Source organism: Candidatus Goldiibacteriota bacterium HGW-Goldbacteria-1, from assembly GCA_002839855.1.
In the GTDB taxonomy this organism is placed as follows: domain Bacteria; phylum Oederibacteriota; class PGYV01; order PGYV01; family PGYV01; genus PGYV01.
On the sequence record PGYV01000003.1, the window covers coordinates 115343 to 160449 of the forward strand.

The 45107-nt window shown below is 42.8% G+C and carries 42 protein-coding genes and 2 tRNA genes; 41 read left to right on the forward strand and 3 right to left on the reverse strand.

What is annotated here, in order from left to right; all coding sequences use genetic code 11:
• Positions 1-89: 89 nt before the first annotated feature.
• From CVV21_03570 to CVV21_03635, 14 genes are all read left to right on the forward strand, one after another.
• Positions 90-164 (forward strand) — tRNA-Pro (locus tag CVV21_03570).
• 139 nt (positions 165-303) lie between these two features.
• A tRNA-Pro gene (locus CVV21_03575) sits at positions 304-380 on the forward strand.
• A gap of 42 nt (positions 381-422) precedes the next feature.
• The gene (locus CVV21_03580) at positions 423-1142 is read left to right on the forward strand and encodes a hypothetical protein (protein ID PKL92402.1); all 720 of its coding nucleotides are present in this window, start codon (positions 423-425) and stop codon (positions 1140-1142) included.
• Between the two features lie 8 nt (positions 1143-1150).
• On the forward strand, positions 1151-1420 hold the full coding sequence (locus CVV21_03585; GenBank protein ID PKL92444.1) for an acylphosphatase: 270 nt from the start codon (positions 1151-1153) through the stop codon (positions 1418-1420).
• Between the two features lie 28 nt (positions 1421-1448).
• Positions 1449-2558 (forward strand): RNA polymerase sigma factor RpoD, encoded by a 1110-nt coding sequence (locus CVV21_03590; GenBank protein ID PKL92403.1) that lies wholly within the window; start codon positions 1449-1451, stop codon positions 2556-2558.
• 38 nt (positions 2559-2596) lie between these two features.
• Positions 2597-3118 (forward strand): adenine phosphoribosyltransferase, encoded by a 522-nt coding sequence (locus tag CVV21_03595; protein ID PKL92404.1) that lies wholly within the window; start codon positions 2597-2599, stop codon positions 3116-3118.
• Between the two features lie 32 nt (positions 3119-3150).
• Positions 3151-4980, forward strand: a complete 1830-nt coding sequence (locus CVV21_03600; GenBank protein ID PKL92405.1) for a hypothetical protein — start codon at positions 3151-3153, stop codon at positions 4978-4980.
• A 31-nt stretch (positions 4981-5011) separates the two neighbouring features.
• Positions 5012-6271, forward strand: a complete 1260-nt coding sequence (locus CVV21_03605; GenBank protein PKL92406.1) for a hypothetical protein — start codon at positions 5012-5014, stop codon at positions 6269-6271.
• A 165-nt stretch (positions 6272-6436) separates the two neighbouring features.
• Positions 6437-7564: a hypothetical protein gene (locus tag CVV21_03610; protein PKL92407.1), complete on the forward strand. Its 1128-nt coding sequence runs from the start codon at positions 6437-6439 to the stop codon at positions 7562-7564.
• A gap of 160 nt (positions 7565-7724) precedes the next feature.
• Positions 7725-9596: a hypothetical protein gene (locus CVV21_03615; protein ID PKL92408.1), complete on the forward strand. Its 1872-nt coding sequence runs from the start codon at positions 7725-7727 to the stop codon at positions 9594-9596.
• Positions 9597-9679: 83 nt separating this feature from the next.
• Positions 9680-10459 carry a hypothetical protein gene (locus CVV21_03620; protein PKL92409.1) on the forward strand — a complete coding sequence of 260 codons (780 nt, stop codon included), beginning with the start codon at positions 9680-9682 and terminating at the stop codon, positions 10457-10459.
• Positions 10460-10514: 55 nt separating this feature from the next.
• Positions 10515-11234, forward strand: a complete 720-nt coding sequence (locus tag CVV21_03625) for a hypothetical protein (GenBank protein ID PKL92410.1) — start codon at positions 10515-10517, stop codon at positions 11232-11234.
• Between the two features lie 3 nt (positions 11235-11237).
• Positions 11238-11528 carry a hypothetical protein gene (locus CVV21_03630; protein ID PKL92411.1) on the forward strand — a complete coding sequence of 97 codons (291 nt, stop codon included), beginning with the start codon at positions 11238-11240 and terminating at the stop codon, positions 11526-11528.
• 35 nt (positions 11529-11563) lie between these two features.
• On the forward strand, positions 11564-11995 hold the full coding sequence (locus CVV21_03635) for a hypothetical protein (protein ID PKL92412.1): 432 nt from the start codon (positions 11564-11566) through the stop codon (positions 11993-11995).
• A gap of 77 nt (positions 11996-12072) precedes the next feature.
• On the opposite strand, the gene CVV21_03640 is transcribed toward CVV21_03635, so the two are convergent.
• Positions 12073-13158, reverse strand: a complete 1086-nt coding sequence (locus tag CVV21_03640) for a hypothetical protein (GenBank protein PKL92413.1) — start codon at positions 13156-13158, stop codon at positions 12073-12075.
• A gap of 258 nt (positions 13159-13416) precedes the next feature.
• On the opposite strand from CVV21_03640, the gene CVV21_03645 reads away from it, so the two are divergent.
• From CVV21_03645 to CVV21_03670, 6 genes are all read left to right on the forward strand, one after another.
• Positions 13417-13866: a hypothetical protein gene (locus CVV21_03645; protein PKL92414.1), complete on the forward strand. Its 450-nt coding sequence runs from the start codon at positions 13417-13419 to the stop codon at positions 13864-13866.
• 244 nt (positions 13867-14110) lie between these two features.
• Positions 14111-14356, forward strand: coding sequence for a hypothetical protein (locus CVV21_03650; protein PKL92415.1), 246 nt, complete (start codon positions 14111-14113; stop codon positions 14354-14356).
• A 153-nt stretch (positions 14357-14509) separates the two neighbouring features.
• Positions 14510-15253: a GNAT family N-acetyltransferase gene (locus tag CVV21_03655; protein PKL92416.1), complete on the forward strand. Its 744-nt coding sequence runs from the start codon at positions 14510-14512 to the stop codon at positions 15251-15253.
• Positions 15254-15296: 43 nt separating this feature from the next.
• A complete protein-coding gene (locus tag CVV21_03660; GenBank protein ID PKL92417.1) occupies positions 15297-16922 on the forward strand; it encodes a YgiQ family radical SAM protein in 1626 nt (541 codons plus the stop codon).
• Positions 16923-16925: 3 nt separating this feature from the next.
• The gene (locus CVV21_03665; GenBank protein PKL92418.1) at positions 16926-17852 is read left to right on the forward strand and encodes a hypothetical protein; all 927 of its coding nucleotides are present in this window, start codon (positions 16926-16928) and stop codon (positions 17850-17852) included.
• Positions 17853-17993: 141 nt separating this feature from the next.
• A complete protein-coding gene (locus CVV21_03670; protein PKL92419.1) occupies positions 17994-18854 on the forward strand; it encodes a hypothetical protein in 861 nt (286 codons plus the stop codon).
• 188 nt (positions 18855-19042) lie between these two features.
• Here CVV21_03670 and CVV21_03675 read toward each other — a convergent pair whose 3' ends face one another.
• Entirely contained in the window at positions 19043-19237 is a 195-nt protein-coding gene (locus CVV21_03675; protein PKL92420.1) for a hypothetical protein, read from the reverse strand.
• Here CVV21_03675 and CVV21_03680 point away from each other — a divergent pair.
• The 21 genes from CVV21_03680 to CVV21_03780 all read left to right on the forward strand — a co-directional run bounded on the left by CVV21_03680 (position 19236) and on the right by CVV21_03780 (position 44784).
• The gene (locus tag CVV21_03680; GenBank protein PKL92421.1) at positions 19236-21596 is read left to right on the forward strand and encodes a glycosyl hydrolase; all 2361 of its coding nucleotides are present in this window, start codon (positions 19236-19238) and stop codon (positions 21594-21596) included. The genes CVV21_03675 and CVV21_03680 overlap by 2 nt on opposite strands.
• Positions 21597-21725: 129 nt before the next feature.
• The gene (locus CVV21_03685; GenBank protein ID PKL92422.1) at positions 21726-22688 is read left to right on the forward strand and encodes a hypothetical protein; all 963 of its coding nucleotides are present in this window, start codon (positions 21726-21728) and stop codon (positions 22686-22688) included.
• A gap of 145 nt (positions 22689-22833) precedes the next feature.
• Entirely contained in the window at positions 22834-23442 is a 609-nt protein-coding gene (locus CVV21_03690; GenBank protein PKL92423.1) for a hypothetical protein, read from the forward strand.
• 12 nt (positions 23443-23454) lie between these two features.
• On the forward strand, positions 23455-24207 hold the full coding sequence (locus tag CVV21_03695; protein ID PKL92424.1) for a hypothetical protein: 753 nt from the start codon (positions 23455-23457) through the stop codon (positions 24205-24207).
• A gap of 218 nt (positions 24208-24425) precedes the next feature.
• Positions 24426-24731, forward strand: a complete 306-nt coding sequence (locus tag CVV21_03700) for a hypothetical protein (GenBank protein ID PKL92425.1) — start codon at positions 24426-24428, stop codon at positions 24729-24731.
• Positions 24732-24849: 118 nt separating this feature from the next.
• Entirely contained in the window at positions 24850-25737 is an 888-nt protein-coding gene (locus CVV21_03705) for a hypothetical protein (protein PKL92426.1), read from the forward strand.
• Between the two features lie 35 nt (positions 25738-25772).
• Entirely contained in the window at positions 25773-26177 is a 405-nt protein-coding gene (locus CVV21_03710) for a peptide chain release factor-like protein (protein PKL92427.1), read from the forward strand.
• Between the two features lie 217 nt (positions 26178-26394).
• Complete coding sequence (locus tag CVV21_03715) at positions 26395-26685, forward strand: hypothetical protein (protein ID PKL92428.1); 291 nt, start codon at positions 26395-26397, stop codon at positions 26683-26685.
• A gap of 74 nt (positions 26686-26759) precedes the next feature.
• Positions 26760-27029, forward strand: coding sequence for a DUF86 domain-containing protein (locus CVV21_03720; GenBank protein ID PKL92445.1), 270 nt, complete (start codon positions 26760-26762; stop codon positions 27027-27029).
• A gap of 141 nt (positions 27030-27170) precedes the next feature.
• Entirely contained in the window at positions 27171-28361 is a 1191-nt protein-coding gene (locus CVV21_03725; GenBank protein ID PKL92429.1) for a hypothetical protein, read from the forward strand.
• A gap of 239 nt (positions 28362-28600) precedes the next feature.
• Entirely contained in the window at positions 28601-29752 is a 1152-nt protein-coding gene (locus tag CVV21_03730; protein PKL92430.1) for a hypothetical protein, read from the forward strand.
• Between the two features lie 327 nt (positions 29753-30079).
• A complete protein-coding gene (locus CVV21_03735) occupies positions 30080-30637 on the forward strand; it encodes a bifunctional pyr operon transcriptional regulator/uracil phosphoribosyltransferase PyrR (GenBank protein PKL92431.1) in 558 nt (185 codons plus the stop codon).
• A gap of 3 nt (positions 30638-30640) precedes the next feature.
• Positions 30641-31573 carry an aspartate carbamoyltransferase gene (locus CVV21_03740; GenBank protein ID PKL92432.1) on the forward strand — a complete coding sequence of 311 codons (933 nt, stop codon included), beginning with the start codon at positions 30641-30643 and terminating at the stop codon, positions 31571-31573.
• A complete protein-coding gene (locus CVV21_03745) occupies positions 31557-32840 on the forward strand; it encodes a dihydroorotase (protein PKL92433.1) in 1284 nt (427 codons plus the stop codon). The genes CVV21_03740 and CVV21_03745 overlap by 17 nt, the downstream gene beginning before the upstream one ends.
• 28 nt (positions 32841-32868) lie before the next feature.
• The gene (locus CVV21_03750) at positions 32869-34035 is read left to right on the forward strand and encodes a carbamoyl phosphate synthase small subunit (GenBank protein PKL92434.1); all 1167 of its coding nucleotides are present in this window, start codon (positions 32869-32871) and stop codon (positions 34033-34035) included.
• 30 nt (positions 34036-34065) lie between these two features.
• Complete coding sequence (gene carB, locus CVV21_03755; protein PKL92435.1) at positions 34066-37329, forward strand: carbamoyl phosphate synthase large subunit; 3264 nt, start codon at positions 34066-34068, stop codon at positions 37327-37329.
• A 264-nt stretch (positions 37330-37593) separates the two neighbouring features.
• A complete protein-coding gene (locus CVV21_03760; GenBank protein ID PKL92436.1) occupies positions 37594-38778 on the forward strand; it encodes a carbamoyl phosphate synthase small subunit in 1185 nt (394 codons plus the stop codon).
• Between the two features lies 1 nt (position 38779).
• Positions 38780-42010: a carbamoyl phosphate synthase large subunit gene (gene carB / locus CVV21_03765; GenBank protein PKL92437.1), complete on the forward strand. Its 3231-nt coding sequence runs from the start codon at positions 38780-38782 to the stop codon at positions 42008-42010.
• 24 nt (positions 42011-42034) lie between these two features.
• Positions 42035-42802, forward strand: a complete 768-nt coding sequence (locus CVV21_03770) for an NAD-dependent dihydroorotate dehydrogenase B electron transfer subunit (protein ID PKL92438.1) — start codon at positions 42035-42037, stop codon at positions 42800-42802.
• A 217-nt stretch (positions 42803-43019) separates the two neighbouring features.
• On the forward strand, positions 43020-43931 hold the full coding sequence (locus CVV21_03775) for a dihydroorotate dehydrogenase (GenBank protein ID PKL92439.1): 912 nt from the start codon (positions 43020-43022) through the stop codon (positions 43929-43931).
• Between the two features lies 1 nt (position 43932).
• Positions 43933-44784, forward strand: coding sequence for a hypothetical protein (locus CVV21_03780; protein PKL92440.1), 852 nt, complete (start codon positions 43933-43935; stop codon positions 44782-44784).
• Here the strand turns inward: CVV21_03780 and CVV21_03785 are convergent.
• Positions 44715-45074, reverse strand: a complete 360-nt coding sequence (locus CVV21_03785; protein ID PKL92441.1) for a hypothetical protein — start codon at positions 45072-45074, stop codon at positions 44715-44717. The two genes, CVV21_03780 and CVV21_03785, sit on opposite strands and share 70 nt — an antisense overlap.
• Positions 45075-45107: the final 33 nt, after the last annotated feature.

Consider the following 45107-nt stretch of genomic DNA (forward strand, 5'->3'; position numbering starts at 1 on the left):
AGCACCTGACGATTGATGAGGAATAGCTCTTCATGATAATCGTCTGGTACACTACCTCCCAGTAATGATAGTTTTTATGTTTGAATAGTCGGGGCGTAGCGCAGTGGTAGCGCGCTTGGTTCGGGACCAAGAGGCCGGAGGTTCGATCCCTCTCGCCCCGACCATGAGATATAGTATTAAGAAGTATATATAACAAATAAGATTCCGGGCATACTCCACCCGGTAATCGTTGCAGGAGATTGCCTGACAGCAAGTGTCAGGGAAATTTACTCCTGAAATGACAGTTTTTATGTCCGTAAAGGTCGGGGCGTAGCGCAGTTGGCTAGCGCGTTCGCTTGGGGTGCGAGAGGTCGCTGGTTCAAATCCAGTCGCCCCGACCAGTAATTTTAATAAAAAAAACCAACTAAATAACCGGTGAAAATGTGAAGAAAAGCCTGGCAGTTTTGGCAGTCCTTTTGTGGGCAGCGTGCATACATGCTGAAAGCGTTGATGTAAACCATTTTCTTGAATGCCCGTCAGTTTCCGGTGAAAGCGGCTTTATTTATAACCCTTCGGCTTATTCCCTTGGATACGGCAATTTAAGCGCCGGCATTCACCAATTTATGTTCAAACTTAATTATGGCTTTATAGATATCTTGGAAGCCGGATTTACCTTTGATTACGGAGAGACCAGCGATTTTGTGCAGGCGCTTAAAAATATAGACTTGAACCTTAAAGTAAGGCCTTTTAATGAAGAAGAGCATTACGTAACGGCCGCTTTTGGAATTGAAAACATGCCCGTGAATCTGCTTGAAGGTTTTGGCGACAGGATGAGTATTTACGCGGTTGCTTCAAGAAAACTTTTTGACTGGGGTTTTAACCTTTCTGTGGGTTTTAAGAACAACATCCGGGGCAATGAATTAAAACCGCTTGAATGGAACTTTTTTGCCGACGCGGCAAAGGTAATAAACGATACAGTAATGGTAATTGCGGAGTATGAAGACGGCAATCTTAATGCCGGCGTAAAGATAAGTATCAGTTATAACCTGAATGTGGAAGCGTATGTAGAAAGGTTAAACCGCACCGGGGATTTAAAAAGTTTTGGAGAATTTCTGCAGGAACACTTCATATTCGGGATTACTTTCATTCAAAAGGCGTATTAATGTCGGAAATGGCCGGCGTGTTAATAACGGTAAGCGGAATGGTGCAGGGTGTGGGCTATCGCTGGCACTGCAGGCAGCAGGCAGCCGCGCTGGGGCTTAAAGGGTACGTGAAAAATCTGGAAAACGGCGATGTGGAACTTAAAGTATTTGGGGAGCGCGGGGATATAAACGGGCTGATATCTGAAATCACAGGGCGTGATAAGCCTTTTGCCGTGACAGGCATAAAAATTGATGACATATCTTTTGATAAAAGTTATAATGATTTTGTAATATTGTAATACGCTTTTTAAAAAAGCCGGGGGGGCTATGAAGAAAAAAAAGAAAGCGGCAGTGGGAAAAAAGAAGATAATTAAAAAGGTTAAAAGCAAAAAGATAAAGAAAACTGTTGTATCAGTAATTGCAAAAAAGCCGGGGAAGAAAGCTGCAAAAAAAGAGGAACCATCCGAACTTGCCGAAGATTTTGCCGCCGATACGGAATCTGAACAGGATACCGAGGATGTTTCAGGGGACAAAATAAACATAAAGCGGGACCTTATTTTAAAAGGGATTGAAGATGAAGAGGAAGATGAAAAATCCATATTAAAAGCGGTAAACGGCAAGGACGCCCTTGCCCTGTACTTTGACGAAATAAGGGCGGAAAAGGTATTAAGCGCGGAAGAAGAACGCGACCTTATTATTAAAACGCAGCACGGCGATGACATTGCCAAGGCAAAGCTGACCAAGGCAAATCTGAAACTTGTGGTGAAAATAGCAAAAAAATATGAATACTTTGGCGTGCCTTTAATTGATCTTATTGAAGAGGGCAATATAGGCCTTTTAAAAGCGGTTGATAAGTTTGAAGTGGAGCGGGGGTTTCGGTTCAGCACATACGCCACCTGGTGGATAAAGCAGTCCATAAACAGGGCTATTGCCAACCAGAAAAACACAATAAGAATACCGGTGCATATACTGGATGTATATCATAAGTATTTAAAGCTTCTGGAAAAAGAAGTAAAAGATAAAGGTAAAATTCCGGAAAATTACGATATGGCAAGGAAATTAAGAATAGACCCTATTAAATTAAATGAGATACTTAACATTATTAAGTCGCCAAAGTCCCTTGACCTTGAATATGAAAGCGAAGACGGCGAAGGCGGCAGGTCTTTAAAAGACACCGTTGAAGATATGGTACAGGCAAAACCGGACCAGGAACTGTTTGACATTGAAAAAAAAGAAACTATGATGGAACTTATCCGTATGTTAAAACCAAACGAACAGCAGGTAATAATCTGCAGGTTTGGCCTGGAGAATAAACAGATACTGACACTGGAAGACATAGGCAAAAAACTTAAACTTACGCGCGAGCGTATCAGGCAGATAGAGGCAATTGCAATAAAAAAACTTAAGTATTTTATGAAGACCGCCGACAAAAAATAACATATCCGGCACATTTACAAAATAGAAAAGGGGTAATTTTGATGGAAAAGCAGATTAAAAAAGTCATTAAAGATGTTGTGGATTTTCCAAAGAAAGGGATAATTTTTAAGGATGTAACGCCGGTGTTTGCTGATGCGGCGGTTTTCAAGAAGCTTATTAACGCTCTGGCTAAAAGGTATTCAGGCAAAAAAATAGATGCCATAGTGGGCGTTGAATCCAGGGGATTTATTATAGGCGCGCCGCTTGCCTATAAGCTTGGGCTTCCGTTTGTGCCTGTAAGAAAACCCGGAAAACTTCCGCGCGAAACATATAAAGAAGAATACGCCCTTGAATACGGCACCAACACACTGGAAATTCATAAGGATGCCATTAAAAAAGGCGGTAAAGTAATAATTGTGGATGACCTGCTGGCCACAGGCGGAACTATGGAAGCGTCCGCCAAGCTGGCAGAACGCTGCGGCGCCAAAGTTGCGGAAATGGTATTTGTGGTGGAACTTGATTTTCTTAAAGGCAGGGAAAAGTTAAATAATTATAAAGTCTATTCAATAGTACATTATTGATAATGCCCATACTTCAAAATACCGCCGTTGTTATGCTGACGGCGGTTCTCTTTTTAATCATAACAGGCGCCGGCGCCCTATTTTTAAGGGCAATTAAATCAGAACCTGAAAAAGGGGCGGATTTTATAATATTTTCTTTTGCGTCCGGCGCGGTTTTATTCTCTCTTGTAATTCTTACTGTGGGCAGGGCGGGGTTTTATACACTGCCGGCAATGCTTGTTATAGGCGCTGTATTTGCCGTGTGCGCGGGATTTTCCGCGGGGCGGTTTTTTGAATCAATAAAAGAGACAGTAAAGTCTTTTTCCGGTGTTAAAGGATTTATTGCCATAGGCGTGTTATTGCTTGCGCTGCCAAGGTTTATATCGGTCTTTTTTAATATTTTTGTCCCAAATACTTCATGGGACACAATGGCGTACCACTACGCCATACCTTCAATTTATCAGCAGGCAGGGCAGATAACCTACATTCCATATATGTTTCATTCCAACTGGCCGCAGAATCTTGAACTTATTTTTGGCTGGTCAATGACAGTTTTCAATGACACGCTGGCGGGCGGCGCGGCTTTTATTTTTGCGGCAATGCTTTTATTAACCGTATTTCGGTTTGGACAGAAAGTTTCATCCGCGCGCGCGGGAATAATTGCGGCATCTATTGTCTGTGCTTTTGCTGTTTTTAAAAGGGAAGCGGTAAACGGGTATGTGGATACAGGGCTTGCTTTTTATGAAACTGCCGCCGCATACGGCGTGTTTTTATATATGCATTCAAAGAACCGCGCCCATTTAGGCGCTGCCGCTTTTGCGGCTGCCGGCGCGGCGTCGGTTAAAATACTTGGGCTTTTTTCGGCTGCATTTCTGCCGTTTTTTATACTGCTGGCGGATTATATTTATAATGGTAAAGAAAAAAAACTGCGTATTATGGATGCCGTATTCTTTGGTATAATTGCCTGCCTTGCCGCGGCGCCGTGGTACATTAAAAGTTTTGTGGATACGGGAAATCCCGTATGGCCTTTTGCGTACGGCATTTTTGGCGGTAATAACTGGACTAAAGAGTTGTCCGATTTCCGCAGCGCCTATTACGGCGAACACGGAAGCGGAAGGGGCATTTTAAACCTGCTGTCGCTGCCGCTGTCTGTGATTACATCCAAAAACATGGATGGGTACGCGGGAAATAATTTTATATTCCTGTATCTAATGCTTCCGTTCTCGCTGTATATGGCTTTTGTTAAAAAACATAAAGACACATTATTATTGCTGCTGTTAACCGCGTGTTTTTTGGTTTTCTGGGTGGCATCCAGCCAGTTTGTAAGGTTTCTCTTCCCGGGGCTTGTTATATTTACGGTTTTAAGCGCGGCCGCGGCGGATTATATATTTTCTATGGACAAGAAAGTATTTTTAAAAATATTAACAGGCGGCTGCGTTTTATACCTTTTGTTATACTCCTACCCGTTTAAGTACGAAGGCGATTTTGCGGGCGTTAAAACATTTGCGGGGATAATAGACAGGGAAAAATACCTTGAAGGCAATATGGATAATTATAAACTTTTTAAAAAGATAAACGCTGATAATGATATAACAGGCAAAATAGTATTTTTCAGGGAGATAAGGGGATATTACCTGAAAAAAGATTACATCTGGGGCGACCCTTCAAATCAGGCTCTTATTGGGTATAATAATACTTCAGATACACTTAAAGACCTGCGTGATAACGGTGTGAATTATGTTGTAATGAATTCAAATATTTATTCCAAAATAGGGGATGGATATACTGAAACTGTGTTTGAAATAATGAATGAAATAACGGGCAAACACTCTGAATTAAAATACTGCGAAAAAGGGGTCTGCCTTTATAAACTTATAAGATGACCGGCATTGTGCCGAAATAACGGGAGGTTGTATGAAGAGAAAAATGTTAGTGTTGGGTTCGGTCTTATTGGTTCTTATGTTCCTGGCAGGATGCGGCAAGCCGTTTCACAAACAGCTTGACGAGGCGCTTACGGCGGGCAATTATCAGGCGGCTGTGGATTTAATTGAAGCGGAAAAGTTAAAACCCAAGGAAAATGTTTATTCCGAAAAGAATGAGATCCTATATTATATGGATAAAGGCGCGGTATTACAGGTATTGAAAGAGTATGAAGAAAGCTGCAGCCTTATGTCAAAAGCGGATGAACTGGTAGATAAACTTTACACCAAAAGTGTGCTGGACGAAACTGCGGCATTTTTGTCAAGTGACCTGAACATAAAATACAGGGGAGAAGATTTTGAAAGCGTTATGTTAAGCATAGTGGCCATGCTTAATTACATGTATCAGGGGCAGTATGAAAAAGGTGTTATAGAATCAAGAAAGGTAAATAATAAATTGAAATACTTTGAAGCGGAATACGGGGACAAGGCGATATACACAGAAGACCCGCTTGCGCGCTATCTGGCAGGATTCTGCTACGAAGCATCGGGTTATTATAATGAAGCGTATATTGATTACAAACTTGCGGCCGCGGCGTGCGAAAAGTATGAAAGTATTTACGGCGTAAGCGTTCCGGAAATTATGAAGGCAAGCGCGGTTTCAATGGCGGAAGCCAACAGGTTTGAAGATGACGTGGAATATTATAAAAGTAAATGGGGCGCGCTGGATTATACAAAAAAAGAGCAGCTTGCAGGCAATTCAGAAGTGCTGCTTGTGATATATGACGGCCTTCCCGCGTATAAGGTGGAAGACAAGAATTTCCTGACAGGCATAGCCCTTCCCAAATATCAGAAGAGGGACAGCTGGCTGGAAGATGTAGAGGTTAAGTGCAAAGAAACAGTGTGCCCCGTGCAGCTTGTACAGGACCAGGCAGCAATATCGTATAAGAATCTGGAGACGAAAAACGGTATCATGATGTTAAAAGGTGTTGGCAGGGGCGTGGCAAAAACAATAATGAAAAACATTCCGCTTGGTTCGTTGTTTGTAGGCGAAGAAAGGGCAGACACAAGGTGCTGGAGGACAATTCCTTCCAGGTTCCACCTTGTAAGGATAAAGCTTGCCCCGGGCCAGCATGAAATAAAGGTTACATTAAAAGCAGCCCCAGGCGATAAATTACACACAGACAGGGAAGAAATAATAACAACAAAGCTTGTAAAAGGCCAGAAAAAGGTCTATCCCGTCTACGCGTTTTAATTTGTTTTGTCTTCTAATGTAGAGGCGCAACATGTTGCGTCTCGTCTTTTGATGTTTAGTATTTAGGTGTGGTAGACGCGGGTCTTCAGCCCGCGGTAGTTGAGTTGTTGTTTGTCATATGTTTTTTAAAGTTTAATTTTATATAAACATATAAAAGGAGAAATTATGAAAAAAATTTTGATTTGTATGTTTGTTATTTCCATGATGGCTGTAATCGGCTGTAAAAGCGCGCAGAATCCGTCATCCGTATCTGCACCCGCACCCACACCCACCGCAACAGGGGTCTGGGAGGCTGTTTGGACCGCCGGTTTTTCTGAAGGGCAGGCGGATAACACTTCGCTTTGCGTTTATCAGGGTGTGCCGTTTATTGCATTCAGCGATATTGCTAACGGCAGCAGGGCAACAGTAATGAAATTTACCGGCAGTTCATGGGATGTTGTCGGCACTGCGGGATTCTCTGCAGGCAGTACCGAGTACATTTCATTAGATATTTATAATGGAGAACCATATGTGGCTTATCAGGACGCCGGGAACAGTTCAAAGGCAACGGTTATGAAATACTCGGGCGGAGTATGGTCTGTTGTGGGTACTGCAGGGTTCTCGCCGGGCACGGCGTTGTATGTATCAATGTTTATAAGCGGCGGCACTCCTTATGTGACATTCGTAAATGTTTTTGCTTTAGGGAACAAGGCAACGGTTATGAAGTATAATGGCGCGGCATGGGTAAATGTAGGCAGCGCGTCTTTCACATCGGGCACTGCCACTAATTCTTCGTTATTTGTATATGATGGTACGCCGTATCTGTCTTTTTCTGACGGAAACAGCGGTCAAAAGGCATCGGTAATGAAATTTAACGGGACAGGATGGGAATATGCCGGTAATGCCGGCTTTTCAGGAGATTCTGTAACGCACACTTCGCTTTTTGTTGATAATGGAATTCCGTATGTTTCTTATCAGGACAATACCGATGAGATAACTGTAATGAAGCTTAACGGCAGTTTATGGGGAAAATTAGGCACAGAAGCTATATCGGAAGGTTATTCTCCGTATACGTCGTTGTGGGTTTATAACAATATGCCATATGTGGCATTCACGCAGTCTTTAGGCGGTTATCAGGCATGGGTAAAAAGATATAACGGCTCTGTGTGGGAAACAGTTGGCGGCGGGGCAGTATCATCAAGCCAGGCGAATTTTGTTTCGCTTGACGTGTATAACGGAACGCTTTATCTGGGATACAGGGATGGAGCCAACTCCTCCAAATCAACTGTAATGAAGTACACAGGCGGATTGTAAAAATTATCAGATAACTAACCATGGCGGTAAAAACATAATGGGATTTGACGCGGAATTTGAAAAAGGGAAACAGGAATGTTTCAGAGCAGTGGTTTTCGTTGAAGGAAAGAAAAGCGGGTGCAAATTAACCCTTATCACGTTAATTTGAAAGGGGACGGAAATGAATACAAAATGCAGGCTTTCTTTCATGCACAAGTTTGTTTTTTTATTTTTGGTCATGAGTATTAACGCAGGTTATACACCTGTTATTGCTGATGGATTTCATATAGCTGATTCAACGATTCATCTGACGGAACCGGAGCAAAAGGCGGTAATCTCCTGGGACGGCAAAACAGAAACTATGTTATTGTCATCAGCTGTTGCGTCTGATGATATTGAAAATGTAGTCTGGATAGTGCCGATTTTGTCTTCAACAGTTCCGGTTGTAAAGCCCGGAGACATAAAAATTTTTGAATCATTGACCAAACTTTTTGAAAAACCGAAGCCGCAGGGAAGCAGGGCTATGCTGGCTGGGGGTGCCGAAGTTGTATACTCTGTCGCTATAGGCATATATGACATAACAATTTTAAAGGCGACAAGCGCGGCTGACCTTTTTAAGTGGCTTAAAAAAAGCGGCTATAAAGTACCTGATGAAAACTGGCATGTAAGCGGGGCGGGGTATTCAATAGACGGGGACAAAGCAACCGAAGAACAGATAGAATTTCTGAAAAAACAGAATTTTAATTTCCCGCATAAAGCTGCTGACATAGTGGAAGAGTATATAAGCAGGGGTAAGTGTTATTTTGTCATAAATAAAATAGACCTTAAGAACCGTCATTTGAAGGCAATAGAAACCCTGAATCTTGAATATAATAAAATGGAGTCGGAATACATAAAACTCTGCGAAGAGGTAAATAAAAGACTTGCTGTTCTTGGAATAGAAAAGAGAATCGGAGAATACCCTCCAAATCCTGAAACGCCAAATGAAGGGCTGACAAGATACTGGCAGGATTCAGAGATAAGGGCCGCGCTGGCATATCATATCAACGGCAAAAACAACCCTCTTGGACTGCCTGTAATACAAACACGGGATTTGGGAAACGGGCTGCAGGTACAGGCAAGGTTTCTTGTAAGGCCGGAATTTAATTTTCAGGATAAAAACAAATTCTTTCAGTTAATGAATTTGGATAATAAGGACTATACGCCCGAAATTACAATGCTGGTACTAAAAGACGGAAAGCCAATTGCCATGCTGCATGAGGATATTGATAATGAAGGGGATTGGAGGACATGGGTGCAGCCGGAACGTATGTTGCAGTCAATAACCCGCGGTTATTTTAATTCGTTTAGAAAAATCGCCCGTGAAGCTTTACTGACAAAAGATGAAGCGGATAAAGTGATGGGATATTACAGGGAATTAAAGAAAAAAAAGACATCAGAGTATGACGGGAAGCTGGTTGAAGAAACATTAAAAAAGCTTGAAGAATACAGGGCTGTAGTTCTTGCTTCGCTTGGTGATACTGCAGGGCAATGCGAAGACATGAACAGGACATTATACAATGGGCGGCGTAATTCCCGGAAATCTTCTATTTCAGGCAAACTGCAGGCCATGGGCTTTTATACGGGTAAAATATTTAATGGCTGGGCCCGTTCGGAAGATGTTTTGGAAGGCGCAAAGAGCAAAACTGATCTAAAAAAATACGGTGATTTGGTGGAAGATTTGCAGAAAATGAGCACGGGTATTGGCACACCGTTGATGTTTACGTTCAGCCCCGAAAAACCATATTATCCCCTGAAAATATCATCGCTGAATTATGGTAAAACCCTTGTTGAGGTCTATTACATTGATGATAAAGGCGTGGCAGATGAAAATGCAGTCCTTGAATCCCGTGAATATAAACTGATTGATGATAAAATTCGGGAGGAACTTAAGGATTTTAAAGGGATTAAATCGGCAAAAGTGGTTACTAGGCTAAGCTTTGAAGGGGAAACGAACCTGTTGAAAAATGATGCTGTTTTTATTAAGATACCGATACCGGAGCTTGGATTATAACCGGGTTTTGTCAAATGCGGGTTTGATGTTATATTTTTAGATTAAATAAAAAATATGATAGTTAAATAAACAAAAGGGAAAATATGAGAAAAACAAGGTTATTAAATTTTACAATCACATTAATAATCATCTTTTTTAGCGCTGTATTGATTTCGGCCGCTAATGAAAGTAAAAAGGATCCGGAATACTTGCGTGATATCGGTGAAAAACTGGTTAAGTGCCTGTTTTTTAATCAATGTACAAAGCCGGCAATGGAACAGAGAAAATCTGAAGAAATAGAACGTGTTATAGAACAGAGAATTGTTAAATATGGAAAATACAAGTATTTCATGGCTGAGAAGTATATTGTTAACGATGAATATGCAAGCGTGTATTTTAGGTATAAGCAAGAAAAGTTGAAAGGCGTAGTAAGAGTAAATGTTGATTATGATGCCGAACCATGGTATCAGATAGAAAGTTTGGAATTTTTAGCTGATAAAAAATCCATTCCTGAAAATGCAAGTGCATTTGTTACTTCATCCCAAAAAGTGATGTTTACGTTTCCTGAAAAAAGAAGCAAAGACACATATGGTTTTAAAACCGTGAATAATAACAAAAAAAGCAGCAAAAGTGGCAATAAGAAACAGGGCGTGGTCTCGCTTGAGTGGAATTGTAACGAAAACAAAAAGTATTGTGTCTATTTTAGTGAAGTTAAGGGGCGTGGTTATAGTAAAGCAAACGAGAAATTTATTGATAAATGCAGTTATACGGTAGAGGACTTAATTCCGGGAAAGAAGTATTATTTTGTTTTGACTGAAATCACAGATGATGTTTTGCCTATAGAGTCGCCCTTTTCGAAAGAGATATCCGGGAAAGCATATTAACATTATACGGCGCTGAATCATATGCAGTTAAAATCTAATTAGTTTAAAGGATAATATGAGATTAATTCAAAGGATATACTCGGCAAAAGTTATAATTGCAATGTATGTAACATTATTAATTATTCTTTCGGTAATAATGGGTGATATGCTTATTAGAAAAACATACAATTACTCGGCTAAGTCCCGTTATAAAAAAATAATCAAGAAATACGATAAGACGAATAGTTTAGACTTTGGTAAATATGTTAATGATCTTGCCGGTGATAAGACGCTAAAAAAGTATAGAAATATTAGTTTTGGATTATTTGGCAGAAACGATGGAACTTATATGTTAGATGATATTGATGGCTGGATGATTAGGTTTCAGATAGCAGAGGATTACGATTACTATATTTTAAGAATTCGCGGTTATGACGGTGATAAAAATAGGTTTAAAATCCCCGTGATAGAAATGTGTAATCTTGTCAGGAAATACGGTATAGTTTATTTTGATACTAATAAAAGAATGAATTCGTATCCTGCATTTAAAGTTTATTTTGATACCAGAATAATTAAAGACGATACTTTGCCGAAGTATGAAACGAAAATTGATATTCTTGACAAAAAGAAAAAGCCTTTGTATGTACAGGGTGTTTTAATTTATATAAATGACGAGAAGGAATATCAAAAATCAGAAGAATACTTAGAGGATAAACCTATCAGAATAAACGATAAAGTCTATTATATGTCGCGTTATGCATATTCGGTTAGATTTGTAAGTAAATACCAGGAGTAATAAATGAATAAACATATGATGATTTTGTTTTTGCCGATTCCTTTGATGATGGCAATAATTATGTTGGTGTTAAGATTGCATCATATGGATTTTGGATTGTTATTCTTTTTATCGGTTATAGTTTTCATTCTGCAAATAGGAGTACCGATAATAGTAATTACATATTTTAAAGATAATTTTAATGATTTTGTTCTATGGCTAAAAATAGCTTTTATCATTACAATTGGTATTTCTCTTGCTCCTGTATTGCTTTTATTATTTATTTTCGTAGTGACTTTAATACGAAGTGTTTAAGTGATTTTACAAACAAACCATGGCGGTAAAACATAATGGGATTTGACGCGGAATTTGAGAAGTGGAAACAGGAATGTTTTGGTAATTTCTGCATTACAAAATGCGAAAAAACCTGCTGTGATATGGGCAATGTGTCTCTACAGGTGAATTTAAAAGAGCTTAAAAAGATATACGGCGGTGAGATAACGCCGCAGGAGTATAAAGGGCTGGGTATTAAAACCGCCGCAAAGGGCATGTACAGTATTGAAAGCAAAACGTTCTGCCGCCAGTTTGACCCGCATACCCGCATGTGCCTTATGTATGACAGCAGGTCGTCAAGCTGCAGGGCGTTTCCGTTTTTTGTGGAAAAGGACGCGGTTATAATCAAGACCGGGTGCTCTCTTGCAAAAGGCGGGGCAGAGTACAAAAAACTTGCGCAGATAGCCTCCGCGTACGGCAAAGTAATAGTAACCCGCGCAGGAAGATAATAACCGCAACTGTTTTTTTGGACCAAATGTTTTTAATGTCGGTAAAACAATCAACTATGAAAATAATGTATAACCGGCTATTTTGTAGGGGATAACGCCATTACACTTGCTTTTGGCTGGTAATTGTTTTGGTCGTCTGTGCTGTTTTTACAGAATGCGGTGTATATAATACCTTTATCCGCGAATATTGTCTGGAATGTTAACTGGCCTTTTGGAAGGCCTGTGCCTGCGTTTACCCATTTTCCTTTGCTGAATTTCAAAACTACAGGGTCAAGTTTTGTGTCTGTGTACGAAAGGTATAAAGCGCCGTCCTGCGCTGACAGGGTTGTGTAGTATGCCTGGCCTTTTGAAAAACCCGGCTTGCCCACGTGGCTCCACTTGTTATTTTCATATTTCATTACGCAGGCGTTGCCGGAATCGCCCTTGTCAACAAAGGCGGCGTAAAGTATGCCTTTGTCTATGGTAATTGAAGTCGCGCAGACTTCGCCTTTAGATAATTCTCCGTCTCCAAGTTTAACCCATCTGCCGTTTTCCATTTTCTTTACTACGGCTTTTTTAGTTTTATTTGTATCGGAATATATCACGTATGGCACGCTGTCTGACACGCACATGGATACAAAGTCTGTATTGTCGGAGGAGAAAACCTCCGTGCCCACGGTCTCCCAACTGCTGCCGTTGAATTTAAGCACGCCCATTGTGCGTGAAAGCAGGTAAGGGGTGCCGTCTTCAACGTAGAATGATGTGTTTTCAACGGTTGATATTTCTTCCGGCATTCCCACATCCGCCCATTCGGTGCCGTTAAATGCCATTACTTTCTGTGTCAGGTAAGCCCTTTGCTCCGTCAGGGCTGTATCTATATATGCAGTATAAGGAATGCCTTTGCTGACAAACAGCGAAATATAAGACGCTAAATTATCAGAGAAATTACGCACGCCGACATGTTCCCAGGAACTGCCGTTAAATTTCATAACACTTGCTCTGTCATCCGCGGGAACATCATCAAAGGCAATGTAAAGCGTGCCATCATAGGCAAAAAGCGAAATCTTATCCATACCGCCGGGGGTAAAATTAGGTTCTCCCACGTAATTCCAAACGTCAGGTTTGCCGCAGCCGGTGAATAGTGTAATGATAATTGAAATTATAACTGCTGATATTTTTTTCATGCCGGGTCTCCTTAAAATTTTTATGCATTTTATCATGTGGGTTAGAAAATAGTAAGGGCAAAAGGGGATTAAACCCTGCCGAAGAAAATCAGGCATTAATCGCAGTTTTCATCCGGTTTAATATTGGGGTTTTGGATAGGGGATATAAATCAATGAAAACAGGCCTATAAATTGATAAAACTAACGTATACTTGGTATATGAACTGGAAAGAGTTAGATTTAAAAAGTAATGTGTTTTGTAATTTCCGGGAGGGTATAATGGATAATGAAACCAGGCAAATTGTGGAAGCAATGGCAGTCAATGAAGAGAAAATAATGGAATTGTATTCTGTATTTGCCTATAAATTCCCTAAGGACGCCGGCCTTTGGAATAAGCTTACCGAAGAAGAGAAAATGCACGCGCATATGGTAAGAGCTATTGGTGATTTGTTAAAAGACAATGACGTAAGGTTAAAAACAGACAGGTTTAGCAGGATTAACCTTCAGAATTTGCGCGAAAGGATTGAAAAAGAGATAAGAAAGGCAAATGCCGGGGGATATAATTCTGAATCGGCGTTGGAATATGCGGCATTAATTGAAAAAACTCTGCTTGAATCAAAAGCTTTTGAAGCGTTTGAAAGCGACATTCCGGATATGAAGAAATTACTTGGCGTGATTTTGTACGAAACACAAAAACACGCCAAAATCCTGGAAGAGTATATGTCTTAAGGGGTTCCATAATCCATCGTTAAGGCGATAGTCTAATAGCGTTGATGCAATACCTTTGCAAATACGAAGAAATTCTGATGGCAAGGCGGTCATAATTTGTCATTGTTCTATTTTGGGGTTATGGGCTGAAGTTTCATCTAATCTCTAATCACACTCCTTATATCTTCGCCAGACAATAGCGTCTGAAGACGCGCATAATAAAGGGAAAGGCGGTAATTCCTGGCTTGCCGGCACTGCAAGCCGGATGCATGTGGCGGCCACGCAGTATATCCTTGGCACAATGCCGGTGTTATCCGGGTTTATAATATCGCTGTGTGTTCCGGTTTCGTGGATGGAATTTTCTGTGAAAAGAAATTTCAGGGGATGCGAGTATAATATCAGTTATAAAAAGACCGGAACTTTCTCTGTAAGGGTTAATGGTATTGAGGTTAAAGGGAATATTATTGCTTCTCGCGAAGCTAAAGAAGTAAAAGTGGAAGTCAATTACTGAAGTGGTTTGGTATGAAGAGAAAATGCCTGAAAATCCCTACAAAATCTTTTGCTTTCGTAGGGGACGTGCTCCTGCGCGTCCCGTGTAGTCTGCTTTTTGATTAAAAAAAAGAGCCGCTGATACTTGTTGTCAAATATATGGTAGAATTAGTACATGTCAAACGCACACGGCCTTATACAGAAAATAGAGGAACTTTCATTTAACGCAATGCCGGCGTTAAAAGAGACAATGTACGACGGCTGGCTTCTGCGGTTTTCCGGAGGTTATACAAGGCGTGCCAATTCGGTTAACCCTATTTACCATTCAAACATAGAAACCTTAAGTAAAATTAAATATTGCGAGCAGTCCTATCAAAGGGAAAATATCCCTTTAATTTTTAAAATGACAGACCTTGCTTTCCCTTTGGGCCTTGATCAGCTTCTTGCCGAACAGGGGTTTAAAGAGTCTGATTCTGTTTCAGTTCAAATAGCGGAAATAGCAGGGATAAGCCCGGATATTCAGGCAGAAGAAATGGTGGTGCCTGACGATAAGTGGGTTGAAGCGTATCTGAAAATGATGGGGTATGATATTAAGTTTATGAAAACTGTTCAAACCCTTGCGGCAGAGACAATACCGGAAAAAGCATTCATGCGCATCAGCGTAAAAGGCGAGACCGTTGCAGTGGGTTATGCTGCGGTAGAAGACGGGTTTACCGGTATTTTTGACCTGGCTGTCACGGAAAAGTACAGGCAGAAAGGTTATGGAAGGCAGTTGATGTTAAATCTGCTTGAATTTGGCAGAAAAAACGGCGCGCAGAACGCGTATCTTCAGGTGATTGAAACAAATAAGCCGGCGTTGGCCCTGTATTCTTCACTGGGATTTAAAGAGACGTATAAGTACTGGTATAGAATTAAATAGGAAATCCTTGCAATCACAATAATATAAATATTAAAGGAGAATTATGTTCCTTCCTGTAACAAAAGAAGAGATGCAGAAGCTTGGCTGGAAGCAGTGCGACATTATACTTGTGACAGGCGACGCGTATATTGACAGCGCTTATATGGGTGTGGCTGTAATAGGAAATTATCTTTCAGCGCACGGTTATAAAGTGGGCGTGATTGCCCAGCCCGATTACCAGAGCGATGCGGACATAACCGCGCTTGGGGAACCCGCCATATACTGGGGCGTCACAGGCGGAAGCGTGGATTCAATGGTGTCCAATTTTACCGCGTCCTTAAAAAGAAGAAAGATGGACGACTTTACGCCGGGCGGGGTTAATAACAAAAGGCCTGACAACGCGTCTATAGTTTATTGCAACCTTATAAGAAAATATTTTAAACAGACAAAGCCGATAGTACTGGGCGGTATAGAGGCAAGCTTAAGGCGCATAGCGCATTATGATTATGTAAAAGATAATATCAAGCGTTCCATACTTTTTGATGCCAAGGCAGATTACATTGTTTACGGCATGGGCGAAAAGACCTCTTTAAAACTGGCAGAAGCAATAAAAAACGGGGAAAATCCGGCAGAACTGCGCGGGTTGTGTTACATATCAACGGCAATTCCTGACGGCTATTTAACAATCCCGTCATTTGAAGAAGCCAAGGCAGACAAGGAAAAATTTCTTGAAATGTTTATGTCTTTTCATAAAAACGGCCAGCTTGCAAATCCCAAAGGGCTTGTTCAAAAGCAGGACACAAGGTACCTGGTTCAGAACCCGCCGCAGGTTTATGATACTTATGATTTGGATGAAATCTACGGACTTAGTTATGAAAGGGACGCGCATCCTATATATAAAAACAAGGGTGTAATACGCGCCCTTGAAACTATCAGATTTTCCATCACCACGCACAGGGGATGTTTTGGCAACTGCAGTTTCTGTGCTATTTCATTACTTCAGGGGACTAAGATAATAGACAGAAGCGAAGAGTCCATTCTTAACGAGGCGCGGGAAATTGCGGCGCTGCCCGATTTTAAGGGGTACATTACCGACCTTGGCGGGCCCACTGCCAATATGTACGGCATGAATGAAAACGGGGAATTTAAAATTTCCCATAAAAGGCAGACAGCGCTGTTAAGAAAAATAAGGGAAATAAAAGGTATTAAGAAAGTCTTTGTGGCGTCCGGCATCCGCTACGATTTGATATTCAGGGACAGGGAATTCGGCATGGAATACCTTGAAGAAGTAACCGCGCACCATGTTTCCGGCCAGCTTAAGGTGGCGCCGGAACATTCGGATGAAAGAATACTTAAACTTATGAATAAGCCCGGCAGCCGTGACCTTATAAAATTCAAGGCGGAATTTGAAAAAGCAGGCAGTAAGAACGGACTTAATCAGCATTTAACATATTACTTTATAGCGGCGTATCCCGGGTGCGGTGAGACAGAAATGAAAAGGGTGGCGTCTTTTGTAAAGGATGTCCTGGGGACAAAGGCGGAACAGGTTCAGATATTTACCCCCACGCCTTCCACAATGGCCACTGCAATGTATTACACGGAAAAAAATCCTGAAACAGGGGAAAAACTGTTTGTGGAAAAAAATATAGGCGCCAAAGAGTGGCAGAAGCGGCTGTTAACGGGCGGATGATAATTGAAAAGTGAAAGGATAAATAATACAAAAACAGAGACCCGTCTTATTAAAGTATCTTCCGGCGGCGAGAAACGGCTGGATATTTACCTTAAAGACGCCGTCCCTGTAACCAGAAACAGGGCGCGCGCCATGATTGACAGCGGCAGGGTATTTGTAAACGGGGAGATTCAGTCAAAATACCACCGGCTTGTAAGGTGCGGCGATGATGTGCAGTTTGATTTTCTGGTAAAAACCGGTATAGAAATTAACCCGTTTGAAAAAGAGCTTGAAGTGGTTTATGAAGGTGATAATTTTATAGCGGTAAATAAACCCGCGGGAATGATAGTTCATCCCACCGGATACGGCGAACAGGACACCCTTGTAAATGCCGCCGCCAATATGAAAAGGGGGGACACAGTCCATGCCATTAACCGCCTTGACAGGGATACCACGGGCATAGTGCTTCTGGCTTTTGATAAAAAAAAAGCGGCAGAGCTTGCGGAACTTATTAAAGACAGGAACGTATATAAAGAATATACCTGCCTTGTACACGGCAGGGTTGCGGGCAAAGGCAATATTGAACTTGAAATTTCAAACGGCGGCAACGGCGCAAAATGCAGGAAAGCGGTGGAAACCGGCGGCAAAAGCGCGGCCACTGTTTATGAGCCAAAAGGGTATTATAAAGGCGCGACACTGCTGAAAGTGATAATTAAGACAGGGCGCACCCACCAGATAAGGGCGCACATGCAGTTTATAAAACACCCGATAATAGGGGATAAGACATACGGTAATTTAGAAGCGGATGAGAAACTGCTGGGGGATAATGCCCCCAAAAGGCAGTTATTGCACGCGGGGCTTATGGAATTTAAACTGAATAAACAGTTGGTATCAATTACAGCCCCATTACCGGAAGATTTTAAAACCGCGCTGGAAAAGTTAAGCGTTTAGAGTTATTTTTAAGTTTTAGTTTAATGCGTTTCTATCGCTTATGCTTAACTGCTTATAGCTTAATTTGCTAAGTTTATCCTGATTTGATATATTGAAATAAATCTGTTATATTTAATTAGGAAAACAAAAAAAGGGGGAGTTATGGATTACGAAGCAAAAAAAAACGGGCTTGATATAAAAGGAAAAGGGACAAACAATATTGTGGTGGTAAAGCCCGCCATTTATTCCGTATATGAAATGAATATATTAAGAAGTATAGAATCGTACCTGATTGAAACTGAAAAAAATCTTGTTGTATATACTGCCAAAAACCAGAATGAAGTGGCAAAGTCACTTATGATGGATATCGCGGAAGAAAAAAAAGCTGACGGTGTTATTACAATAAATGTAAAACCCGATGCAGGGCTTATTGATGCTTATAATAGGTTTGATGTACCGCTGGTGATGATAGACGGCGGTATCATGGGCGGTGTTAACTGTATAAATGTTGATGATTTTCAAAGCGGATATACTGCCGCTGAATACCTGATTAAAAAAGGCAGGCGCAGAATAGTGGTGACCGCAGGCGACCCAAGATATGGTTATTCCCAGGATGAAAGGATTAAAGGGTGCAGAAAAGCGTTTTATGATTTCGGTATACCTGAATCGCGTTTTGAAATTCTTGATTTGTTCCTGTACTCCAGGGAAGACGGGCTGTCGGCTTTTACGGATGTAATGAACTTCAGGCCGGACGCTATATTCTGCGCCAACGGCGACTACTTTGCGTCCGGGCTTTTAGAACAGGCAAAGGATAATGGTTTTGAAGTGCCTGAAAAAATCGCGATAATAGGCCACGATGACACGGACCTTGCGGAAACAATGAAATTAACAACGATGAGGCAGCCGGCTTCCAGTATGGGGGAAAAAGCAATGGAAGTTTTGTTTGAAAATATATCAGGAAAAAACACCGACCCTGTTAATGTTGTATATCAGGCAGAACTTGTGGAGAGGGAAACGGCATAAGAACTGCAGCTAGGCAGCTAGGCAGCTAGGCAGCTAGGCAGATAGGCAGCTAGGCAGCTAGGCGGCTAGGCGGCTAGGCGGCTAGGCGGCTAGGCGGCTAAGCGGCTAAGCGGCTAAGCGGCTAAGCGGCTAAGCGGCTCGGCAGCTAGGTTAATCCAAAGAAATACTTTATCTTATTTGCACTTTTATTATTTTTGTAGAACTGTGTCCTTATCGTCTTTGCCAAGCCGCCAAGCTGCTTTATTATCATTCTTGCAGAACTGCGTCTTTATCGTCTTTGCCCAGCCGCTGAGCTGCCAAGCTGCCCAGCTGCTTTTTTTGTTGAATATTCCCCCATATAATATTATTATTAATCCAAAATAAAACCCAAAAGGCGGATGCATGGCTTCTGAAAAATACCTGAATAATAATTTATCGTTTGAAGAGCGGGCGGATGATTTAATATCACGCATGACGCGCGCGGAAAAAATATCCCAGCTTTTTCATGAATCGCCGGCTATTCCTCGTTTGGGAATAAAAAGATACAACTGGTGGAATGAATGCCTTCACGGCGTCGCGCGGGCGGGTATTGCCACGGTATTCCCGCAGGCAATAGCGCTGGCTGCCATGTTTGATAAAAAGCAGATGCATGCAATCGCGTCCGCCATTTCTGATGAAGCGCGCGCGAAATATCATGAGGCATTAACCGAAGACGGAAGCGGGCAGTATTTTGGCCTTACCTTCTGGTCGCCCAATATAAATATTTTCCGCGACCCAAGATGGGGGCGCGGGCAGGAAACTTACGGCGAATGCCCGTATTTAACCGCGCGCCTTGGCGTACAGTTTGTGCGCGGGCTTCAGGGGAATGATAAAAAATACTTAAAAACTGCCGCCTGCGCAAAACATTTTGCCGCGCATAGCGGTCCGGAAAATCTGCGGCATGGCTTTAATGCCGCAGTTTCTTTAAAGGATTTATATGAAACTTATTTTCCGGCGTTTGAAGCCCTTGTAAAAGAAGCGGCTGTGGAAAGTGTAATGGCCGCGTATAACAGGTTAAACGGGGAAGCGTGCAGCGCGGGTAAAATATTATTAACTGATGTGCTTCGTGATAAATGGGGGTTTAAAGGGCATGTGGTGTCTGACTGTGAGGCCATAGATGATATTTATAAATTCCATAAACTGGCGGAAAATCTTGAACAGGCGCTGTCAATGGCAATAGAAAACGGCTGCGACTTAAACTGCTGCAATGAAATATGCACGTCCGCGAAACAGGGTGTTATTAAAGCCGACGCGCAGAATATGATAAAAGAGGAATGGATAAACCGTAATTTAAAACGGCTGCTTTTAACCCGCTTTAAACTGGGAATGTTTGACGCGCCTGATCTGGTGCCATTTACAGATATTTCCGCGGATATAATTGACTGCAAAAAACACCGTGCTATGGCATTAAAAGCGGCGCAGGATTCGGTAGTGCTGCTTGCAAATAACGGCGTGCTTCCGCTTAATAAAAAGAAGATAAAAACTGTTGCTGTCATAGGGCCTAACGCGGATGATGTGGAAGTTTTGCTTGGCAATTACAGCGGGACTCCATCATCTCCGAAAACAGCACTTAAAGGTTTTGCGGAACTTAAAGGTATTAAAGTGATTTATAAAAAAGGGTGTGAATTAACCGGAACTGATAAAAAAGGTTTTCCGGAAGCGGTTAAATGCGCTGAAAAAGCAGACGCGGTAATACTGTGCCTTGGGTTATCTCCGAAAATAGAAGGGGAAGAGTGCGATACAAACGGGTTTGAAAGGTCAAATCTTGGGCTTCCCGGCGTTCAGCAGCAGCTTATAAAACAGATTAAAAAAACAGGCAAACCTGTGATTGTTGTACTGCTGTCGGGCGGCGCCGTATCTTTAAGCCCGGACAGCGCGGATGCGGTGCTGCAGGCGTGGTATCCGGGGCAGGCGGGCGGCGCGGCAATAGCGGATATTATTTTTGGCGCGGTAAGCCCGTCGGGTAAACTGCCTGTCACGGTTTATAAAAACGCAAAACAGCTTCCGGCTTTTGAAAACTATGATATGAAAGGCAGAACCTACAGATATTTTAAAGGCAAGCCGTTATACCCGTTTGGACACGGGCTGTCATACACAAAATTTAAATATTCGGATTTTAAAGTTAAGCGGGCATCAGGAAATCACAAGGTTTCGGTAACGGTAAAAAATACCGGCAGGTTAAAAGGCGCGGAAGTTGTACAGGTTTATATCGCGCCGCCCGGTGCCGGTAAAACAGCGCCCATAAAACAGCTTGCGGGGTTTGAAAAAATAGAGCTTACGCCGGGGCAGAAAAAAACAGTAAAATTTATTATCTCTTCTGAACAAATGCAGATAATAAATATAAAAGGGGAAAGGGAATCAGCATACGGGGATTTTATAATATGGATAGGCGGAACTCAGCCGGGCTTTGAAAAGATGAATTACTGCACGCAGGTATTAAGAAAAAAAATCAGCCTGATTCCGCCGGTGTTGGGAAGGCCGACTGTCTGGTCTGTGTATATTCTTAAGTGCGCGGATGGGACGCTTTACACCGGGATTACCAAGGATATTCAGCACAGGATAAAGACGCATAACAGCGGGAAAGGCGCCCAATATACACGGGCTCACCGGCCTGTAAAACTTGCGCATCTGGAAACAGGGTACGACGTGGGTAGTGCTATGGCAAGGGAAAAGGCCATAAAAGCGCTGACAAGAGAAGAAAAAATAGGTCTTTTTACAAAATAAAAAGATAGACATACAGGCTGCTGTATTTTATACTTTCCCGTATAAAATACAGAAACATGGGATAAAAAAACAATTTCTATGATATAATTTTGTTGAAGGCAAGAATATAACGACGAGGAAGGCTAAAAAATGAAAAAGCTGTTGGTAATCCCAGTTATCATACTGATGGCGGCAGGTTTATCCCAGGGATGCGCGGATAAACTTAATACCGTATCTCCCATAGTAAACGAAAATGCTGTTATTGTTCCTACGCCGGTAGAAGTGTCTGTTATTCCTTCGGGTTTTGTTGCAATTTCCGGCCTTAGCGGATATCTGCAGACAGTATCTGTAATGAATGAGGTTGTATATGCGGCAGGCGGAACTGACGGCGTCTTAAGGACAGCAGATGTTTATTCGTCCGCTGACGGCATTAATTTTTCGCTGGTTACGGACACTCCTGCATTTACGCCAAGGACAGGCCACGCGATGACTGTGTTTAATAATGCGTTGTGGATAATTGGCGGTTATGACGGCAGTTATAAAAATGATGTCTGGTATTCAGGTAACGGGACGCAGTGGTATCAGGCTTCAGATAGTGCGGATTTTTCACCGAGGCAGGGAATGACGCTGCAGACATTTAAAGGGAATATGTGGGTTATTGGCGGCGCTGATTCAAAAGGCGAAGCCGGCGATATTTACTGGTCCTTAAATGGGGCTGCCTGGGTTAAAGCGGCAAACGCACCCGCAGGCACGGGAATAGGACATACAAGTTTTGTGTTTAACGGAAAAATGTATATAATTTCCGCGGTGCAGAAAAATAAAAAATATGACAACCCTTTATGGGTAAGCGATGACGGAATAAACTGGGCATTGGCTGACAAAGACCTTAACTTTGGTTTTCAGCACATTGCCGGCGCGGTTGTCATGAACAATAAGATTTATGTATTAGGCGATGTGTGCGCCAATTATCCGGATGCCATAGCGCAAAAGGGAGATGTATATGAAAGCGAAGACGGATTAAAGTGGAAAAAGATGAAGATAGATAACGCCGGGATTAAATGCGGATTCCATCCGGTTGCTTTTGGGGATAAAGTGGTGCTGGTCGGGGGATAATAGTAAATAAGCCATAGCCATAAATAGGACGGAAAAAAACAATATGGATGCCAAAAAATTGTGGCATCCTTTTTTATTTTTATGTTATTATAATAATCATATATGGTTTTGAGGGACGCCATGTAAATCTTACGGGAGGGAATACGTGAAAAAGATATTTCTTTTTTTATGTTTGTTGTGTTTTGTTTTTGCCGGTTGCGGCCCGATGTACAGTGTAAAGAGGGATAAGAAAGGTATTTATAGAACCGCGGAACTTGAATACAACAAGTTAGAGAAAAAGACGGGAGAGGGCGATACTTTTTTTAATATCATTAAATATACTTATGGCAGTAAAAATTTTTATGGGGTAAAAATCGCATACAGTTACAGGGATACCGGGTTAATGGTTAAAATTGCTTTTGTTGAACTGGGGGGCGCCCCGATTTTTGGCATTAGAAAAAAAGACGGTGTGCTGATAGCGGTTAATAGCGGAAAGAGTTTTCCTTTAAAGTATAAGACAAGCCCCGAACATCAGGTGCAGACAATGAGCAGCACTAATGGAATGAGTGAAAAGATTCATAATGAAAAGGTGGAGTGCATGCTTACTTTGAAACAGCTGGCATACCTTGCAAAAGCGGACAGCGCTACTGTAACCCTGATGGGGACCGATGAAACAAACAGCGGCAAAGAGAAAAAAGCGGAATTTATTTTTACCAAAGAAAACTTTAAAATTATTAAGCAGTTCTACGATGAAGAAGTTATGAAAAAAATATAGGCGGGATAAAAGGTGAAAAAAACAATCGTACTGACTATGCTTCTCTTAACTCTGGGTTTTTCATTTTTATCTGCAGCCGGCAAGGATATGCAGTGGGTAAAATATGGAATCAATCTGCAAAAGAACGGTAATTATGAAAAGGCAATACTGGCTTTTGAAAATGCAATAAGGTTAAACCCTGAAAACGCCTATGCTTATAGGTATATAGGGGCGGCTTATCTTGAAATGAAGGATTACGACACGGCTGTTGAATATTTTCAGAGGGCTTATGACATTATGCCGACTCCGGCATTAAAAAAGCAGATAGAAGAGCTGGATGTAAAGGTTTTTGGAGAAGGTAAATTTGTATTGTATCCCGTGAAGTTTGAAGTTTTTGGGGGGATGGGAATGAACCTTAGTACCTTTATGTATACCTCCGATTTTTCAAATTTTTTCAGGTATGGCGCAATGGTTTCATACCATTTTGTCCCATGGTTTGATGTTAAAACAGGTGTAATAGGCGGCTGGGGATATGATATTCCTGTAATGGCAAGGTTCAGTTACAGGCTTCCCTGGAATAACAGGACTATTGCAGGTATAGGAGCGGGCGCTTATGTGAATTTTGGGGCTCCTATAAGTTTCGGCAATGATAGTGGCGTAGTGCTTGCAGCAGATGTAAGGTATGTAATTGGGCCTGTGGCGCTTGTTGGGACGCAGATGATAATGTATGGACTTGCGGAAATGCCAAGGTTATCGACATATACACTTGCAGGTATTGCATTTTAATAATATGATTTATCATTTTTTCACGGCAAAGACAATATCAAATTCTTCTGTCGGCCGGATATCAGTAACTAATAGTGCATTAGAAAAAAACCTATAAATAGAGAGGGGATAAAAATGATGCCAAAAAATTGTGGCATCCTTTTTTATTTTTATGTTATTATAATAAAATAAACATGGTTATGAGGGTATGCTATGTAAAAATAATGGGAGGGAATACAATGAAGAGGTTGCTTTTGCTTTTATCGGTTTTTGTTTTTGCTTTAATGCTTGCGTCAGCGTGCAGTAAAACCACAGCCGCGGATGAAATTACCATCACGGTAAACAACAACACGTCTATTTATGGGTTTAAAATCACAAATAAAACAACCGGAGACGTATTGGAAAGCGACTTGTCAGCGGGGTATTCACAGGACTTTAAAATAAAAAAAGAAGAGTGCCTTAAGTATGATAAGTATTGGCTTGGAGCGCTTCAGAGTTCTACGGAAGGCTGTTATACTGTTTCTCAGAGTGTTGATTTAGATTAAGGGCGGTTAAATTTTCGCGCGGGAAAACGCAGCTGTTTTCCCGCGCTTTTTTCTTTAAAAGTTACTATCAGGGTATAGTTTATTTGATGAAAAAACTTTATGAAAACGGGAGAATAAAATGGCAAAAGAACAGGGTATTAAGGTTATTAGCACGATTAAAGAGGCGGCAGTATTATATTTTAAGAATTTTCCGCTGCTTTTCACAATTATGATTATTATGGAAATTCCTATTTTTGGATACATGTTTCAGATGGGGCTTATGACAAAAAATCCTGAAAATCCTGTTTATGCAATTATGTTTTTTGCGACAATGGCAGCAGCAACACTGCTGGCTGTTGCGGGATGGAATGCGTCCGTGAGTGCTTTTTCTTCTCTTTACAAGGGTGAAAAGACAGGGCTTGGAATAGCTTACAAGGTTGGATTTAAAAGGTATTTTAGAAGCCTTGCGGCAGGCATACTTTATATTCTTATTGCAATGGGCGGCACCGTGCTTCTTATAATTCCGGGATTAATTTTTATAATAACATATATGTTTGCCATTCCTGTGGCAGTGCTTGAAGATGTTAAGGTAAGCCCTTTAAAAATGTCCGCAAAACTTTCCAGGAATAACAAATGGCAGCTGTTTGCTATTTTCCTGCTTCTTTATATTGTTGTATGCGGGCCGGCTTTTCTTATCTCTTATTTAAGCGGGGCATATGCGGATCCTGTAAAATCAATGGATATTACATATTTACTTTTAAGTTCCATACCGGGTATTTTATTAGGGCAGTTATTTACGGGAGCTTTGGTTATAGCCTACGAGAAACTGAAAGAAGTGAAAAAAGATGAAATTAAGCCGGAAGAGTTAAAGGGCTTAAGCACGCCTATCGGATGCCTTGTAAGCGCGCTGATATTGGTTGGTGTAATGGTTGTAGGTGTTATAGTTGGGGTAGTGGTGGGAAAATCTGCGGAAGCGATTAAGAATAAAGCTGCAATTGAATCGTCAAGCGTTACGGAGACAGAGTAATTTAATATTGATTTATTAAAAGGAAGTTTTAAAAGATGAACTTAACACGTCTTGAAGAGGTAAACCAAAGGCTTGCCAGGCTTGGTGTGAAGGAAGCGGATTTTACGGAGCAGTTTATCCGCTCCGGCGGGCATGGCGGACAGAATGTTAATAAGGTGGAAACAGCAGTGCGGCTTGTTTATAAGCGCGAAAGCATGGATATTAAATGCATGGAAGAACGCTCCCAGCTTTTAAACCGTGTGCGCGCAAGGGAGATTCTTGCGGAGCGCATTGAAAAAAAGCGTGAAGACGCAAGGCTGTCAGCGCGCGCCCAGGCGGAAAAAATCCGCAAGCAAAAAGCAGGCAGACCCAAAGCCATAAAACGCAGGATACTGGAAGATAAGCGCAAAAAAAGCCGGGTAAAAAAAGACCGCAAATGGCGCCCCGGCAGGGATGATTAATATATTGTTTCACCGTCCCGGTAGCCGCGCCTTTTAAGGCGCGTGTCCTTGTTTGATAACACATGTATTCCTGTTTCTTTCGCTTGTAAACCCGCTTCAACCGCGGGCTGCCGTCTACGGCTGTCAGGCGCTATAAAATTTTTATTAATGACTATGCGCATTCGTGTTGACCTGCTGTAATAGTTTAAGGTAAAATTGTAGTAGAGGTGAATTAATCATGAAATATACTGAAATCAAGAAAAGGCTGAAAGACAAAAAAAAGGAACTTGCGGATACATACAGCATAACTGAAATAGGGCTTTTTGGCTCTTATGTAAGGGGTGAAGAGCATTCCGGAAGCGATATTGATGTGCTGATAAGTTTCAAAGAAGAACCAAGCCTTTATGGATTCATTGAACTGGAAAATAAACTTTCTGAATTGCTTGAAACTAAAGTTGACCTTGTTGAAAAATCCGCTTTAAAACCGGGTATTGGCAAAAATATTCTCTCGGAGGTTCAGTACATTTGAGCAAACGCGAGTACGTGGACTACGCCAACGACATTAAATCCGAAATAAATAATATAACAACATTCACTAAGAATATGGACTTTGAAACTTTTTTGCGGGATATAAAAACCCAGCATGCTGTTATCAGGGCGCTTGAAGTGATTGGCGAGGCGGTCAAAAAATTACCGGATGAAATTAAGTTGAAATATCCGCAGGTTAAATGGAAGGAAATAGGCGGTACAAGGGATAAACTTATCCATGAATATTTTGGTGTGAATTTTAAGATAGTATGGAAGGTCAGGGATGAAGAATTGGGAAAGATTCTTCCGGTTATTGAAGAGATAATTAAAGGGGCGAAAGAATAAAGGATGCAAAGTGATTAAAATTTCTATGAAATATATATAGCTAAAGATTTTATAACTTGAAGCGGATAACCGGCAGGGCTATAATTATTGAGATAACCGGATGTACTTAAAGTAATCCGGATGTAATAAAAGGGAGGGTTTGTGGGTAAACACATTTTATGCATCTTCCTCACAATGTTCACGGTATTTGCCGTTCAGGCGTGTTCGTCAAAGAGAAACCCCGCAGAAGCGGTAAATGAAATTGTGCAGACATATATACAGACAAATACGCCCACACTGGCTGTGACTTTTACCCCCACGCAGACATCTCCGCCGGGCAGTACAAATACAAATACAAGCACATATACCAACACATATACCCATACGAATACTTATACATATACCGAAACACAGACGCCATCCATTACGAACACTTACACCATAACTCCGGGCGGCCCCACTTTAACACCCACAAACACCCCTTTGCCGGGGGAAAAATGGATACGTTTAGAAAAATCTGGGTATTTTGTCTGTGGGGTTGTTAATTTTAATAACGAAATATGGGGTGTGGGTCATTATGGTTCTACTTATTCAATCACAAATGGATCATGGACTCAAAGATTGGGGGATTTTACTTTAGGATACTCTCTAAGGGCATACCATACTACAACAGTATTTAAAAACAAAATCTGGTGTACGGGTGGATATTATAATGATTCAAATGGTGATAAAGAATATACTGCAGATGTTTTTAGCACTGATGGTATTTCCGGAACATGGACAAGAGTGACTAAAACAGCGGAATTCGATACGCGTTCAAATCACACTTGTGTGGAATTTAATGGCAAACTTTGGGTTATTGGCGGAAGAAACTGGGACTATCCGGAAGCGTGGCGGTCAACTATCTATAGTTCATCAGACGGGCAGGTATGGACTCGTGAAACAAATCAGGCTTTCAGCGGCAGGGAAAACCACGCCTGTGTGGTTTATGATAATAAGATATGGGTTATAGGCGGTTCTCTTAATAAGCTTACGATGAATGACGTTTGGAGCTCTCCGGACGGTGTTACGTGGACACAGGTAACGGCAGCGGCGGCGTTTGGGGTAAGGAGCCATCATACTGCATTTGTATTTGATAATAAAATGTGGTTAATTGGGGGTGAGGCAAATGGTACTCTGATATATCATGACGTATGGAACTCCACTGACGGTGTTACATGGAATCTTGTGACAGATACCCCTGAATTTGGAGAAAGGTCTTTTCACAGCAGCACTGTATTTGACAACCGTATGTGGGTGGTTGGCGGATTGACCGGCAGCACACTTACAAATGAAATGTGGTATTCTTATTGAGTAGTTGTTAGGTGGTTTTTAAAGGAGATATTATGGAAAAACAAAAAAAGTACACAGGTACAGCGCCTTTTTTTAGCGATCCTAAGATTAAAAAGATAATGAGTAATAAAAAGACCGCGGCAGGGGTGAACTTGAAATTAAGGTATCTTCAGTCTCTTGAGGTAGTAGAAAGATAAACATGGGATAAAAGTCAGTATTTAGTATAAAAAATAACTTAATATAGAATGATGGAGGTAATATTGAAGAAAAGTATAGTTGTAATTATAATAATGATAATATTTATTTCGGCTTGTTCGAAAAAAAGAATTCCTTCTGATCCTGAACAGGTGAATTCAGGAATTCCTTATAGCGAATCTGTTACTGTTATATCTACGGTAACACCATTGGTTGTAAATACATCCGCTCCGACACTTGAATCTACAGAAACATGTACTTATACGGTTACAAATACAATGACGTTGGATTATCCGACAAATACACCTACAGAGATTCCGACCAGCACACAGACAAATACACCGCAGACCGGCGAGCATTGGGTGTGTTTAAGTACTTCGGGTTATTTTATTCCTTGTACTGTTATTTTTAATAATAGTATTCACGGGGTTGGGCATTATGGTGAGGTTAAAGAACTTGATACAACTACCGGGATATGGACATCAAAGGTTGGTGGATTTTCGGGGGGGCTGCAAAGGTCTTATCATGCTACCACTGTATATAATGGGAAAATTTACAGCACAGGGGGATATTATACTGATTCGGCAAGCAATATGTATTATACGGCGGAAGTTTATAGTACGGATGTAACAGGGACATGGACCAGCCTTACGAAGTCGGCAGAGTTTGGTAAATTAGCTAATCATACTTGTGTTGAGTTTAACGGTAAGATGTGGTTGATTGGCGGCAGAGTTCATTACTATCCTGCTGAATTAAATCAAAAAATATATTCATCAATAGATGGTATTGTATGGTCTTTTGAAGCCGACTTGCCTTTTAGCAGAAGATACGGACATACCTGTACTGTTTTTGATAATAAAATGTGGATTATAGGCGGATCTAAATATTCGTCAATTGTTGATGATGTGTGGAATTCTTCTGATGGTGTTACCTGGAATCAGGTAACCGGAACGGCAGGGATTGGGAAAAGATTTTATCACACAAGTTTTGAGTTTAAGAATAAATTATGGGTAATTGGAGGGCAGGTCTCCGATTATAATATTTATCATGATGTGTGGAACACTACAGATGGATTAAACTGGAATCTTGTAACTGATACTCCGGAGTTTGGGAACAGGACTCTTCACAGTACGGCTGTTGCGGATGATAAGATTTGGGTAATATCTGGTTTTAATGGAAGTGCAGCTTTAAACGCTATATGGTATTCCAATCCTTAAAAATATTATGTTTTGTTAAGTTGAATTTTAGTAAAAGTGAAATGATTTAAGAATTGTCAGAGAAACGAAAGGGTAAATGCCCAATATTATTAATCTTAAAAATCACCCTTGACACGCCTTAATTGGTGATATATAGTGATTAGGATTTAAAAACGAAATGCAATCCTTTAAATCGGTCCTGCGAGACCGGTAAGGGGAAGTTTTTAAGCAGGCACGCGTTTACTTCCGTGTCAGCTGATAAGCCTTCTTTCTGCACCTTGCAGGATAGAAGGCCGTTTTTATTTATGGGGTCAGGCGGCCTCCCGCTTTAAAGGCAAGGAGGCAATAATGCACAGGAATTTTAAAGTAAAATCTGAAGTTTTGGACCGCGAAGGAATTGACCGCGCGCTTACAAGGATAGCCCACGAGATTCTTGAAAAAAATAAAGGCGCAAAACATCTTGCATTAGTCGGCATCAGAAAACGCGGCGACATTCTTGCGGAGCGCATTGCCAAAAAAATAGAATCCATTGAAAAAGTTAAAGTGCCGGTCGGCGCTGTTGACATCACATTCTACCGCGATGACTATGACATAAAAGCCAACGTTGACATCAACGCCACAGATTTAAATTTCAGCGTGGACGGGCTTGACATTGTAATAGTTGATGATGTTCTGTTCACGGGGCGTTCCACAAGGGCGGCCATGGACGTTATAATAGAAAACGGCAGGCCAAAGTCCATTCAGCTGGCCGTACTGGTTGACCGCGGGCACAGGGAACTTCCAATTCAGGCCAATTACGTGGGCAAGAACGTCCCCACATCCGAAAAAGAAACTATCATACTTGACATTGAAACAAACGGCGAAGACAAGGTTTACGTGGCCGAAAAACCGGAAAAGGGGGCGTAACGCATGTCTTTCAGACACTTAATAACGCTTCAGGAACTTCCCAAGGAAGATATTCAGGAAATCCTTTCATTAGCGCAGTCGTTCAAGCAGGTAATTTTAAGGCCCATCAAAAAAGTTCCCACTCTTAAAGGCAAGACAATAGTAAACATGTTCTTTGAACCTTCCACCCGCACAAGGACCTCTTTTGAACTTGCGGCAAAACGCTTAAGCGCGGATGTCTTAAACATCCAGATGAGCACCAGCTCCGTAGTCAAGGGCGAAACGCTTCTGGACACGCTTGCGACAATTGAAGCCATGCAGATTGACATGGTGGTAATACGGCACGGCGCGTCAGGTGTGCCGCTTTTTCTTACAAAGCACATCAAGTCCTCCGTTATCAACGCGGGCGACGGTATGCACGAACACCCAACACAGGGGCTGCTTGACATGTTTTCCATAATTGAAAAAAAGAAAAAAATTGAAGGATTAACCGTGGCAATAGTGGGCGACATTGCGCATTCGCGTGTGGCGCGCAGCAATATATGGGGCCTTACAAAAATGGGCGCCAAAGTTAAAGTGGTGGGCCCCACAACCTTAATGCCAAAAGAGATAGAAAAACTTGGCGTGACCGTGTACCACGATTTAAAAGAAGGGCTGAAAGACGCTGATGTGGTGAACATTCTGCGCGTTCAGGTTGAACGCCAGAAGAAAAACCTGTTCCCGACACTCAGGGAGTACGCCACCATGTTTGGAATAAATTCAGAAAAACTTAAATACGCCAAGCCGGACTGCCTTGTAATGCACCCGGGGCCCATGAACAGGGGAATTGAAATATCACCCAATGTGGCGGATGGCGTACAGTCTGTAATAAATGAACAGGTGACAAACGGCGTGGCTATAAGAATGGCAGTTTTATATCTGATGGGCGGAGGTAAAAAAGATGAAGCTTTTAATTAAAAATGGAATAGTGGTTGACCCTGCAAATAAGATAGAGGAAAAACTTGATGTATTTGTGGCCAACGGAAAGATATTTAAAATAGGGCGCAATATTTCGGACCGCGACGCGATGATAATTGACGCGAAAAACTGCATTGTGACGCCGGGCTTTATTGACATGCACACGCACTTCCGCGAGCCGGGTTTTGAATATAAAGAAACAATTGAATCGGGTTCGCGCGCGGCGGCAAAGGGCGGATTTACAACTGTTGCCTGCATGCCCAACACGTCGCCCGCCATTGACAGCCAGGCGCTGGTGGAATTTATTAATTTAAAATCCAAGCAGGTGGGGCTTATTGATGTTTATGCCATTGGCACCATTACAAAAGGAAGGGAAGGAAAAGAACTTGCCCCGATAGGAGAACTTGTAAAAGCAGGCGCGGTTGCAATATCCGATGACGGCAGTTCCGTTATGAACGCGGAAATCTTAAGGCGCGCCCTTGAATACGCGAAGATGTTTAATATTCCCGTAATAGAACACTGCGAAGACCCGGATTTAGCCGGCGAAGGCGTAATGAACGAAGGTTACTATTCAACGCTTCTTGGCTTAAAAGGAATCCCAAAAGCCGCGGAAGAAGTAATTGTGGCGCGCGATATTCTGCTGGCGCGTGAAACGGGCGGAAGGCTTCACATTGCGCACGTATCCACAGAAGGTTCCATAGAGTTAATCAAGTGGGCGAAAAAACAGGGGTTAAATGTTACTGCTGAAGCCGCGCCGCACCACTTCTCGCTTGATGAATCAACGCTGAAAGAGTACGACACAAATTTTAAAATGAACCCGCCTTTGCGCACAAAAGAAGATGTTAAAGCCATAAGAAAAGCGCTGAAAGATAACGTGATAGAAGTGATAGCCACAGACCACGCGCCGCACGCGGAAGTGGACAAACGGGTGGAATTTAACACCGCGGCGTACGGAATAGTGGGGCTGGAAACGGCTTTCCCGCTTATATGCGAATACCTTATAAGGCCCGGTGTTTTATCGCTGTCCCAGGCAATTGCAAAGATAACGGTTAATCCCGCGCAGGTACTTAACCTTAAAAAAGGCACTTTAACAATGGATCAGAACGCGGACATAGTGGTGGCAAACGTGGATAAAGAGGTAAAGGTTACAAGGGAATTCTTTGCGTCCCGCTCCACCAATTCTCCGTTTATCGGAAAGACACTTCATGGCAGCGTGGAATATGTAATTAAAAAAGGCAAAATTATATATCAGAATGCGCAGGCATAATCTGACTTTAACTTAGGGAGAACGGCAGATGGAAAAAGCGGTTTTAATGCTGGAAGACGGCACTTGTTTTGAAGGCTTGTCATGCGGCGCCGCCGGCGAAGCATACGGAGAGATTGTTTTTAATACGTCAATGACCGGGTATCAGGAAATTCTTACAGACCCGTCTTACAAAGGGCAGATAGTTACCATGACTTATCCGGAAATCGGCAATTACGGCATTGTGGATGACGACGCGGAATCGACATGCCTTCAGGCGGAAGGTTTTGTGGTTAAACAGATGAGCAGAATAAAAAGCAACTGGCGCGCCGGAATGACGCTGGGTGCTTATTTAAAAGCGCACGGCAAACAGGCGATAGAGGGAATTGACACAAGGGCGCTTACAAGGCACATAAGGGATTTTGGCGCGATGAAAAGCGTGCTTTCCACGGTTGACTTTAATAAGGCGTCACTGTTAAAAAAAGTAAAAAATTCGCCGTCCATTGTGGGCGTTGATCTGGCAAAGCAGGTAACGGTTGAAAAACCGTATAAATGGAAAGGCAGGCTGAAAGCCGTAGGAATGATGTTAAAGGAAGATCAATACGTAAGGGTGGGAAATAATAAGGTAAAGCTTAAAGTTGTGGCTTATGACTGCGGTATGAAAAATAATATTTTAAGGATACTTACGGATTTAAACTGTGAAGTGACTGTGGTGCCCATTGACACCAAGGCTGAAACTGTATTAAAGATGAACCCTGACGGTATTTTTGTATCCAACGGGCCGGGCGACCCTTCTGCGGTGCCGTACATTGTGGAAGAATTAAAAAAACTTCTTGGCAGGAAACCAATTTTTGGAATCTGCTTTGGCCACCAGCTTTTGGCGCAGGCGCTTGGCGGAAAGACGTACAAACTAAAATTCGGCCACAGGGGAGCCAACCACCCGGTAATGGATATGCGCACAAAAAAGATTGATATAACCGTGCAGAACCACGGGTTTGCGGTGGATATCAGGTCTTTAAAAAAGTTAAAGCATAAAGTGGAAGTAACGCACATAAACCTGAATGACAAAACAATTGAAGGCATTGAAGTTAAAAAGTTAAAGGCGTTTTCCATCCAGCACCATCCGGAAGCGTCTGCCGGCCCGCACGACGCGCGGTATATTTTCAACCATTTTATTGACCTTATGATACAGGGAAAAAAGAAAACAAATAAAAAGTAAAAGACACACATATTAAACAGGAGTAAACGTATGCCCAAACGCAAAGATCTAAAGACAATTCTTCTTATCGGATCAGGCCCTATTGTTATAGGGCAGGGCTGCGAATTTGATTATTCCGGCACACAGGCGTGCAAAGCTTTAAAGGAAGAAGGGTACAGGGTTGTACTCGTCAATTCAAATCCGGCCACCATTATGACAGACCCCGAATTCGCGGACGCCACATATATCGAACCATTGACGGTTGATATACTGGAAAAAATAGTTATTAAAGAAAAACCCGATGCCATTCTGCCTACCGTGGGCGGGCAGACGGCCCTTAACCTGGCAATGGAATTTGTCAATAAAGGGTTTGATAAAAAGTATAAAGTGGAACTGATTGGCGCAAACGCCAAGTCCATTAAAAAAGCGGAAGACAGGGAAGAGTTTAAGCAGGCGATGAGAAAAATAGGCATGGACGTGCCTAAAAGCAGTTATGTCACCACAATGGCCGCGGCAATGAAAGCGGCGAAAGAAATTAAGTTTCCCATAATCATAAGGCCCGCGTTTACCCTTGGCGGCACCGGCGGCGGTATTGCCTATAACGCCGCGGAATTTAAGGTAAAAGCGGACAAAGGCATGAAAGATTCGCCCGTGCACGGCGTGCTGCTGGAAGAGTCTGTGCTTGGATGGAAAGAGTATGAACTTGAAGTGATGCGGGATTTAAAAGACAACGTGGTAATAATATGTTCCATAGAAAACCTTGACCCTATGGGCGTTCATACCGGCGATTCCATAACTGTCGCGCCCGCGCAGACCTTAACTGACCGCGAATATCAGTTCATGAGGGACGCGGCGATAAAGATAATAAGGGAAATAGGCGTGGATACCGGCGGCAGCAATATTCAGTTTGCGGTAAACCCGGAAAACGGCCGTATGATAGTGATAGAAATGAACCCGCGCGTGTCGCGTTCTTCCGCGCTTGCGTCAAAGGCAACGGGTTTCCCGATAGCAAAAATAGCGGCAAAACTTGCCGTGGGCTACACGCTTGATGAAATTCCAAATGACATTACCAGATATACCCCCGCGTCTTTTGAACCCGCGCTGGATTATGTTGTGACAAAGATTCCCAGATTCACCTTTGAAAAATTCAAAGAGTCAAAGGACGAACTTGGCGTGCAGATGAAATCCGTGGGCGAAGCAATGGCCATTGGCAGAACTTTTAAAGAGTCTTTCCAGAAAGCGCTGCGTTCAATGGAAGTGGGCAGGTACGGTTTTGGCGCCGATGGAAAAGATCTTGATATTTCAAAAGTTACAATGGAAGAACTTAGGAAAAAAATAGTGGTGCCAAGTTCTTTCAGGGTATTTTATTTAAAGTACGCCATGCAGAAGGGGATGACAGATAAAGAAATTAATGAAATTACAAAGATAGACCCGTGGTTTCTGCACTACATGAGGGAAATATACGATGAAGAAAAATCTTTAACCGCGCTTAGCGTTAAAACAGGAAGGCTGACGCCGGAAAAAGCGGAAGTGATAAAAGCGGAAATAATTCAGGCAAAAAAAGACGGTTTTTCCGATGTTCAGCTTGCCTATATTTTCGGCATAACAGAGGATAAATTCAGGGATATAAGGACAGGCCTTGGCATAAAACCGGTTTATAAGATGGTGGATACATGTGCGTCTGAATTTAAGGCGTACACCCCGTATCTGTATTCCGCATATGATTCGGAAAATGAAAATCCCGTGTCAAAAAAGAAAAAAGGGATTATCCTTGGCGGCGGACCCAACAGGATAGGCCAGGGAATTGAATTTGACTATTGCTGCGTTCACGGCGTGTTCGCGCTAAAAGAGCTTGGCTACGAAGTGTCCATGGTTAACTGCAATCCCGAAACCGTTTCCACCGACTATGACACATCGGACAAACTATATTTTGAACCGCTGACGATGGAAGATGTAATGGCTATCGCTGTTGAAGAAGGGCCTGACGCCGGCTTTATAGCGCAGTTTGGCGGGCAGACGCCGTTAAAACTTGCGATGCCGCTTTATAATCAGAACGTGAAAATAATGGGGACATCCCCGCTGTCAATTGACATCGCGGAAGACAGGGAAAAGTTTGATAAGATTCTGACAAAGCTTAACATAAGCAGGCCGGAAAACGGCACCGCTTTTTCGCTTGAAGAGGCGTGGAAAATAGTAAAAAGGATAGGATATCCGGTGCTTGTAAGGCCGTCGTATGTGCTTGGCGGGCGAGGCATGGAAATTGTATATGATGACATAAGTTTTGAAAAGTATGCCAAAGAGGCTTTTATTGTATCTGAAAAGCATCCGGTTTTAATTGACAAGTTTCTGGAAGACGCAATTGAAGTGGACGTGGACTGCGTGTGTGACGGAAAAGAAGCTGTCATCTGCGGCATCATGGAACACATAGAAGAAGCGGGGATACACTCCGGCGATTCGGCGTGCGTGCTTCCGCCGTTAAGCATAAGGCAGGACGCCATTGCAACGATAAGGGATTACACGCATAAAATGGCGCTGGAACTGAACGTTAAAGGGCTTATGAACGTGCAGTACGCTCTTCGCAACGACCACGTTTATGTCCTGGAAGTAAATCCGCGCGCTTCAAGAACGGTGCCGTTTGTCAGCAAAGCCACGGGTATTTCCTGGGCAAAGATAGCCACAAAAATAATGGCAGGCATGACCATAAAGCAGCTTAAGGTAAAGGAAAACCTTGACCTTCCGCACATATCGGTAAAAGAGGCTGTACTTCCGTTTAATAAATTTCAGGGAGCCGACATTGTGCTTGGCCCGGAAATGAAATCCACCGGCGAAGTAATGGGAATAGATAAAGATTTTGGACACGCGTATTACAAGGCGCAGATAGCCGCGGGGCAGAAACTGCCGGCAGGCGGGACTGTGTTTGTAAGCGTAAAAAATAAAAATAAGCGCGACATTGTTTTTGTGGTAAAAAAGCTGCGCGACATGGGTTTTGACATAATGGCAACCGAAGGTACGGCAAACGTGCTTAGGAAATACGGCATAATTGCAAAGACGGTAAAAAAGGTATCGGAAACATCGCCGAATATTCTTGACCATATGAAAGCGGGAAAGGTTCAGCTTATCATCAACACTCCCGTGGGCAAAGGGCCAAGAAGCGATGACTATATGATAAGGACGCAGGCGATAACGCTTGGAATACCATATACCACCACAATGGCGGGCGCGCAGGCGGTTGTCACCGCGATAGAAGCTGCAGGCGAAGTGAAGATGTCGGTAAAATCAATTCAGGAATATTACAAAGAAGCGCGTAAGAAGTAATTTATAAATAACGGCAGTGAAATAAAGCGTCCATTGAAGGGTGCTTAAAGATATACTTCGGGATGAACCGAAGGGAAAATAGCGAATTAAGCAAAAGCGTAAAAAATAGCGTGTTAAGCTATAGGCAATTAAGCAGAAGCGGAAAAAATAGTTAAGGTGCTATGTTTACGCGATAGCTTAAATGCTTAAACCGCTAAAGTGCTATGTTTACGCTATAGCTTAACTGCTTAATAAACTTTATCGCTATATTTAAAGGAGCATATTATGAAGAAGAAAGCCGGTAATAAAAGCGGCGCTGACGCTGCTGCGGTTTTAATGCTTGAAGACGGCACTTTTTATAAAGGCAAATCCGCGGGATTCAGCGGGGAAGCGGCCGGGCTTATAACTTTTGACAATTCCGTGGGCGGCTATCAGGAACTTCTAACCGACCCCGCGGTAAAAGGGCACATAATCTGCATGACATGGCCGGAACAGGGAAACACCGGGGTTAATTCCACTGATGCAGAATCGGGCGCTGTGCACGCGGCGGGGTTTGTAGCGGCGCAGATAAGCAGGTACACCAGCAGCTGGCGCGCCGAAGGGGATTTTAGAAGCTATCTTATAAAAAACAAAGTCACCGCAATTGACAGCCTTGATGTCCGCGCTATAGTCAGGCACATAATAAAAAAAGGCGAAATGGGCGCTGTGATATCCGCGGTTGATTTTGATAAAACATCGCTTCTTAAAAAAGCGCGCGCCGCCGCAAAGATAAAGATAACTGCCGTATCAACGGATAAAGAATATAAATGGGACAGCAGAAAAAAAATAAAAGGGCTTGATCTTTTCAGCAAAGAAGCGGTTTATCTTAAAGTATCGGATAATAAACGTAAATTTAAAGTGGCGGTTTTTGACTTTGGAATAAAGAACAGCACGCTTAAGATGTTCGCGTCAGCCGGATGCGAAGTAATAGTGCTTCCCGCGGATACAAAAGCGGGGCGCGTTGCGGAATTAAAGGCAGATGGTGTTTTTCTTTCAAGCGGCCCGGGCGATCCGCGTGAAATGAAAGAAATTCAGGCGCGGATAAAACAGCTTCTGGGAAAGGTTCCGGTATTTGCAACAGGGCTTGGCTGCCAGCTTATGGCATCTGCCGCCGGAATAAAAATTGACAGGATGAAAGCCGGACACAGGGGCGGCAATCATTCCATAATAAATCTTGAAACAAAAGGCGTGGAGGTCACGTCCCAGTATCACGGCTTTGCGATAAACGCGCAGTCGCTTAAAAAGTCAAAAAGCGGTTTCAAACCCCTGCTTATTGATTTAAACGACGGCGATGTGGAAGGCATTGAGGCAAAGAAATTAAAAGCATTCGGCATTCAGTATTATCCGCAGGCAAGGCCGGGCAAACACGACGCGCCTTTTGTGTTTAACAGGTTCATTGATTACATGAAATCCGCAAAAGGGGTGAAATAAAATGCCAAAACGCACAGATATTAAAAAAATAATGATAATAGGTTCCGGCCCCATCACCATAGGACAGGGATGTGAATTTGACTATTCGGGTACCCAGGCATGCAAGGCGTTAAGTGAAGAGGGGTATAAAACCATACTTGTAAATTCCAATCCCGCGACAATCATGACAGACCCGGAATACGCCGACCGTACTTACATAGAACCTGTGAACGAAGAATTTGTTGAAAAGATTATAAAGAAAGAAAGGCCGGACGCGTTAATACCCACAATGGGAGGCCAAAGCGGGCTTAACCTTGGTTCACAGCTTTCAAAAAGCGGCATATTAAAAAAGTACGGAGTGGAACTTATCGGCGCGGATTACAACGCCATAGAAAAAGCCGAAGACAGGCTTTTGTTTAAAAACGCCATACAGAAAATAGGGCTTGATGTGCCGGAAAGCGCGTACGTGGGTACAATGGAAGAAGCCATGGCGGCGGCGAAAATAATAAAATTCCCGATAATAGTAAGGCCGGCATTCACGCTTGGCGGCGCCGGCGGTTCCATAGCATATGGCATGAAAGATTTTAAACAGAAGGCGTATTACGGCCTTAAAGCATCGCCTATATCAAGGGTGCTGCTGGAAGAGTCCGTGCTTGGATGGAAAGAATACGAACTGGAACTTATGCGCGACCATGAAGACAACGTAATTCAGATATGCAACATAGAAAATTTTGACCCTATGGGCGTCCACACCGGAGATTCAATATGTTCCGCGCCTGCGCAGACATTTACGGCGGCGGAATGCGCGCTTATCAAGGACGCGGGAATAGACATAATGAGGGAAATTGGCGTAAACGGCGGCGTGAACATTCAGTTTGCCGTGAACCCCAAAAACGGCAAGTTAAAGGTAATTGAACTTAACCCGCGCGTGTCGCGCTCGTCTGCCCTTGCGTCAAAGGCGACAGGCTTCCCGATAGCAAGGGTCGCCACAAAACTTGCTGTGGGCTATACGCTTGATGAGGTTTTAAACACAATGACCAAAAGGACGCCCGCGTCTTCGGAACCTGACGTCGATTACGTTGTGACAAAAGTGGCAAGGTTTACCTTTGAAAAATTCAAGGACACTCCGGACATACTTGGGCCGCAGATGAAAGCGATAGGCGAAGTAATGGCAATGGGAAGGACGTTCAAGGAATCGCTTCAGAAAGCCATGCGCTCGCTTGAAACCGGAAGGTTTGGTTTTGGCGGCGACGGCAAAGACCCGTTATTGTCATCGCTGTCTGAAAAAGACATAGCAGAAAAACTTAAACTGCCTAATTCACAGCGGCTTTGGTACATCAGATACGCGCTGCAAAAGGGCATGGGTATAAAGAAAATTAATGAAATGACAGGAATTGACCCGTGGTTTATCGCTCAGCTGGATGAACTGATTGTGCAGGAAAATAAACTGAGAAAAAAATCCATCATTAAAAGCGCGGCGTTCCCGGATGAATTAAGAAGCGCGAAAGAATCGGGATTTTCCGATGTTCAGCTTGCGCAGATGCTTGGCACCACGCAGGATAAAGTAAGGGCGCTAAGGAAAAAGTTTGACATAAAGCCGGTTTATAAACACGCTGATACATGCGCCGGCGAATATGACGCAAAGTCGTCGTACCTGTATTCCACTTACGGCGGCGAAAATGAAAATCCGATAAACAAAATAAAGAAAAAAGCTGTTATTCTTGGCGGCGGCCCCAACAGGATAGGGCAGGGAATAGAATTTGACTACTGCTGCGTGCACGGCGTATTCGCGCTGAAAGAAGAAGGCTATGAAGTATCAATGGTAAACTGTAATCCTGAAACCGTATCCACGGACTATGACACCGCGGACAAACTGTATTTTGAACCGCTGACTGTGGAAGACATTTTAGCCATATCTGAAGATGAAGGGAAAAAGACGGGCTTTATTGTGCAGTTTGGCGGACAGACTCCGTTGAAGCTTGCCGTTCCGCTGAAGGAAGCGGATGTCAGAATAATGGGAACATCGCCGGAGTCCATTGACAGGGCGGAAGACAGAAAAAAGTTTGACGCTGTTCTGACAGAACTTAACATTCCAAGGCCGGAAAACGGCACGGCATTTAACCTTGCAGAAGCAAAAAAGATTGTAAAAGAAATGGGTTATCCCGTTCTTGTAAGGCCGTCGTATGTGCTTGGCGGGCGCGCCATGGAAATTGTGTATGACGAAGAGTCTTTTGATAAATATGCAAAAGAGGCTTTTATAGTTTCGGAGAAATATCCCATATTGATTGATAAGTTCCTTGAAGACGCGGTGGAAGTTGATGTGGACTGCATCTGCGACGGGAAAGAAGCTTTAATCGCGGGTATTATGGAACACATAGAAGAAGCGGGAATACATTCCGGTGATTCCGCCTGCGTGCTTCCTCCGATAACTATCAGGGGTGACATGCTGGAAAAAATTAAGCAATACACAAAGGCGCTGGCGTTAAAGCTTAACGTAAAGGGGCTTATGAACGTGCAGTACGCCATAAGAAACGATATTGTGTACATTCTTGAAGCCAATCCAAGGGCGTCAAGGACAATACCTTTTGTAAGTAAGGCGACAGGCGTGGCATGGGCAAAGCTGGCGACCAAAGTCATGACAGGCAAGACATTAAAGCAGCTTAAGGTAAAGGAAAAGCTTGACCTGCCGTATGTATCCGTAAAGGAATCCGTGTTCCCGTTCTCTAAATTCATGGGCGCCGATACCGTATTAGGGCCGGAGATGAAATCAACGGGCGAAGTCATGGGGCTGGATAAGGATTTTGGACATGCCTATTATAAATCGCAGGTTGCCGCCGGCCAGAAAATACCTTCAAAAGGTACTGTGTTTATATCGGTAAAAAACAAAGACAAGCGAGATGTTATTTTTGTGGCAAAGAAGCTTGTGGATCTTGGATTTAAAATAGCAGCCACACTTGGCACTGCAAACGCGCTGGAACAGTTTGGCATAGAAACGATAATAGTGAAAAAGGTTCATGAAAAGGGCAACAATATCATTGAAATGATAAAAGCCGGAAAGATAAACCTTATCATCAATACCCCCGCGGGCAAGGGCCCAAGAAGCGACGATTATCAGATAAGGCTGCATGCTATAAGCTTAGGGGTGCCTTACACGACCACCATGTCAGGCGCGCAGGCGCTTGTTTATGCCATTGAATCGGTAAGTAAAAAAGAGGTAGAAGTAAAACCGCTGCAGGAGTATTATACAAAATAGCTTAAATTTATCAAAAGAGGAAAAATGAAAAATTCAGGGGAAGTGGTTTTTAATAAAAATACAGGTGAAGGGCTTTATCACATGAGGCTTGCGGTTAAAAAGAAATTTAAAGCCTGTCCGGCACAGTTTATAAATATAAAAGTGTCTGACACCGTGGTTCCGCTTCTGCGCAGGCCGTTTTCCATTTTTAGCGCGGAAAACAAGGAACTGGATATTGTGTACAAGGTAATAGGGGAAGGCACAAGGCTTTTGTCAGAAAAGAAAAAAGGCGATGTGCTGGATTTTATAGGCCCGCAGGGCAATACTTACCCTGTGGATTTAAAGGATAAAAAGTCAAAAATAATTATCATAGGCGGGGGCACAGGCGCGGCATCCGTACATTTTCTGGCGCAGGAATTAAAAAAGAAGAAAAGAAAATTCACGCTTATTCAGGGCGCCCGGAATAAAAAACTGATTGTGGCTGACAAAGAGTTCAAAAAACTTGGCTGCCTTTTTGCCACTGAAGACGGTTCGCTTGGCACAAGGGGATACGTGACTGATGTTCTGAAAAAAGAACTGGCGCCAAACGCGGTAATTTACGCGTGCGGCCCGGAAGGCATGATAAAAGCCATTAAGGAAAAAATTAAGGGAATGGATGATATTAAGTTTTACGCCTCTTTTGAAGCGTACATGGCGTGCGGTATTGGCGCGTGCATAAGCTGCGTAATACCCGTAGGTATCCCCGATAATTTTGTATATAAAAGGGTGTGCAAGGAAGGGACAGTTTTTGATGTAAGTGAGGTAGTGCTTTAAAGACTGAGGGACGGAAGGTCAGAGGGACAGAGGGACGGAAGGGTGGTTTATAACTGGTAGGCGCACCTTTGGGGTGCGGCAGTTAAGTAGTTTTTTAGATCCTGTAGAGACAAGTTTACGAGCGGAAGTGTCAGCGGAAAGGTTAGAAGGTCGGAAGGTTTTTCCGTCCCTCTGTCCCTCCGTGCATCTGTCCCTCGGATTCTTATAAGGAGTTCTTATGAAAATAAACACCACAGTTAACATAGGCGGGCTGGTTTTAAAGAATCCGGTCATGACCGCGTCGGGTACTTTTGGCTACGGGCTGGAATTTGAAGAGTATGTAAACCTTAACAAACTTGGCGCCATAGTGGTCAAAGGCATAGCTTTAAACCCGGTAAAGGGCAATAAACCCCAGCGTATAGTGGAAACCCCCGCGGGCATAATGAATGCTATTGGCCTTCAGAACGTGGGTGTAGAAGCTTTTATATCCGAAAAACTTCCGCTTTTAAAAAAATATTCAACCCCCGTCATTGCCAATATATACGGTACAGACGTTGACGGTTATATTAAAGTGGCGCAAAGGCTGAATGATTCCGCCACGGCAGGCGTTGAAATAAATATTTCCTGCCCCAACGTTAAAAAAGGCGGGCTTCAGTTTGCTTCTGATAAAGAGGTGGTCTCCACAATGATAAAGGAAATAAAAAAAGTATTTACAAGGCCGGTTATCGTAAAACTTTCGCCTAACACGGGCAATATAGAAGAAATGGCACAGGTGTGTGAAGACAGCGGAGCGGACGCGGTATCGCTTATTAACACGCTTATCGGGCTGTCCATAAATTTAAAAACAAGAAGGCCAAATATTGCCAATGTATTCGGCGGGCTTTCAGGCCCTGCCATAAAGCCTGTGGCGCTTGCAATGGTTCATAAAGTATCCAAAAAAATTAAGATACCCATAATAGGCATCGGCGGTATTATGAATACGACTGACGCGCTGGAATTCCTGGTGGCGGGCGCATCCGCAGTTCAGATAGGTACTGCTAATTTTGTTGACCCTTCAATTACCGGAATAATTGCGGACGGAATTAAAAATTACCTGGAAGACAATAAAATAAACTCGGTAACCGGCCTTATAGGAACCCTGGAGTATTGATTTGAAGAGAATAATAATTACAGCAGCCATTACAATGGTGATGGCGGTAATGTGCAGGGCTGAAGCAAAAATAATGTTAAACAGTAATATTGTAAAAGAAGGCGGGGTTGTAAAAGCGGTACTGTACTCCAATAAGCCTTTTTCGGGGTCTGAAGTGAAATTTATGGGCGAAAAATACCCTGTGTTTTTCAGAAGTTATGATAAAGCAGCCAAAGAATTTACTTTTCTGGTGCTTGTCCCTGTGCCGCTTGAAACTGTGGGTGTAAAAAAACTGCATATCAGGTACATGATGAACGGCAGGGAGTACGAGCATACTGAAAAAATAAAAGTAAAAAAAATAAGCGCGGGCAGGTCTGATATTCAGACTGACGGAAAGCGTGCGGCATTAGGCGTGAACTTTGGACCGGAAAATAAGATAATAAAAAAACGGCAGGAAAAGAGAACTTCTCTTAAATTTGACCTTCCTTTTATTAAGCCGGCGGAAGGGGAAATTACAAGTGCTTTTGGCAAGAAAAGGACTTATGACGGCGGAAGTTATGGGTCAACACATAAAGGTGTTGATATTGCCAATAAGATGGGCACTAAAGTGGCGGCGGCAAATCACGGTAAAGTGGTAGAAGCGGCCACAATGAAAGGGCACGGGGTCACCGTAATAATTGACCACGGCGGCGGTTTGTATTCGCTTTATTTTCACCTAAAAGGCGTTTATGTAAAAAAAGGTGTTGATGTTAAGAAAGGCGACATAATTGCCACAATGGGAAGCACCGGGGTTTCTACCGGGCCTCACCTGCACTGGCAGATGAACCTGTTTGGAGTGCCTGTAAGCCCAATGGATTTTCTGACGATGATGTAATAAGTAACAAGTGACAAGTGACAGGTGACAGGTGACAAGTGACAAGTGACAGGTGACAGGTGACAAGTGACAGGTGACAGGTGACAGGTGACAGGTGACAGGTGACAAGTGACAGGTGACAGGTGACAGGTAGCAAGTGACAGGTGACAGGTAGCAAGTGACAGGTGACAGGTGACAGGTGACAGGTGACAGGTGACAGGTGACAGGTGACAGGTAGCAAGTGACAGGTAGCAAGTGACAGGTGACAAGTGACAGGTAGCAAGTGACAGGTAGCAAGTGACAGGTAGCAAGTGACAGGTAGCAAGTGACAGGTAGCAAGTGAC

Bases quoted from the DNA above. Each gene is read 5' to 3' on its own strand.
- CVV21_03645 (PKL92414.1), top strand. From the start codon at position 13,417: ATGGATAATGAAACCAGGCAAATTGTGGAAGCAATGGCAGTCAATGAA.
- CVV21_03625 (PKL92410.1), top strand. From the start codon at position 10,515: ATGAGATTAATTCAAAGGATATACTCGGCAAAAGTTATAATTGCAATG.
- CVV21_03760 (PKL92436.1), top strand. From the start codon at position 37,594: ATGAAGAAGAAAGCCGGTAATAAAAGCGGCGCTGACGCTGCTGCGGTT.
- CVV21_03670 (PKL92419.1), top strand. From the start codon at position 17,994: ATGGATTACGAAGCAAAAAAAAACGGGCTTGATATAAAAGGAAAAGGG.
- carB (PKL92437.1), top strand. From the start codon at position 38,780: ATGCCAAAACGCACAGATATTAAAAAAATAATGATAATAGGTTCCGGC.
- CVV21_03610 (PKL92407.1), top strand. From the start codon at position 6,437: ATGAAAAAAATTTTGATTTGTATGTTTGTTATTTCCATGATGGCTGTA.
- CVV21_03630 (PKL92411.1), top strand. From the start codon at position 11,238: ATGAATAAACATATGATGATTTTGTTTTTGCCGATTCCTTTGATGATG.
- CVV21_03740 (PKL92432.1), top strand. From the start codon at position 30,641: ATGTCTTTCAGACACTTAATAACGCTTCAGGAACTTCCCAAGGAAGAT.
- CVV21_03600 (PKL92405.1), top strand. From the start codon at position 3,151: ATGCTGACGGCGGTTCTCTTTTTAATCATAACAGGCGCCGGCGCCCTA.
- CVV21_03720 (PKL92445.1), top strand. From the start codon at position 26,760: ATGGACTTTGAAACTTTTTTGCGGGATATAAAAACCCAGCATGCTGTT.
- CVV21_03710 (PKL92427.1), top strand. From the start codon at position 25,773: ATGAACTTAACACGTCTTGAAGAGGTAAACCAAAGGCTTGCCAGGCTT.
- CVV21_03705 (PKL92426.1), top strand. From the start codon at position 24,850: ATGGCAAAAGAACAGGGTATTAAGGTTATTAGCACGATTAAAGAGGCG.
- CVV21_03620 (PKL92409.1), top strand. From the start codon at position 9,680: ATGAGAAAAACAAGGTTATTAAATTTTACAATCACATTAATAATCATC.
- CVV21_03615 (PKL92408.1), top strand. From the start codon at position 7,725: ATGAATACAAAATGCAGGCTTTCTTTCATGCACAAGTTTGTTTTTTTA.
- CVV21_03640 (PKL92413.1), bottom strand. From the start codon at position 13,158: ATGAAAAAAATATCAGCAGTTATAATTTCAATTATCATTACACTATTC.
- carB (PKL92435.1), top strand. From the start codon at position 34,066: ATGCCCAAACGCAAAGATCTAAAGACAATTCTTCTTATCGGATCAGGC.
- CVV21_03680 (PKL92421.1), top strand. From the start codon at position 19,236: ATGGCTTCTGAAAAATACCTGAATAATAATTTATCGTTTGAAGAGCGG.
- CVV21_03750 (PKL92434.1), top strand. From the start codon at position 32,869: ATGGAAAAAGCGGTTTTAATGCTGGAAGACGGCACTTGTTTTGAAGGC.
- CVV21_03735 (PKL92431.1), top strand. From the start codon at position 30,080: ATGCACAGGAATTTTAAAGTAAAATCTGAAGTTTTGGACCGCGAAGGA.
- CVV21_03635 (PKL92412.1), top strand. From the start codon at position 11,564: ATGGGATTTGACGCGGAATTTGAGAAGTGGAAACAGGAATGTTTTGGT.
- CVV21_03605 (PKL92406.1), top strand. From the start codon at position 5,012: ATGAAGAGAAAAATGTTAGTGTTGGGTTCGGTCTTATTGGTTCTTATG.
- CVV21_03700 (PKL92425.1), top strand. From the start codon at position 24,426: ATGAAGAGGTTGCTTTTGCTTTTATCGGTTTTTGTTTTTGCTTTAATG.
- CVV21_03775 (PKL92439.1), top strand. From the start codon at position 43,020: ATGAAAATAAACACCACAGTTAACATAGGCGGGCTGGTTTTAAAGAAT.
- CVV21_03745 (PKL92433.1), top strand. From the start codon at position 31,557: ATGAAGCTTTTAATTAAAAATGGAATAGTGGTTGACCCTGCAAATAAG.
- CVV21_03770 (PKL92438.1), top strand. From the start codon at position 42,035: ATGAAAAATTCAGGGGAAGTGGTTTTTAATAAAAATACAGGTGAAGGG.
- CVV21_03675 (PKL92420.1), bottom strand. From the start codon at position 19,237: ATGCATCCGCCTTTTGGGTTTTATTTTGGATTAATAATAATATTATAT.
- CVV21_03660 (PKL92417.1), top strand. From the start codon at position 15,297: ATGTTCCTTCCTGTAACAAAAGAAGAGATGCAGAAGCTTGGCTGGAAG.
- CVV21_03655 (PKL92416.1), top strand. From the start codon at position 14,510: ATGTCAAACGCACACGGCCTTATACAGAAAATAGAGGAACTTTCATTT.
- CVV21_03590 (PKL92403.1), top strand. From the start codon at position 1,449: ATGAAGAAAAAAAAGAAAGCGGCAGTGGGAAAAAAGAAGATAATTAAA.
- CVV21_03650 (PKL92415.1), top strand. From the start codon at position 14,111: ATGCATGTGGCGGCCACGCAGTATATCCTTGGCACAATGCCGGTGTTA.
- CVV21_03585 (PKL92444.1), top strand. From the start codon at position 1,151: ATGGCCGGCGTGTTAATAACGGTAAGCGGAATGGTGCAGGGTGTGGGC.
- CVV21_03685 (PKL92422.1), top strand. From the start codon at position 21,726: ATGAAAAAGCTGTTGGTAATCCCAGTTATCATACTGATGGCGGCAGGT.
- CVV21_03715 (PKL92428.1), top strand. From the start codon at position 26,395: ATGAAATATACTGAAATCAAGAAAAGGCTGAAAGACAAAAAAAAGGAA.